Source organism: Actinomyces oris (assembly GCF_001937665.1).
Classification (GTDB): Bacteria; Actinomycetota; Actinomycetes; order Actinomycetales; family Actinomycetaceae; genus Actinomyces; species Actinomyces stomatis.
Genome location: NZ_MSKL01000017.1, coordinates 1 through 57,671 on the forward strand (window position 1 = coordinate 1; position 57,671 = coordinate 57,671).

Sequence of the window (57,671 nt, forward strand, 5' to 3'; positions counted from 1 at the left end):
GGGGACGTCGAGTGTTCCCTTGGTGCTGTCGGGGTCGTTGCAGGTGTAGCCGACCTTGACGGTCTCACCGGCCTGCGGGGCGTAGTCGCCCTTGACACTCTTCGACACCGAGAACGTACCCGTGTCACGGACGTAGGAATTCGTGAAGGCCGCCGTCGCGACCGGCTCAGCCGGGTCCTTGACGGTGATGGTCTGGGCCTCGGGGGCCGTCAGGGTGTAGCCGTCGATCGCGGCTGTCTTGGTGTCCTCGGTGACGGTGCACTGCGTGCCCGTGGGGACCTTCGGTCCGGAGACCGCCTCGCCGTTGGCCTTGGCCTTCAGTGTGCTCTCGGTGCCGTCGGTGCAGGTGTAGGTGAAGGTGAACTCCTTGTCACCGGCCTGCGCACCCGTCACGGTCTTCGTCACCTGGAAGGTGCCGGGCGCCTTGGCGACGTCGGCCGTGTTGTTGAGGGTCACCTTGGTCGACACCCGGTCGCCGATCGTCAGAGTGTTGGTCTCCGTCCTTCCGACCGCGAAGACCGGCTTGCCCCAGGCATACCCCGAAGGAGCGGGAGAGGCCTGGCCGATGTCCTCGGACAGGGTGACGACGGTTCCCTTGGGGAAGGTGCCCTGGAAGGTGTTGGTCTTGCCGATACTGATGTTGAGGACGGCCGTGCCGGAAAGACCATCGGCGTTGAGCGTACCCGGGGCCTGCCAACCGGCGTATCCGCTGGCAGGGCCGGGCAGCACGTAATCGACCTTGACCGGCAGGGTCGTGTTTGCGACGTCGACGGCGTCCAGGGCCGCACCGCCCAGGGTCTTGGAGACCTCGAAGCCGCCGAAACCGGGGGCCATGTCCACGGTCACCTTGAACGAGTCGGCGTAGCTACGGGTGAACTCGCCATGAGCCTCGGAGTGGTTGAGCGAGGCGGCGTTGGTGTACTGCGCGCCGGCGATGGCCTTACCGTTCTGGGAAGTGAATGTCACCGGGTAGGAGATCCTGTAGTTGGAATCAGGAGCAAAAGGGCCCGTCACCTTGATCGTGGCGACCTGCCCCTGGATGTCCACATCCAGGTCGAAGTCTCCGTACTTCGTGCTCAGGTCCTTGCCCGCTGCGCTGGTCAGGGACACCCCGGAGATGCCGGGCTCGGCGGCGCTGTTGCGCAGTCCGAGGTACCACCTGTTCTTGTCACCATTGAAGGTCATGCCCGAGCCGAGCGTATCCGTGATGGTAATGGTCTCACGGGTCTGACCGTCCGAGGCGATCGGGCTGTCCCCCTTGGCCAGCTGCTCCTTGATGTAGTCCGAGCCGAAGTTGACCTCCCACGTCATAGTGGAGGAGGCCGACGTGATGACCGAGGAGACCTTGCTGAACTTGAGAGCCGTGTAGCTCCGTGCAGCGGGGCCCTTGATGCCGCCGGCGCCGGGCAGGCGGACGCTCACCTTCTGGCTGCCGTTGACGGTCATATCCACTGACTGGGCCGTCGTGGCCTGGGTGATGAGGAGCAGTGCCTGGCCCGAGCCCTTGAAATCCTTGAATCCCGCTGCCTTGAGCTCTTCAACCTTGTCGCCGAAGGTGCACTCCATGGTCCTTTCCGTCAACTTGCACGCACCCACCTCGGTGGACGTGCCGTTGTAGGGAAGGTTGAGGGGGACGGTTTTCGGGTTCTCCAGGTTCTTGAAATTAGCGCCGAGGTCGATGGAGAAGGAGTCCCCCGGGTTGACGGTGGTCTTGGTGGCATCCCACGTGTAGGACAGCTTGGCCACGTCCTGCGTCGTGAGGCCCTCTGATGGGAAGTCGTTGCCGCTGCGGTCCGACTTGACCAGAGCGAGACCAGACAGATTGATGTCGGTGTTGACGGCGGCTTGGGCCTGCAAGGGCACGATCATGCTCGCAAGCAGTGTCAGGAGGGCGAGCCAGGCGGCCGTCGACTGCCCCCTAGACGCGGTGCGTCTGCGATCGGCAGGAACCTGCATGTATACATCCTCTTCACTAGGGATCGGCGGTCTGGGGATGACCGTGAGTAACTGGTGAATAGTATCGTGATGAGGAAATTCAGAACAAGGGTTGTGGTGTGCTTGACGAGAGCTTTGGGGGTGTTATCAGAATGTCATAGAAATGTTGTGAAAAAGATATCTTTGGGGCTGCTAGAAAAGTGTTTCACCCTGTGTTTTCGTTGCGATTCGGGGATGCCTGCGTGTGGGGAGGGTGTTCGTGTTTGTTTAGTTCGGAGGGTGATTGCCTTACTTCGTGAATGAGTTTCGAGGCATAGGTCTGCTTGTGTTGAGAAATGTTGGTGTCGCTGTTTGGGCTTCTTGATAAATGGGGGAGTGGTTTCTTGGAGGCATTCAAGGGCAGTGGGGTAATTTCGTCTGACGTTGAAGCTGTGGTGCGATTCCTCGTCCATTTGCCTCACTCATGATGTGGCCTCTGAGCCTTGAGTTGCTCTCGTGCTCGCCGGCGAGTACGAGAACTCGCGGGAGGTCGCTCGCTGATTCGGTCGCCTAAAAACGCCCATCGCCCCCTGGCGCCTGCGAACGTAGTCTCGCGCCTCCTGATCTCATCAGCGTGGCCGCCGCAGGGTGGTGGTGTCCAAATCGGTGACAAAGGAGCTCCGGTGTCGCCAGGTCGGTAGAAGAAACGTTGGAATCGTGCGGTTTCTTCTTGTCGGTTCTGCCCCGTTCCAGGCCTTTGTCACCGATTTGGACACCGCCAGGTGTCTCGTTCGTGAGGGCAGAGGTCCGCTGGGCGCCTACACCGGCGCCGGGTCCACCTGCGCTCGATCCGCGCCAGCTCACCTCACCGGAAGTGAGCAGAGGTCACATACGCGAATCGAGTATCACCAGGGGAGCTGAAGGAAGCGTCTGTAGGCTGCGCCCGGCCCGGACCTGGGTCAGACCTGGTCCCAAGCCCGGCTGCTGCGGGCCGGCCGCAGTCAGCTCGGACTCAGTGCAGGAAGGGAAGCCGGCAGCCTCATGACCATCGACATGATCGTCGCACTCATTGGCGCCTCGATTATCGCCTACGCGATCGCCAACAGGTTCAGGCTCATCGCCCCAGTACTTCTCATCGCCGCGGGTGTGGGCGTCGCCCTGCTCCCGGTTGGGAAGGAGATGTACCTGCCCAGCACGGTGGTGCTCACGATGTTCCTGCCGATCCTCCTGTACTGGGAGTCGCTGTCAGTGTCCCTCAACCGCATGCGGAGAAGTCTGCGCGGCATCATCCTCAGCGCCACGGTCCTTGTCGCCATCACGGCTGCCCTCATCACCCTCATCGGCGTCTTCACTGGGCTGAGCGTAGGAGCCGCTCTCCTCATCGGGGCCTGCCTCGGCCCCACTGATGCCACCGCCGTCTCCAGCCTGGGACGCGGCATCAACCCCAATAGCCGCACCATTCTTCAGGCCGAGTCGCTTCTCAACGACGGCACGGCCCTGGTCATCTTCGCCATCGCCCTTCAGGCCGCGCAGGACTCCTCCGGTGTCACCGCGGGGCTCGTCGCACAGCAACTCCTCCTTTCTTTCGGGGGAGGAACTGGTGTAGGAGTCCTCGTCGGTGCAGTAGTCACGAAGATCGGCATCCGGGTCCGCACCATCACCGACGACCCCATGCTCGCGACGATCACCGCCCTGGCCACCCCGTTCGTCACCTTCTTCCTCGCTGAAGAGGTTGGCGGCTCAGGCGTGCTCGCCGTCGTCACCTGCGGAATCGTCGTCTCCCGCTTCGCTGCCCCGCACCTGTCCCTGGGCTCACGAGTCCTCGGCATCCCGTTCTGGACGATCCTCACCCACATCCTCAACACCATTCTTTTCGTCATGGTGGGGGTGGAGCTCCCCGGTATCGTCGCTGAGCTACCCCGCGCTGATCTCATGCGCGGCCTCATCCTCATCCCCATCATCTACATCGCTATGGTGGCTGGGAGGTTCGGCGGGCAGCACCTCATGATCTACTCCATCCGTGCCCTTGACCGCCGTCCGGAGCAGCGCCTGCGACGCACCAATCTCCGTGGCCGCATCGTCTCCACGGTTGCCGGCTTCCGAGGCGCGATCTCACTGGCGATGGCACTGTCCATCCCGGTCTCCTTCGACGGCACCGCCTACACCGAACGCAACCTCATCATCCTCGTCGTTGCCGGTGTGACTCTCCTGTCCCTCCTCATCCAGGGGGTCGCCCTGCCCTACGTGGTCCGCTGGGCTAACGCCAAGCCCTCGGCCGGGGCGCAGACCGCTGAGTCAGTCGAGTCGCAGGAGACCGAGGCCCTCGCCGACATCCTCGCCGACACCATCAGTCAGCTCGATGCCATCGCAGAGCGCGCGGGCGTCGACGACGCCGCAGCCATCGAGGCGGTGCGCGCCGATTACCGACGTCGCCACGAGTCCGTGCTCAATTCGGCCACAGAGGGTGAGGCGCGCGTCTACTGCGGCTCGGAGAGCACGCTGCGGCTCGCCGTTATCGAGCATCTGCGCGAGCGCATACACGGCCTGCGCTTCGCCAGCCGTATCGACGACTCCACCGCCTTCAACGTCAACCGGCGCCTCGACGTTGAGACCCTCCACATCAACGGCCCCCTCGACGTCGAGTGAGTCGTGGGTGAAGACGGAGGACGGCAGCGAGGAGGTGGGGTGCCGGCGCACCCCACCTCCTCATTCACCGGCTAGTCCATGGAGTGGACCTGCAGGTAGTCGACGTCGAACTGCGCTTCCTTGAAGTTCCTGGCGTCCAGCTTCCCCCAGTAGTGGCTCCCCGTCTGTGTAATGAGGAGAAGGTGGTAGGGGGTGTTGGCGCCGAAGCAGCGATCGAAGGCCTGCTGGTTGCTGGATCGCAGTACCTCATGGAATCGCTGGTTGTCGAAGAAGAACGTGATGCGTTCCGGAGTCTTCTCCATCCGGTAGGTGTGCCAGGCGCTCAAGTTCGGCTTGTTGCTGATGCCCTTGCCGCTCTTGTTCTTCCCGGACTGGTCGAAGTGGACCGTCGACTCAGCGACTCCTTTGGCCCGGCCGCCCCCGTAGGTCTCGACGATATCGATCTCTCCGCCATTCGCGGCCCCGTCCGGCCTCAGCCAGATTCCGGCCCACAGGCCGAGGTTGCTCTGAGGGAAGCGCGCTCGTACTTCGACGGCGCCATAGACGAAGGAGAAGAGCCCTTCGGTGGTCAGTGATGCCTCGTTGACGTGACGAACGGTTCCGCCCTTGTCGTACCTGTTCTGCCAGCCGGTCTTGGGAGTTGAGCGCTTGCGCCAGAACAGGTGGCCCGCTCCGCCACTCACGCTGTGGGTGTCATGCGTGATGACGCCCCAGTCGTAGTCCGTGTACGTGTCGCCCTTAGGTTCCTTCTCCCGCCACCGTGCGGTGCTGAAATCTGAGCCATCCGTGAACTGCTCATCGAAGATCAGAGTGCTGAAGGAACGTGATGGAGTGCTTGCGAACGCTGTGGTGGGTGCGAGTAGACCTGCGGCTGTGGCTCCGGCGCCCAGTCCGAGGGTGGTGATCAGTGAACGTCGTGTCAAAGGGTTCATTGTTCTCCTCCTACAAGATACACGAGTGGTATTTACGGTTGGAATCTGATTTATTCTTGGCGTCGCCCCCTTGTGTTGCCAGCACGTGCGCATCTTGTGAGCGCTCGCCTGGAGTCGTCGTATCGTCACGCAGAAGGTGCTCTGCGATTGTTGTTATCCTACAAGTCAATTAATCGCTCGTCCCATGAACGGGATACTTGTTGTGGGCAGTCTGAGAACGGCCTTATTGGTGCGGAAACACGCAGTGAGGGGTGGGACGCGCCGGTGCCCCACCCCTCAGTCAGTGCTCAGAGCCGGGTCGAGCCGGCTCATCGCGTGTTCAGTTCTTCGTGCGACGAGCCCGCAGAAGGAGGTACCCGCCGACAACCGCGACACCCGCAAGGCCCAGGACAAGCAGCGCGTTGGCCCCCGTCCGAGACAGGCTGCGCCCGGTCTTCGCCGCGTGCGTCGGCGAAGCGCTCGGCGCACTGGCGCCACCGGTCGGCTGCGCCATGGTGCCGTCAGTCGGCCGATCAATCTCATCGGGCTCCATGCCCGGCTTCGACGTCGCCGCCGCGTTCCGGCTCGGTGCCGGGCTCGCACTCGACGTCGGCCGCCCCGACTGCGTCGGCACCGCGGTCGCCCTCGGGGTCACCACTGACGGCGCCCGACCCGTCGCGCCCGGCGCGGGAGCCGAGCTCGGCTGTGGAGCCGGATTCTCCGACGGCGCAGCACTGGGCTGCGTGCTCGGCGCTTGCGTGGGCTCAGCAGAAGGCTCCGCCGTCGGGGTCTGCGTCGGCTCGGTCGCCGGAGCGGATGACGTCTCCGGTGCAGGCGCAGCGCTCGGTTCAGGCGCAGAGGACGGCTCAGGGGCCGGCGTGGGCTCAGCGCTCGGGGCAGTCGTGGGCTCCGGCGCCGGGGCGCTGCTCGGCTCAGGTGCGGCGCTCGGCTCGGGCGCAGAGGACGGCGTAGGGGGCGGTGTGGGCTCAGCACTCGGCGCGGCCGACGGCGTCGGCGACGGGGCCGGGCTCGGCTCCGGCTGCTTCTGGCCGCACTGCTCGCCGAGCCAGTTCATTGTGAAGCTGCGGTACCAGATGCCTCCGTAGCTCGCTCCCTCACTGGCGTCCTCACTGAGCAGGCCGATGCTGCCGTCGGACTGCACCGCGATCGTCGTGTAGCCGACGAAGGGCTCGTGGAAGACCTTGCTGGTCGTCCAGGAGGCGCCGTCGTCGCAGGACATTGAGATGGTGCCGCGGTCACGCGACCACGGTCGCGGGTTCGGCGAGTGGCTCAGCAGCAGCACCTTGGCGCGCGGGTCGTCGGGGGCGGCGTTCGGGAAGGCCCGGATGATCTGGGCGTTGTCCACCGAGTCGGGCAGGTTCTCATCGGACACCGGCTCGCTCCAGGTCTGCCCGCCGTCGGTGGACCGGGCCACCTTGCGGAAGCCGGAGCCGTCCGAGGCGCGCGAGTTGAGCATGAGGGAGCCGTCGGAGAGCTCAACGACCTTGTTCTCATCCATGCCGGTCCCGGTCGGCTGACCGGCCTGCCAGGTCTTCCCGTGGTCGTCGGAGTAGACCGAGACCGCCTGCACCGCGCCGCCGGCGGTCCTGATCGTGTACTGCTGCACCAGGCGCCCGGCGTGAGGGCCGTGCTGAATCTGGATGCCCTGGCCCGAGGCCGCGAAACGCGCGGTCCAGGGGTTGTCCTTCGTGATGTCCGCGGTGATCGTGCGGTGCGTCCAGGTCCAGCCGTTGTCCGTGGAGGTCGACACCTCCGCCTGGATGATGCCCCGGTTCTCAGGGTCGGTGCCGGCGCGCGAGCCGCCCCAGCCCTGGTCGTAGGACTTGACGTGGAAGTTGAAGATCGTGCCCGTCTGGTGGTCGACGACATAGCTCGGGTCGGAGTATCCGACCTTCTTGCCGGTCTCCGTGCCCTGGTGGATGTAGGTGGGCGCCGACCAGGTCTTGCCGCCGTCGGTGGAGCGGCGCTGGACGATGTGGTTCGGGTTGGGGGCGTCGCTGCCGCCGTTGCCGTTGTCCTTCGGCCGCTCGTCGTAGGAGACGAGCAGGTCCCCGTTGGGGGCGGTGGTGATCGCTGGGATGCGGTAGTTGTCGGTGGCCGTGTTGGCGGCCAGGTGCTGGGCCTGGCTCATCGAGGCCGGAAGGTCCGTGCTCGCGTCGGGCGCCGGGGCGGGCTCGGCCTGCGGGTGGTTGCCGACGACGCTGATCGGGTTGCCGGTGGCGGTGAGCGTCTGGAGGGCGGTGCCGTCGGTGCCGGTCGCCGTCAGGGTGATCGACGGCGTCCACCGGCCGGCGTCGACGTCGGCCTGCGTGATCGTGTGGGTGAGCGGCTTGCAGTTGTAGACCGCACCGTTGCCCGGCTTGAGGTTGCCCCAGTGGCACTGGCGGGCCAGGTCGTCGAAGGAGGAGCCGGTGGCGGCGACGTTGATCGTCTTGTCCGACACCGAGCGGATGCGCACCGTGTAGCTGACGGTGTCGCCCAGCTTGTAGGTCTCCTGGTTCGACGACGGCGTGAAGGACTCGACCCGCAGCGAGGTGGGCTTGACCGGGCTCGTCGCACCGCTGATCGTCTCCGGGGTGCTGAGGGCCGGGCCGGCGTACTCCACGGCCTTGACCTCGTAGGCGATCTGCGGAGTGAAGCCGCCGGCCTTGAGGTCCTCGGCGGTCACCGTGTGCGTGGCCAGACCGGAGCAGTCGGTCTTGGTCGTCCCGGCGGGGACATTGCGCCAGCGGCACTTGGAGACGTTCCCGGACAGGTTCGTCGAGGCCGGGGCGTAGGAGTGGGCCTCGCCGCTGGTGTTGGTGAGGGTGATGTTGAAGGTCATGACGTCGCCGACGGAGTAGAGCCCGTCGGCGGGGGCATTCACCTGCGTGATGGTGACGTCCGCCAGGCCGTCAGTCGTGGGGGTGGCGTGCACCGGGGGCGCCGCGGCGATCAGACCGGTGGCGGCCAACGGCAGGGAACCCAGGAGGGCGGGCAGGCGCCTCCGGGAGAAGGGACTGTGGGATGTCATAGATGTTCCGTTCTAAAAGGCAAGGCAGCCTTGCCTGCGTCAGGAAAAATGTTGACGACAGATGTCAGATGACTTGCGATAAGGTAACGGAAGATCTCAGTTCTGCAAAGTCGGGCGAGTTGCAGGATGCCTGTCGCTCGCTCTGTGGTATTTAGGGCGCCCCGATGTGGTGTGTCGAGCGGCGGTGGGTCAGGGTTAAGCGGGGCGGTGCCGTGCCGGCGGCGTCGTACGCCTGGGCGGAGTCCCGCTGCGGCCTCCAGTGCGGGGCGGGGGCTGGGTGAGCGACTGGCCCCCGCGCTCACGCCTGTGAGAGGCCTCTGCCGTTGTGCGGTGGGTCGTTTCCCTGGTCAGCGGCACCATCCGCACGGTTGCCGCAGGCGACTTTCGCCCCCGGATCATCCACGGACGGGAGCAGAGCGCCCGTGCTCGCAGCAGTTGGCGCGGCTCCCGGCGCCTACCGCCAGGGAGCCACTGGCAAGGCAATGGACGGCTCGGGGCGTGCTGCTTGGCTTGGAGCTGTCTACCATTTTGTGTACACCGCCCCTCGGGTCAGGGAGATTCTGTGTCGCGTAGGGGGTCGGAGTCTTCAGGGTAGAATGTCAATTCCTGCTTCGGTCCTGAGGCGACCTGCGGTATGCGATCGCCGACGAGTTCGAATAAGGAAGTGAGCATGCGGATGTTCTGACGCAAGTCGGCAGTATTCTTGCCGTCTCGGACCGCATATGAGACCCTCATTGTCAGGACATGTCCGTCGGGGTAGCCCCAAGCGAGCAGTGGTCCCGAAGCGTTGTTCTCGTAAGTGAATCCCTGACCTTCCACATTGCTGGAAGAAATCCTCTCCACTTCCTTGTTCTGCATGGCTCGGTCGAACGGGACGGTGGCTACGCCTTCGCCGAAGTCCTCTACGGTGCGCCCCTGGTAGTGGATTTCAATCTTAGAGAAGGCGGTATCGTCGGGGAAGTATATTCTGCAGTGAAGAGTGGGGAGAGTCGTCTCTTTGTTGTGGGGCTGGTCAGCGGGGGCCGGGGTGTGCTCGTAGGCGAATTTCGTGAGTTGGGAGGCGGTTACTTCTTCAATTCGCTGCGCATCCACAAGGTCGCATACGTCAACGTCACTTTTTGCGGCACTAGTGATGGATGCTGGTGCGCTGGTTTTGCTGGTTGCGCCGCATCCGCTGAGAGTGAGTGAGAGGCCAACTGCGAGTGATGCGACAATTAAGGGAAGCGTTTTTCCGGCAGTTGTATTTGACTTCACTTCCGTTTCCCCCTCAGTTGTGCCGCGATGGCAGGAGTCGGTGCGAATTTCTTGAAACTCGTTGTTTAATGTATCTGAACTTGGATCTCTTGGGTGTGGAGGTATATTCGGGTCGTGATCAGGGTGGACGCGCAGTGCTGCCCGCCGAGCACTTCAGGCGCCTTTTGGGTGGCCGGTCTGAGATATCAGGGAGCCTCGGCCAGGAAGTCGCGCAGGATGGTGTCCATCTGCTCGGCCTCAATGAGGAAGCCGTCATGCCCGTGCAGGGATCTGATCGTCTCGCGCCTCGCGCCGGGGATGCCCTCGGCCAGCTCCTCGGCCTGGGCGGGCAGGAAGAGCCGGTCGGAGTCCACATCCACGACGAGCGTGCGCGCCTGCACGGTCGCCAGCGCCGCCTCGATGCCGCCGCGTCCCGTGCCGACGTCGTGCACCATCATCGAGTGGGTGACGATGAGGTAGGTGTTGGCGTCGAATCGCGCCAGCAGCTTGCCGGCGTGATAGTCCAGGTAGGACTCCACCTGGTAGCGCCCGCCCACCGCCGGGTCTTCCTCGCCCTGGTGACGCCGCCCGAAACGCTCATCCAGCTCGGCGGCACTGCGGTAGGTCGTGTGTGCCAGAGCCCGCGCCAGGCCGAGCCCCCGCACCGGCCCCACCGAGTGGGAGTAGTAGTCGCCGTCGAAGAAGAAGGGGTCGGCCACGATCGCCAGCTCCTGCAGGTGACACCAGGCCAGCTGGTCGGCGGTCGTCGAGGCGCCCGTGGCCACCAGCGCCAGGTTGCGCACCCGCTGCGGGTGGGTGACCCCCCACTCGATCGCCCGGTGCCCGCCCAGCGACGCCCCGATGACCAGGTGGAAGACCTCGATCCCCAGGGCGTCGGCCAGGCGCGACTCGGCCTCGACGGCGTCGCGCGTGGTCAGCCACGGGAAGCGCGACCCCCAGGGGCGCCCGTCCGGCGCCGTCGACGACGGGCCCGTCGAGCCCTGGCAGCCGCCCAGGATGTTGGCCGCCACCACGAAGTAGCGCTCGGTGTCGATGGCCCGCCCGGGCCCGACCAGGTCCGACCACCAGCCCGGCGTCGGGTGCCCGGGCCCCGCCTCACCGGTGACGTGGGAGTCGCCGGTCAGCGCATGCAGTACGAGGACCGCGTTGTCGCGCTGCGGACTCAGCTCCCCCCAGGTCTCGAAGGCCAGGACCGTGTTCGGCAGGACCTCCCCGGACTCCAGCGGCAGGTCCCCGATCTCCAGGAACCGACGGCGCCCCGGCTCGTCGCCGGGCCTCCAGGCGCCCGTGGGGGAGCCGGCCTTGCGGTCCACCAGCTTGGAGGAGGCCGTCCCCACGCCGAAGGCGGCCGGCTCAGTCTCGGTACTGCCGCTGGAGACGGGGTAGGAGGAGGACGTGGTCGCACTCATGGCATGCCGCCTCAGGCCCCGGCCGCCGCGCTCGCGTCGCCCGCCCCGACGGCCCGAGCCGCGGCCAGGCCTCGCTCGAGGTCGGCCAGGATGTCGTCGATGTGCTCGATCCCCACGCTCAGGCGCACGGTCCCGGCGCTGATCCCGGCCGCGGCCAAGCCGGCGTCGTCGAGCTGGGAGTGCGTCGTGGTGGCCGGGTGGATCGCCAGCGAGCGCACGTCCCCGATGTTGGCCAAGTTGGAGAACAGACTCAGGGCATCGATAAAGGCCGCCCCCGCCTCACGCCCGCCGGCCAGGTCGAAGGTGACGATCGAGCCCGCCCCGCGTGGGCAGTACTTGCGGTGCAGCTCGTAGTAAGGGCTTGAGGTGAGCCCTGAGTAACGCACCGAGGCGACGTCGTCGCGCCCCTCGAGCCACGTGGCCACCGCCAGGGCGTTGTCCACGTGCCGCTCCATGCGCAGCGAGAGCGTCTCGATGCCCTGGGCGATGAGGAAGGCCGAGTGCGGCGCCAGCGCGAAGCCGAGGTCGCGCTGGCCCTCGGCGCGCGCCTTGAGGATGAAGGCCAGGTTCGCGCCCAGCGGGCTGCCCACCCCCAGGTCCCGGGCGTAGACCAGGCCGTGGTAGGACTCGTCGGGTGTGTTGAAGCCCGGGAAGCGCTCGGGCTGGGCTGCGAAGTCGAAGCTGCCCGAGTCCACGATCACGCCCGCCACGGATGAGCCGTGCCCGCCCAGGAACTTCGTCGCCGAGGCCACCACGATGTCGGCGCCCCACTCGAAGGGGCGGGTCAGGAACGGCGAGGCCACCGTGTTGTCCACGACCAGCGGGATGCCCAGCTCGTGCGCGGCCGCCGAGATCGCCTCGATGTCGAGGATGTCGCCGCGCGGGTTGGGGATCGTCTCCCCGAAGAAGGCGATGGTGCGCTCGTCGGCCAGCGCCGCCCAGGCGGCCGGGTCGCTCGGGTCGTCCACGAAGCGTGCCTCGATGCCCAGCCGCGGCAGGGTGTGGGTGAGCAGGTTCGTGGTGCCGCCGTACAGGGAGGGGGAGGCCACGATGTTGTCGCCTGCCCCGCCCAGCGTCACGAGGGCGAGGGTCGTGGCCGCCTGCCCCGACGACGTCAGCAGCGCCCCGACGCCGCCCTCCAGCGCCGCGATCCGCTGCTCGACGATGTCATTGGTGGGGTTGGTCAGGCGCGTGTAGATCGGGCCCAGGTCGCTCAGGGCGAAGCGGGCGGCCGCCTGCTCGGCCGACTCGAAGACGTAGGAGGAGGTCTGGTAGATCGGGATGGCCCGAGCGTGGGCGGGTTCGGACATCGGGTCGTGCCCGGCCTGGACCTGCTTGGTCTCGAAGCGCCACCCAGCCGGACTGGTGGGGGAGGGGATCGGATCGGCGCTCTGGGGGGCGGCCTGATCGGGGGTGGTGGGGTGCTGGTCGGTCATGAGGACTCCTTGGTGGTTCCCGGTGACCGGCGGCGATATCAGTGCCACGAGCGGTGCCTGCGTCGCGCCTGCGGTTGCGGCGCGGGTGTGGACGGCTGCCTGGAGCCGGCTGCGCCCGGCGTCGGAGCCGGCCCGGCAGCTGGAGGGAGCGAGGCGTCGTGTCGCTGAGTCGTCCGCCGTCACCGTCTTTCTGCAACTTCTGCGATGGTGCGGGTGAGGCGGGGACGCGCACGTGGGCCGACGGCGGCGTGCGCGTCAGCTGCGCATTCGCCCCGTAGTGGGGGTGTCCGGCCGAAGGGCCTCAGGACGACGGAACATGCTCCGACTTTAGCGGTTTCCTCCGCGGGTGGTCCAAACGCGTGTCCGCGATGTGGCTGCACAGAGGGCTCGACGCGGGTGCGGCTCCGGTCCGGCGTCCCGTTGCCGAGGGGCTGTGCCGCGGTGCTCGAGGGCCTTTCGCAAACGACGAGCCGGCCGTTTAAACCCTTATTGACCTGCACAAACGGTCATTTGTGCCGGATGTCATATCGGTCACAGCCCTATGACGGCGGCCCGGAGTCCTGTTAACGCAAGCGCAATCCGCTAACTACAGGGATGTAAGTTACGATTGTGAATAGTGTGAATTTTGTTTTCAGATGAGACCAAAGCGACTAGTGTGGTTTTGTCGCATCCGGGCTGACGCTGTCTGCCGTCTTCGTCCCCTCATCCACTCCGCGCCCCCGTGATCTCGCGGAACGGATTCCGGCGGTGGGCCGGCGCCAGTCCCCGGGTGAGGCGTCATCCTCACGTTCAGCCCCATTACGACGGAGAACCCCTGTGATCCCGATCCCCCCAAGACGACACGGACACGGTGTCGTCGCCACCGCAGTCGTGGCCCTGGCATGCACCCTGGCACCGTCGGTGCTGGCCGACCCCGTGGACCAGAGCGACATTGATCGCTCCAAGGCCTCCGAGCGCTCGACCTCCACCTCCATCGCCTCCCTGGAGGCCCAGCTCGCCCAGGAGAGCAGCAACCTGGAAGACGCTCAGATCAAGGCTCAGGTCGCCAACGAGGACTACCTGGCCGCCGTCGATGAGTTCAACACGGCCACCAAGGACGCGCAGACCGCCCAGGCCAACGCCGACGCCGCCGCCTCCAGCACCGCATCCGCCCGTGCCGACCTCGGCTCGATCGTCGTCCAGACCTACCAGGAGAGCGGCAACCCGCTCGACCCGCTCACCCCCTACCTCACCAGCGAGTCGCTGGCGGACCTGGCTGACGCCGACGTCGCCCTGACCCGTGCCGGCGAGAAGAACAACGCCAAGGTCCAGAACGTCGAGGCCCTCGAGACGGTGGCCACGAGCATGCAGGCCATCGCCGATCAGAAGGTCAAGGCCAAGGAGGACGCCAAGACCTCCGCCGCGACCGCCAAGTCCGACGCAGAGACCGCTGCCGGCGACGCCCAGAACGCCGTCGCCACCACCCGGACCAACCGCCAGAACCTCATCACCCAGCTGGCTGCGCAGCGCAACACCACCGTCGAGCTGGAGACGAAGTACCAGAACCAGGTTGAGGCCGAGCGCAAGGCCCGCGAGGAGGCCGCCGCCCAGGCGGCCGCCAAGGCGGCCTCGGAGAAGGCCTCCGCCGAGCGCGCTCAGAAGCAGGCCGAGCAGGCCACCGCCCAGCCCCAGGAATCGACCCCCGCGCCGCAGGAGCAGTCGAGCCAGCCCAGCCCGGGACACCGGGCCTCAGCCCAGGAACCCGCCACCACCTCTCAGCCGGAACCCGAAGCGGTCGATGAGGAGGAGGCAGCTCCCGCACCGTCCCCCGAGCCCGCACCGTCCTCGGAGCCCGCACCGGCCCCCGAACCCGCACCATCGCGCTCCGGCAACGCCGCCTCCACCGCCATCAGCGCGGCCATGGGCTACATCGGCACCCCCTACGTGTGGGCCGGGGAGTCGGCGTCGGGCCTGGACTGCTCCGGGCTGACGATGGTCTCCTACGCGGCTGCCGGCGTGTACCTCACGCACTCCTCGCGCGTGCAGTACGGGGAGGGGGACCAGGTCCCGCTCGACGCCGCCCAGCCCGGGGACCTGGTCTTCTGGTCCTCCGACGGCAGTCAGTCCGGCATCTACCACGTCGCCATCTACCTGGGTGACGACACGATGATCGAGGCGCCGACCTTCGGCATGACCGTGCGCGTCACCTCCATGCGCTACTCCGGCGTCATGCCCTACGCGGTGCGCCTCTAAGGTGGGGCGGGCGGTTCGTCAGTCGCGAGCTGTGGGGCCGGTGCCGGAGCATGTATGTCGCCCCGCCCGCCCGGCTAGCGTCAGTGACCCTCGCGGGCGACGCGGTCGGTCTCGCGCTGGAAGGACTGGCGGATCTCCTCCTCGGCCTCCTCGCGGCCCACCCAGTGGGCGCCCTCGACGGACTTGCCGGGCTCGAGGTCCTTGTAGACCTCGAAGAAGTGCTGGATCTCCAGGCGGTGGAACTCCGAGACGTCCTCAATGTCGGTACGCCAGGAGGCGCGCTGGTCGGCGCTGGGCACGCACAGGACCTTGTCGTCGCCGCCCTTCTCGTCGCGCATGCGGAACATGCCCAGTGCGCGGCAGCGGATGACGCAGCCGGGGAAGGTCGGCTCCTCCAGCAGGACCAGTGCGTCCAGGGGATCGCCGTCCTCGCCGAGGGTCCCGTCGATGTAGCCGTAGTCGTCGGGGTAGCGCGTCGAGGTGAAGAGCATGCGGTCCAGGCGGATCCGGCCGGTCTCGTGATCGATCTCGTACTTGTTGCGGTTGCCCTTGGGAATCTCAATCGTGACGTCGAACTCCACGGGGAGCCTCCTTCGCTCGTGTCTTCAGCTCGATGGGCGCTGGAACGGTGCCTGGTGGTCGGCGTCGATCCGGCGGGGCGGGTATTGATGGCACTAGTGTGGCGTACGACAGCGCCTGAGGTCGGTAAACGCGTACTCTGCACGTCGGCGCACCGGAGGGCAGTAACCTTCTGGGCGCCCCACCCACCTGATATACAGGCCATCCCAGCCTGTCCACAACCCAGTCCGGAGGACGTATGCGCAAGGTCCAGACCGCTGCCCTGACAGCGGCGAGCCTGCTGGTTTTCGGCGGCTACTACAGCCTGGGCGATGCTCTCGACCTGGTGCCCGGCCCGGTGACGGTCGCCTACGCCGACGTCGCCCCCCATCCCTTCCCGACGCCGATCGGTCCCAGCGCCAAGACCACCGCCCCCTCCGGCCTGGATCAGGGCGCTCCCGTGCCCTCCAAGGCGAGCCTGAACGGCTACATCCAGGGCGTGGTCTCCGACGCCGCCCTGAACGGTGCGAACGTGACGGCCTCCGTCATCGATGTCGCCACCGGCGAGGAGCTGCTGGACCGCTCGGCGTCCACCGGGGTGACGCCGGCCTCCACCAACAAGGTGCTCACCGCCTGGGCCGCCCTGTCCTCCATGGGACCGGGCCACACGCTCCAGACCAAGACGGTCCTGGAGGGACAGACCCTCACCCTCGTGGGCGGCGGTGACGTGCTGCTGGCCGAGAACGAGGGCAACCCGAACGCCACGGCCGGCCGTGCGGGCCTGGGCGACCTCGCCCGCGCCACCGCCGAGAAGCTCAAGTCCCAGGGGACGACGTCGGTCTCCCTGCGCCTGGACGACACCCTGTTCACCGGCGCCCAATGGAACGAGAAGTGGGAAGACGGCAACCAGCAGTTCGTGGCCAAGATCCAGCCGATCATGGTGGATGTCTCGGCCACCCAGAACCAGGGCTACCCGGATGACCCGGCCATGGAAGCCGCCCAGGCCTTCGCCAAGCACCTGAGCGAGGCCGGCATCACGATCGACGGCGAGACGACGCGCGCCGCAGCCCCCGGAGGGGCCCGGGAGCTGGCCTCGGTCTCCTCCGCCCCGCTGGCCGACGTCCTCGCCGTGTCGCTGAAGACCTCCGACAACACGATGACCGAGGTCGAGGGTCGGCTCGTGGCCGTGCAGGCCAAGGAGACCCCCGACTTCGCCGGAGCCTCCAAGGCCGTGCTCGCCCAGCTGCGCAAGGACGGCTTCGACACCTCAGGGGTGACGCTCCTGGACTCCTCCGGGCTGGCCAAGGGCAACAAGGTCCCCGCCAGGCTCCTGACCCAGATCCTCGCCAAGGCCGCAGGCGGTGAGGGCGGCCCCGCTGGACGCACCCTCGTCGCCGATCTGCCCGTCGCCGCCCTGGACGGGACTCTGAAAGACCGTCTGCACGACACCACCGCGGCCGGGACGGTGCGCGCCAAGACCGGCTCACTGGAGCAGATCTCCTCCCTGGCCGGGGTCGTCACCACCGCTGACGGGCGCCAGCTGGCCTTCGCGGTCCTGGCCAACGGATTCCCCGCCAGCGGCGGATTGGCGGCCGTAGCCGCGATCGACAACCACTTCGTGGCGCCCCTGGCCTCCTGCGGCTGCTCCTGAGGGACGCGGCGGCGTGTCCGGAGGATCGGCGAAAGGCGTGGGCTCGATCAGCCCGGTGACCTTAGTGAGAAAGGCGTAACGGTGACGACCCAGGGCACAGCAGCGGGACTCGTCGACTGGCGGACGGTGGAGCGCCTGACCGCGCTCATCCCGGCGGGCCCCAGCGCCTCGCGCTCAGCTCGCGCCAGCTCGGTGGCGGTCCTGCGCCGCTCCGCCCAGGAGGCGCCGGCCTGGGTCGCCAGGATCACCGGCCTGAACCGGGCGGCCCAGCAGGTCGCCGAGACCACCCGCGTGAGCGTCGTCGACCGGGCCGGCCTCGTGCGGGCCTCCACCCGGGCGCTGCGCGGCCTCATGGAGCAGGTGCCCGCCCCGAAGGCCTCGGAGGCGATCCAGCTCGTCGGGGCCGCCGAGGTCGCCGGAGCGATGAGCCTGCTCGCCACCCGCCTCCTGGGGCAGGTGGTGCCCGCGGCCCCGAGCAGCCCCCACGGCCATGGGACCGGCTCCGCCCGCCCCATCGGCGAGGGTGGCGACGCCGCGACGCCCGCCTCCGCACCGGCCGGTGACGTGACAATGGGCGGAGACGGGGAGGCGACGGCGCCGCACCTCCTGCTCGTGGCCCCCAACGTGCTGGCCATGCGCCGCCAGATGGACCTCGACATGCTCGACCTGCCCGCCTGGGTCTGCCTGCATGAGATGACGCACGCCGTCCAGCTGGCCGCCGCGCCCTGGCTCGGCCCCTACCTGTCCGACTCCATGCGCATGGTGATCGGCGCCGTCGTCGAGACCGCATACGGCAGTGCCGGCGGAGCTGGCGGAGCGAGCCCACAGGGGCGCGGGAGGCGGCCGCGGCGGGGCCGGGCGGTGCGCCTTGCGGCGCGCGCCGGTCGAGGACGGGTGCTCGAGGGGCTGATGAACGTCACGGATCGCTCCGAGGTCGCCTCCCTGGCGGCCGCGCTGACCTTCCTGGAGGGGCACGCCGAGGTCGTCCTGGATGACGTGCATCCCAACCGGATGCCCTCGGTCCACCGGCTTCGGGCCGTGCTCTCGCGCAGCCGAGCGGCTGACGGCGGCATCGGCCCCGGGCCCGGCCTGGGGTCGCTCCTGCTGCACCGGCTCATGGGGCTGGAGGCCAAGGAGGCCCAGTACGCCGACGGCGCCGCCTTCGTGCGCAGCGTCGTGACCCGCATCGGGCACGAGGGGCTCAATGCCGTGTGGGCCTCCCCCGAGCTGCTGCCCACTCCGGCTGAGCTCGCCCGCCCCGACGTGTGGGTGCGCCGCGTCAGCTGAAGTGCCAGGTCCGGGCCCGTTGTGGCAGGCTTATGGCGTCGACGCGGACCGGTGGCCTCCCCGGCCCCGGTGGCCCCGCGCAGCCATGACGACACATGAGGAAGGTAGGGCGTATGGACGCCACGGACATGGGATCGGACCTTCAGCAGGTTCTCATCACCGAGGAGCAGATCGGGCAGCGCCTCGATGAGATGGCCGCGCAGATCGACGCGGACTACGCCGGCCGCGACCCGCTGCTCGTGGGTGTGCTCAAGGGTGCCGTCTACGTCATGGCGGACCTGTCGCGCAGGCTGCACATGAGCGCGCCGATGGACTGGATGGCGGTGTCCTCCTACGGCTCGGGCACCAAGTCCTCCGGCGTGGTGCGCATCCTGAAAGACCTGGACACCGACGTCACCGACCGTCACATCCTCATCGTCGAGGACGTCATCGACTCCGGGCTGACCCTGTCCTGGCTGGTGGGCAACCTGTCCTCCCGCGGTGCGGCCTCGGTGGAGATCGCCACGCTGCTGCGCAAGCCCGACGCCGCCAAGGTCGAGGTGGACGTCAAGTACGTCGGCTTCGATATTCCTACGGAGTTCGTCGTCGGCTACGGGCTGGACTATGCCGAGCGATACCGCAACCTGCCGTTCATCGGTACGCTGCGACCTGAGGTTTACGGCGGCTGACTGATCCAGGTCAACCTTGACAAAGCCTGAGGGGACGACGGAAAAATAAAGGAATGTGGCGCTTGAGCGTCGTCGTCGGGTGGCGATCAGGAGGCCCATGAACTGCGACTTGCCCCCTTTTCAAGGTGGTCGGAGTCGCGTACGTTACGTTAAGATAACAAGTATAGATCGCCGGTGGACGCCTCCTTCCGGCGGGTGACGTGGAAGGACTGTTGGTGACAGTGAAGAAGGCTGTGCGTCGACGTGCCCCGAGGCTGGTTGGCCTCGTCGGCGCGGTGGTGCTGTCGTCCTCGCTGAGCATCCCCATGATGGCCCCGGTGGCCGCCGAGCCGGCCGCCGACGACACGTTTAATACGGTGGCCGAGATGGCGCAGGTCAGCGGCGCTTCCGGCACCCTGACCACCCTCGGTGACGAGGCGCCCGGTGACGGTGGCGGCCTGACCTACAACGTGGAGAGCACCAGTCCCGATGGCGCGCTGGGCGCCGTGTCCGTCATGCTGGCCGATGGCCAGTGGGCCGTGCCGCAGGGCTTGTCGGCCGCCCCGACCGTCGCCTCGGACGGCGCCGCCGCCAACGACGTGGTGGCCCGGACCCAGTCCTTCGTCAACGCCGGGGGTTCCCTGGTGTCGGACGCGTCGCGCCCCACCCCCTTGTCGGGCGCGAACGTGCACGCCAGCGGCTCCGCCCCTTACGCGATCACGTCCTCGGCCCTGGTGGGCATGGTGCTCTCCGGCTGGGACTACTCGCACACCACGTATGCGGCGGACCAGAACACCCAGGTCGGCTACCGGGCCGACGTCGGGCAGGACCTCTCCGGGAGCTGGAAGCCGGACGACCTGGCCGGCTGGTTCAACTCTCAGGGGCGTCTGTGGCTGAACACGGATGGCTCCATCAGCCCCGGGGACATTGTCTTCTTCTCCAAACCCTTGCCCGAGGGGCAGGGCGATTCCGGCTCGGCTCCCTCCCAGTCCACGGTGTTCGCCAACGTTTACGACGTCGGCATCTACATCGGCAACAACCAAGTCGTGCGGGCCTCGACCGGCACGGCCCAGGCGCAGACCCTGGATGCGCAGACGATGGCCGATGTGGCTCTGGTGGCGCGCCCGCAGTGGTCCGCTCCCGAGGCCGGCGCGGCCGCGCCGACGGATCAGCAGCGTGCCGGTGCCGGTGCCGGTGGCGGTGCCGGGAGCACTGCGACGCCGGCCCCGGAGGCCTCGGCCTCGGCGTCGGCCCCGCCTCAGCAGAGGGCTCAGCAGGGGCCGGCCGCTGGCGCCCCGTCCTCCAACGGAGGCTCGGTGCCGGACGGCTCGAGCGCCGGTTCGCAGTCCTCGGGCGGAGCCGGCAGCGGTGACCACAACGAGGTCGTCGTGGGCGCAGGCGGCAGTCATGGCACGAAGGGTGTCACGAGTGCTGCTGAGCGGCCCGCCGCTCGGAGCGTCCGGGAGCGGTGGCTGCCGGTGACCGGTGTGGCGATCGGCGTGCTGTCCGTCGCGGCGATCCTGCTGTCCGGCGGCCTCATCGCCCTGCGCCTGCGCCGAGCCTGAAGCGAGGTGTGGGGCTGAGCGGGCTTGAGACCTGCAGGGCTGCCGCGCACGTACCATGGGGGCCGCGGTCCTCCGGGCTTCAGGTGCGTCCCCGGGGCCAGGAAGCCTTCCATCGGCCCGCTTCCCCGGATCTTCCCGGCCACGCCCGGCGCGAACGTGAGCAAGCGCAATGGGACCTTTGCCGTGCTATCGGCTAACGTCTGAGGGTCAAGTATGTTGAAGGGACCTACCGCACGATGAAAGATTCTGGGCGTGAGCCCGGCCGCAAGGACTCGGACAAGCCGGGCAAGGCCGGCAAGAACGACCGCGGCAAGCGTGACCGCAAGCTCCGCGACACCCTGGGCAACCCATTCCTGTGGCTGGTGCCCTTCCTTCTGGTCGTCATCCTCGGCTGGGCCGTCTTCTCCTCGATGTTCGGCTACCGCACCATCGACACCTCCGACGGTCTGACGCTCCTGCGGGACAAGCCGGACACGATCAAGTCGATCACCGTCGTCGACGGCACTCAGCGCGTCGAGCTGGACCTCAACACCACCTATGTCCAGCCCAAGAAGAAGGGGCTCGAGTCCCGCCCGGTGGGCAAGAAGGTCGAGTTCTCCTACACCGACGCCCAGGCCGAGCAGGTCGACCGCCTCGTGCAGGCCGCCGCCCCCAAGGAGGGCTTCAACTCCGTGGTGCCCACCACCAGCTGGTGGTCCTCCCTCATTCAGTTGCTCGTCCCCGCCATCCTGCTTGGTGGCTTCATGTGGTGGCTGCTGAGTCGCATGGGCGGCGGGCGCGGCGGCGCCATGGGCTTCGGTCGCTCCAAGGCGAAAGTCGGCTCCAAGGAGATGCCCGACGTCACCTTCGCCGACGTCGCCGGCGAGGACGAGGCCGTCGAGGAGCTCGAGGAGATCCGCGAGTTCCTCTCCGAGCCGGAGAAGTTCCGCGCCGTCGGCGCCAAGATCCCCAAGGGCGTCCTCCTCTACGGCCCGCCCGGAACCGGTAAGACCCTCCTGGCCAAGGCCGTCGCCGGTGAGGCCGGCGTGCCCTTCTTCTCCATGGCGGCCTCCGAGTTCGTCGAGATGTTCGTCGGTGTGGGCGCCTCGCGTGTGCGCGACCTGTTCGACCAGGCCAAGGAGAACGCCCCCGCCATCATCTTCGTCGACGAGATCGACGCCGTCGGCCGCCACCGCGGCTCCGGCACCGGCGGCGGGCACGACGAGCGCGAACAGACCCTCAACCAGCTCCTCGTCGAGATGGACGGCTTCGACGCCAACACCAACGTCATCCTCATCGCCGCCACCAACCGCCCCGACGTCCTGGACCCGGCCCTCCTGCGCCCGGGCCGCTTCGACCGGCAGGTCAGCGTCGAGGCCCCCGACATGGCCGGTCGCGCCGCCATCCTCAAGGTCCACGCCAAGGGCAAGCCCTTGACCGACGACGTCGACCTCGACCTCGTGGCCAAGCGGACCCCCGGCTTCACCGGCGCGGACCTGGCCAACGTCCTCAACGAGGCCGCCCTGCTCACCGCCCGCTCCAACGCCCACCTCATCGACAACCGGGCCCTGGACGAGGCCATCGACCGCGTCATCGCCGGCCCGCAGAAGCGCACCCGCGTCATGCGCGACCACGAGAAGCGCGTCACCGCCTACCACGAGGCCGGCCACGCCCTGTGCGCGGCCGCCGGCGCCTACTCGGACCCGGTCACCAAGGTGACGATCCTGCCGCGCGGGCGCGCCCTGGGCTACACGCAGGTCATGCCCCAGGACGACAAGTACTCCACCACCCGCAACGAGCTGCTCGACCAGCTCGTCTACGCCATGGGCGGGCGGGCCGCCGAGGAGATCATCTTCCGCGATCCCACCACCGGTGCCTCCAACGACATCGAGAAGGCCACCGCCACGGCTCGCAAGATGGTCACCGACTACGGCATGACCAGCGCGGTTGGCGCCGTCAAGCTCGGCACCACCGAGAGCGAGACGGTCCTGGGGCTCAACGCCACCAGCCGTGACTTCTCCGAGGAGGTCGCCGCCACCGTCGACGCCGAGGTCCGCTCCCTGCTGGACACCGCCCACCGGGAGGCCTGGGAGATCCTCACCCGCAACCGCGCCGTGCTCGACGAGCTGGCCGAGGAGCTCCTCACCCGTGAGACGCTCCTGGAGAAGGACCTGGAGAGGATCTTCGCGGCCGTCGTCAAGCAGCCCGAGCGGCCCCTGTGGCGCAGCGACGAGTCGCTGCCCGTCGTCGAGGCCGCCTCCGCCCCTGGCGGTGAGTCCGGCGACTCCCACGGCAGCGACGACTTCTGGGGCTACAACCAGTGAGCCGGCCCGGGCCCGGTGGGCCCGGCAGGCGCGGAGAAGCAGAGGCTGACCATGAGCTATGACGCCGAGGGCGTGCGGCGGGCGGTGCACGACCTGCTCGTCGCCATCGGGGAGGACCCCGAGCGCGACGGGCTGCGGGACACCCCCGAGCGCATGGCGCGCGCCTACGCGGAGATGTTCGCCGGCCTCGACCAGGACCCGGCCGAGCACGTCGAGCGGGTCTTCGACGTCGGGCACGAGGAGATGGTCCTCGTGCGTGACATTCCCATGTACTCGGTGTGCGAGCACCACCTCCTGCCCTTCCACGGGGCGGCGCACGTGGGCTACATCCCCAGCGAGGACGGGCGCGTCACCGGCCTGTCCAAGGTGGCGCGCCTCGTGGACGGCTACGCCCGGCGACCCCAGGTCCAGGAGCGGCTCACCCGGCAGATCGCCGACGCCCTCGTCGAGCGTCTGCAGTGCCGTGGCGTGCTCGTCGTCGTTGAGGCCGAGCACCTGTGCATGTCCATGCGGGGCGTGCGCAAGCCCGGCTCCAACACGGTCACCTCCGCCGTGCGCGGCATCATGCGCAACGCCGCCACCCGCTCCGAGGCCATGAGCCTGGTCCTGGGCCGGCGGTCCTGAACGGTCAGGAGGCCTCGACACCGGAGAGGACCGGTGAAATAGTGGGGCGATGAGTCCCACGTACAAGAGGCTGCTGGTGGCCGTCGATGCCGGGCTGCTGCTCTACTGGGCGGCTGTCTTCCTCAACCTCATTCCCGAGCACCTGCGTTTCAAGGACTACTCCAACCAGGTCATCCAGGCCTGGAACTGGTCCTTCTTCCCTCTCGACGTGGCAGCCGCACTGACCGTCTTCCTCGGCGCCCACCTGACGCGCGTGGGCAGCAGGATCGGGGACCTGGTGCTGACGGTCGGGCTCATGCTCACCTTCTGCGCCGGGTTCATGGCGATCTCCTTCTGGGCCTTCTACCGTGACTTCGACCCGCTGTGGTGGGGGCCCAACGCACTGCTCATGATCGTCCCGGCACTGGCTTTCGGCTCCATGGTCTGCCGGCGGCTCGAGACCGCGGAGAACCGGGCGTGACGGTCAGGGACGTGCTCTGCCCGTCGACGTGGGGGAGCGCGTGCCGCGCAGACGCACCCACAGGCCCGACCGTGCTCGGTGCCTTGAAGGAGCGCCTGGGGGTGACGGGCCGCGGCGTCTGCGCCTGGCCGGCGCTCGGAGGCGCCATCGTCTCCGAGGTGTCGGCGACCCTCGCCCTGCGCCAGGCCTTGAACCATCCGGGCTTCTACATCGTCGTCGGGATCGGGTACGCGCTGGCCTTCATCCTCCTGTCGCTGACGCTCAAAGCGGGCATGCCGCTCGGCGTCGCCTACGGGCTCTGGGGTGCCCTGGGAGTGGCGCTGACCGCGGTGCTGTCGCTGCTTGTTTTCGGTGAGCCGATGACGGTGCTTGTCGCCCTCGGCATCGCGCTCATCATGGCCGGGGTGCTCCTCGTCGAGGTCGGGGCGCAGCGCGCAGGCACGCAGCACGAGGACGGTGGGGCGTCATGAGCGGGGTCTACCTTGTGGCGGCCATAGCCTCCGAGACCACCGGCACACTCTCGCTCAAGCTCGCCTCCGACGGCAGAGGACTGCGATGGTACGGCCTCGTCATGGCCGGCTACCTGGGGGCCTTCGCCATGTTGACCCTGGCCCTCAAGGAGGGGCTGGCGCTCGGTGTCGCCTACGGGATCTGGTCGGCCGGGGGAGTGGCCGTGACGGCAATCGCCTCCAGGCTTCTCTTCGGTGAGCCGCTGACCCGTACCATGGTGGCCGGCATTGCGCTCATCATGGCCGGGGTGCTCCTCGTCGAGCTCGGCAGCGCGCACTGACAACGCCAACGGAGGCGATCGCGGGGCAGGATGTCCAAATCGGTGACAAAGGACCCCCAGCACTCCTTGGCCGTCCAAGCAAACCGCGGAATCATGCGGTTTTCTTTCGTCAGTATGTGTCCGTTCCGAGCCTTTGTCTCCGATTTGGACACGATCCCGCTCACTTCCTCCGCGGCTGGACTGGCCGACCTGCCCTCGTGAGGGACGCGGCGTGGGCAGAAGGCTCTCCTGGCCGGGGACATTCGACATCGACGGGTGCAGTCCGCGCGTCCGGGGACAGGATGTGCGTCCCCGGACGCGTGACGTGTCCCCACTGGGCACCACCCGCACCTGGCCGCGCGGAATGCCCCCGCCGGTGCCTCAGTCGGTAGGTACTGGGGACATGGGTTGGAGGGGGACGGAGAAGATGGTGGTCCAGCGGCCCTCGCCCTGACTCACGCTCAGGCTGCCGCCCAGGGCCTCCACGCGGCGCCGCGCCCCCTCCAGGCCCAGGCCCGAGGAGAAGGCACCCCAGGCCGGCACACCGCTCCCCAGCGCCCCTGCCCATACGTCGCCGGCCTGCCCCGGCAGACTGACATCGTTGCTCGCCATCGCCTCCAGGGATCGCCCGTCGGACTCGATGACCAGCCGCGCCCGCCCCTGCGGAGCGGTGTACTTGGACATGTTCGACACCAACTCGCCCAGCACCCGCAGCAACTGGAGGCGCACGCCCGGTGGGATCATCGGAATCCCGAGCAGCTCCAGGCCCTCGACCTCCAGGCGAGCCCCCCTCTGCCCCAGGATGGCTGCGGCGTCGGCGATGACCGCCTCCAGGGGGCGCGGCGCGGAGGTCGCCTCGATATCCAGCCGCTCGCCCCCACGGATGTCGCTCATGGCGCGCAGCGCGTGCCGCATCTGCTCCACCGCCGCGCGCACCGCCGTCGTCATCGCGTCCAGCTCGGGCGCCAGCGCCGTGTCCTCGGGGTGCGCGAGCCTGGCCTGCTCGGCTGTCATCACCGCGTGAGTCAGGTCGCGCACCACGGTGTCGTGCAGCTCGGTGACCACCAGGAGGCGCTGGCGCTCCATGCTCTCGCGGTAGGTGTGCAGGGAGCGCTCGGCCTGGTCTCGCGGGCTGCGGATGAGCTCGGCCAGAGTGATCGCCCCGCCCCCGGCGAGGAGCGAGACCTGCAACAGCGAGAACCAACTCGTGCTTGCTCCGCCCCACTGGACGTCGGCGATCACAATCACCAGCGAGAAGACCACCAGGCTGTAGGCGGGCATACGCGAGAAGCCTCGGGCCACGAGAATCGCTGTGCACAGCCAAGGGATGATGCCCGGAGAAAAGGGAACCTCGATCAGCATCACAATGCTGGCCCAGGTCACCGCAGCACCCAGCACAGCCCCGGGCCACGGGAATCGGCTGCACAGCGCCAGCGCCAGGCCCCCGGCGACCTCGAAGAGGACCGTCATGGAGGACAGCGGCCAGGTCATTGCGATCGAGAAGAGAGTGACCATCGCGGCCAGGAAGGCGTGCGCCAGGTGCAGCCGCCACGTCGGCCGCCACGTCGTGTACCGCGTGGGCTGCATCAGATTCGCCGCAACAGCGGGCACCGTCTCACCACCCTCCCCTGAGTCGATCCGGATAATATCCGTCCATGACGGTTCCCAACGTGACTGATGGCCCGGCTGCCCCCTCACAGGTCCTGCGCGTCGCCATCGTCGACGACGACCCCTTCGTCCTGCAGGCGCTGCGGACCTACCTCAGCTCCGACGAGCGCATCGAGGTGACCAGCACCTTCTCCCGCGCCGCCGACGCCCTGGCCTTCCTCCACAAGATCCGCGTGGACGTCCTGCTCACCGACGTGCGCATGCCCGAGATGGACGGCCTGGAGCTGCTCACCCGGGTGCGCCGCCAGTGGCCCCGCACGGCCGTCGTCGTGCTGACCTCCTTCGACGACGACGAGGCGATGGTGGCTGCGCTCGCACAGCACGCCAACGGCTTCCTGCTCAAGGACGCCTCGCCCGAGGAGATCATCCGCGCCGTCATCGCCGCCAGCGCAGGCGGGACCACGATCTCCCCGGCCGCCACCTCCCGGCTCGTCACCCGCCACCTGCGCTCCCCGCAGACGGCCCAGGCCCCCGACGTCACCGAGGCCGAGCAGGCGGTCCTCACCCTCCTGTGCGAGGGCTACTCCAATGCTGAGATCGCCGAGCAGCTCGTCGTCGCCGAGTCCACGGTCAAGACCCACGTCTCCCACCTCATGAAGAAGTACGACGTCCCGTCCCGCCTCAAGCTCGTCGTCGCCGTCCACAAGACCCAGGGGGCCTGAGACCCTCGTCCCGGTCACTGGAGCAACCCTCACCGCCGGTCTCCTCACTCCTCGGACAGGGCCCTGACCGGCGGCACCGAGGCGGCCCGGCCGGCCGGGCGCACCGAGGCCAGCAGGCCGACGGCCAGCGTCACGGCGAACAGGGCGAGCAGTCCGAGGGAGGGGACGTGCACCGTCATGCCCTCGGCGGACTTGGCCATCGCGAGCGTTTCGGAGACACCCAGCGCCGTCCCGACGAGGAGCCCCAGGCCCCCACCCACGGCCGCCACGAGGATCCCCTCGGTGGTGATGAGGCGGCGGATTTCCTGGTGTGAGCTGCCGGTGGCGCGCAGCACCCCGATCTCGCGTACCCGCTCCAGGACCGAGACATCCGTGATGTTGGCCAGCCCGGACAGGGCGATGACCAAAGCGGCACCCAGAACCAGGCAGACGATGAGGGCCACCTTCATGATCTGGGCCGACATCAGCTCGACACCGGCGGCGCTCCCGCTCACCATGAGCTCCTGGCCCCGGACCGCGGCATGGAGGGCGTGTTCGGTGGCCGGTGTCATGGTGCTGCCGGTGGAACGCACCCACATGGTGGTGTCGGTGGGGGCGTCCCCGTTGAGGCGCTGCGCCGTCGCCGGGGTGATGACACCGCCCCAGCCCTCGCGAACGCGGGCCGTCAGCTCAACGTTGCCGGCGGCGCCGGTCAGGGTCACCTTGGAACCATCCGGAATGTCGTAGAGCTCGCCCACAATGAGGGTGCCGTCATCAAGGTCCTCCAGGCCGCTCGTCGTGCGCACCATGGGGACGATGGCCTTGGTGTCGATGACGTCGACGACGATGTTCTTGGTCTGTCCGTCGACGGTCTGAGTCAGCTCGAGCGTCGGGACGTAGGTGACGTCCTTGACGCCGTCGACCGCCTTGATCTGCTGCGTCAGGTGCGTGGTATCGGTCTGCGGCGTGACCCCGAAGATCCTGGCGTCCACGGGGGAGCTGTGGCCGAGGATGCTCTCGAAGGAGGCGTTCAGGGAGGACAGGCCCACGAAGAGCCCCGAGCCCACCAGGACGCAGATGAAGAGCGTGGCGGCGGCTGTGGCGGAGCGTCCGGAGTTACGGGCCAGGTTGCGTGTGGCCAGGTGCAGCACGGGGAATCGAGTACTGCTGCTGACTCGGCCGATGAGGCCGATGATGGCGGTCACCAGAGCCGGCAGACCGAGGACCGCTCCGAGGACGACGACGGCGCTGCCGCCGGCGGTGACGTAGATGTCGGAGATCTGAATGCCGAGGGCGATCACGGCCGCGCCGGCGCCGGCGACGAGGACCCCGGCGACGGCCGCCCACACCCTGGCGCGGCCGGCCTGCTTGACGCTGGCCACCTGCCCGGTCAGGGCCACGAGCGGGGAGATGCGGGTGGCCTTGCGGGCCGGGCGCAGGACCGCGATGAGAGTGACCAGCGTGCCCAGGGCGATGGTCAGGGCCAGCGACGCCGGTGAGATGGTCAGCTGATCGGCCTTGAGGTCCGCGAAGCGCCCCGAGGAGATGACGGCCGCGGCGATCCCGGTTCCCGCGGCCGTGCCCAGGACGGACCCGAGCAGGCCGGTGATGAGCCCGGTGCGCAGGACGGCGAGCATCACCTGACGGCGGGTGGTGCCGATGCAGCGCATGAGCCCGATCGTGCGCGTCTGGCGCGCTACGAGGGTGCTGAAGGTGGTGGCGATGACGATGATGGCGACCATCGCGCACACCGGTGCCAGGACGTTGAGGATGCTGGCGATCATCGTGCCGCCCTGCTGGTTCTCGGAGCGCTGGGAGATGACGGTCTCCCTGTCCTGAATGAAGGCGTGGGGCTGGACGGCGTGGGCCGTCTGCTCCACCGCGGACGTCAAGGCGGCGGTGTCGGTTCCCGGCTTCGCGGTGACGTAGAGCTGGTGGTAGTTGGTGTTGGCGCCCATCGCCTGGAGCTGCGCGGTGGTGGCGTAGACCGCTCCAATTCCCTCCACCTCGGTGTCGGGACCGGGGGAGACGATGCCGACGACCGTGGGTGTGCTGTGCGGAGCGTCGGCATTGTCATCGGCGTCGTTCGTGGTGAGGCGGATCGTGTTGCCGACGCTGAGGCCCTGCTGCTCGGCCAGCATCGTGCTGATGGCGACCTCGCCGGAGGCGGTGGGCAGGCGGCCGCTGCTCAGGGTGGTGAACCGGCTGAGGGTCGGAACGTCCTGAGCGCTGACGGCGATGTGGGTGGCATTGCGCAGCTGCTTGGGCAGGTCGAGGGCGAGGACGTCCCAGTGGCGGCCCCGCACGGAGGCGACCCCGTCGAGGGCGGAGATCTTCTTGATGAGGGAGTCGTCCAGAGCGCCTTCCTTACTGTTGGCTCTACGACCTTCCTGCACGACGACGCTCGCGTCCCCCACGGACAGGCGTGCGCCGGTCTCCATCTGGGTGCGGAAGGAGTTGGAGACGATGAAGGAGAAGGCGATGAGGGCGGTGCTCATGGCCACGGCCACGAGGGCGGCGGCGGTGCGCCGAACGTCGAGCAGTGAGGGCATCAGCGGGCCTCCATCCGGGGCGCAGGGCCGGCAGCGGGGGAGGGGCCGGCGGCGTGACGCGCACTGGACTCGGCCACGCGGGTACCGGCTGGCCGGCGCACGGTCTCGACCCCGGTGATGCGCCCGTCGCGCAGGCGGATGATGCGGTTGGTGGTGGCCGCGGCCTGCTCGTCGTGGGTGACCATGACGACCGTCTGGCCCAGGCGCTCGCACATGTTCGCCAGCGTCGCCAGCAGGGAGGCGGCCGAGGCGGTGTCCAGGGCGCCGGTGGGCTCATCGGCGAAGACGACCTCGGGGCGGCCCACCAGGGCGCGGGCCACGGCCACGCGCTGCTGCTGGCCGCCGGAGAGCTCGTTGGGACGGTGGGACAGACGGTCGGTGATTCCCAGGGTGGAGATGACGGCGTCGTACCAGTCCTGCTGAGGCCTACGGTGGGCCAGGCGCTGGGGCAGGAGGATGTTCTCCTCGGCGGTCAGGGTGGGCAGCAGGTTGAAGGACTGGAAGATGAAGCCGAGGCGGTCGCGGCGCACGGTGGTGAGCTGCTTGTCCTTCATGCCGGACAGGTCCTGGCCGGCGATGAGAACACTCCCGGAGGTGGGGGTGTCCAGACCGGCCAGGCAGTGCAGGAGAGTGGACTTGCCCGAGCCGGAGGGGCCCATGATGGCCACGAACTCGCCGCGTCCCACCACCAGGCTCGCTGAGTCCAGGGCGACGACACGGGCCTCGCCCTCGCCGTAGACCTTGGTCAGACCGCGGGCCTCGACGACCCGCATCGGTGCGGTTGCAGCAGGAGTGGTAGGCGCCGTCGGCGCCCCCGGGGCGGCCGACGGCGCCTGGGGGACCGGCGTGGGACTGATGGTGCGGCCGGAGGACGGCGGTTGGTGCGGGTGTGTCATCTCATGACCCTTCTCGGTGGCTGGCTCGTGTGGTGGGCGGAGCCGGTCGCTTGTCATGCGATGCCCGGGACTGCCCTGGTGACGCGAAAAACCCTAGAAATGGCGCCATCGAGCCGGAATGCGTCGAAGGGACGGACTGCGGCGGCGTCTCCGCCTTTCGAGGGAGGTCCGCTGCTGCCGGCAGTGGCGGACCCAGTCACTTCCAGCCGTGACCCCCAGTCACTTCGACCAAAACTTCATAGACGACACGGCTCCGCGTCTTCTATGAAGTTTTGGTCGATGTGGGGTGCCCTGGTCCCGCCGGATCGTGTCCCGGCTCTCAGTTTGTGGTGGGCTGAAGATGTTTCGGTCCTCCCGCAGCGGCGGGCCAACCGTTAGCCTGACCCTGTGACGATTCTTCCCACCGCCGCCCCGGCCCCCCTGCCGGGGTTCGTGCCCCGCGACCGGACGCTCCTCATGGGCGTCCTCAACGTCACTCCCGACTCCTTCTCCGACGGCGGCCGCTGGGTCGACCCCGAGGCGGCCGTCGCCCACGCCCGCGAGCTCATCGCCCAGGGCGCCGACATCATCGACGTCGGCGGGGAATCCACCCGTCCCGGCGCCCAGAGGGTCGACGTCGACACCGAGATCACCAGGGTTCTGCCCGTGGTGCGCGCGCTCCTCGCTGACGGGGCCGGCGGGACCGACGCTGCCGGCAGCGCCATCATCTCGGTGGACACCATCCACGCCGCCACCGCCGAGGCCGCCATCGACGCCGGCGCCCACATCATCAACGACGTCTCCGGGGGCCTGGCCGACCCGGCCATGCACGCCCTCATCGCCCGCACCGGCGTTGTCTATGTCTGCCAGCACTGGCGCGGCGACCCCGAGACCATGGACCGGCTCACCGACTACCCGGGAGGCGTCGTCGCCGGAGTCGAGGCCGAGCTGCGCGAGCGCCTGGCCGAGCTGGACGCCGCCGGGGTCGACCGCTCCCAGGTGGTCCTGGACCCCGGTCTCGGCTTCGCCAAGACCCACGCCCAGTCCTGGGAGCTGCTGGCGGCCACCTCCCGCCTCATCGCCGACCTCGACCGGCCGCTCCTCGTCGGGGCCTCCCGCAAGCGCTTCCTCGCCCAGGCCGCCGAGGCCGAGGCCACCCCCGTCCAGCGCGACGCCGTCACCGCCGCCACCACCGCCCTGGCCGCCGCCGCAGGCGCCTGGGCCGTCAGAGTCCACGAGGTCCCGGCCAACCGGGCCGCCGTCCGCACCGCCTCCCTCTGGAAGGAACACCAGTGAGCACCACCGTCTCCGCGACCACCGACCGGATCAGCCTCATCGGCCTGTCCGCCCGTGGGCACCACGGCGTCCTGCCCTTCGAACGCGAGGAGGGCCAGCTCTTCACGGTCGACGTCATCCTCGACCTGGGGCAGCGCGGCACCGCCGTGGCCGCCGTCACCGACTCGGTGACCGACGCCGTCGACTACTCCCGCGTGGCCAACGGCATCGTGAGCATCATTGAGGGGGAGCCGGTCAACCTCATCGAGTCCCTGGCGGACCGGATCGCCGAGCGGGTCCTGTCCTTCCCTCGCGTCGTGGCCGCCGAGGTCACCGTGCACAAGCCCCAGGCCCCCCTCGATGTCGCCTTCGAGGACGTCTCGGTGACCATCCACCGGGTGGCCGACGCCGCAGCCGGCCACGGCGGGGCCCCCGCCACCAGCCAGGCCGCCTGGGCCGCGCAGGCCGAGGCGCCGGTGGCCGTCTCCGCCCAGCCCTATGCCTCTCCCTCCTCCTCGGCCTCCCCGGTGGCGGCCCCCTCACCGGCGGCGCCCACCTACGAGCCCCCCGCCGCCACGGCCTCGGCGCCCCTCGCCTCGGAGGCCCCCGACTTCGCGGGCGCCTCTTTCGCCGGCGGCGACGCAGCCGCCGCGCCGGAGGTGCCGACCTCCGAGCCTCCCATCACCCCGACGCCCTCGCCGGCCTCGCCGCTGGAGGCGCCTGCCCGCTCGCCCTTCGCGGCCGCCGCGCCCTCGATCCCCACGCCGATGCCGATCGAGTCGAGCCTCCCCGGTGGGGACGCCGAGTCGACCCAGTCCTGGGCGCCGGACTGGGCCGCCGACGGCGCCGACTCCTCCGTCTCATCGGTCTCCTCCTGGGCTCCTGAGGCTCCCGAGGCCTCGGAGACCTCGGATGCCTCCAGCGCGGCAGCCGGTTCCTACGCCGCATCGAGTGCGCTGGAGACCCCCTCGACCAGCGCCCCCACCGCGGCCTCCGCCGGCAGGACCGCCGGCGCCGACGGATTCGTGAGCCTGGCGGCCGACGCGCTGGGCGCGGTGCCCTCTGCCACCGAGCCGGAGCCCGCCGCCCCCAGCTACGCCCAGGAGGTGGCTGCCGACGCCTCCGCAGGAGCCTCGTCCGAGCCGGCCTCTGCCGCCGGCGACCTCGCTGTCCGGCTGCCCCACGAAGGCCGCCACGTGGCCTCCTCCGAGGATGATGAGGAGCAGGCCGCCTCCGCCGTCGAGAGCTCCGCGAGCCTGCTGAGCGGATCCGTCGCCTTTGACGAGTCCGGTTCCTACAGCGGAGCCGCCTACAACCAGACCGGCTACGACGGGGACGCCGCCTCCGAGACGGCGGGCGCCGACGCGGCCGGCTTCTCCTTCCCCGCGCTGGGCGGTGACGCCTCCAGCTCCCGGACCACCGACACCGACGGATTCATTGACGCCTCCTCCGTCCCGGCCTCCCAGCCTCTGGGTGAGCCGGAGCCCAGTGCCTTCGCCGTCCCTGGTGAGTACCCCGGGGCCGTGAGCCAGGAGAGCGCGGCGCCGGCCTACTCCGAGCCCTCCTACTCCCAGCCCTCCGTCTCTGAGGACTTCTCCCAGTCCGCTGACGGCTTGTACGCCGCGCCGTCGATGCAGTCCGACTTCCCGGGCGCCGCGGCCCCCGGCACCGCACCGGCGGCGGCCCCCGCCGCGCCTGAGGCTCCGGCTGCTCCCGCCGCTCCGGTTGACCCGCTCGCCGAGCGGCCCGCCCGCCCCGTCAGCGTCGTCTTCGGCCTGGGCGCCAACGTCGGCGGCGTCGTGGACTCCTTGCGCACGGCCGTCCAGAGTCTCAAGGCCGCCGAGGGCATCGAGGTCACGCAGGTGGCACCGCTGGCCCGCACGGTCGCCGTCGTCGCCGAGGGCGCCGAGCCCCAGCCCGACTACCTCAACACGGTGGTCACAGCCATGACGACCCTCTCCCCGCGAGAGCTGCTCGAGGTCTGCCAGTCCCTGGAGACCGCGGCCGGGCGCGTGCGCACCGAGCCGTGGGGCGTGCGCACTCTGGACGTCGACCTGGTTGATGTCGAGGGCGTCACCTCCGCCGACCCGGCCCTGTCCCTGCCGCACCCGCGCGCCGCTGAGCGCGCCTTCGTCCTCGTGCCGTGGAGCCAGGCCGACCCCTTCGCCGAGCTGTCCGGGCGCTCCGTGTCCGAGCTCGCCGAGAACGCCCCCGACCGCGGTGGCCTGCGCTGGCTGGCCTTCGACTGGCTCGACTCCGACGCCCTGCCGGACAAGCCCACCGGCCCCTACGTGGAGCCCCCGGTGGAGCAGGCCGCCGCCGGCGCCGAGCCCGGTCTGGTCTACGACGCCACCCGTGACGAGTCCTCCGTGGCCGACGCCTCCCTGTCCGCCGACTACGCCGGCAGCGTCTCCGACGTCTCATCGGCCGCCGCAGAGCCCGCCGCCCCCGCGCAGCCCCTCAGTGACCAGCCGCAGGCTGAGCCGGCGCCCTTCGATCAGCTGCCGTTCGACTCCTCCAACGAGGCGAACGCCTGGACCGGGCAGGCCCCGCAGGTCGACTCGCCCTACCAGGCCGCCTCGGCCCCTGAGGCGGCCGGGCCGCAGGGCGCCTACGCCCCCGGCCACACGGACGGCCCGGGCGAGTTCCCCAACGACCAGCAGAATGACGCCGCCGGGGACGCCTGGAGGTCCCCGCTCCAGTGGAACGACGTCATCGGCGGTGGCGCCCAGGGGACAGGTCCCCGTCAGGACGTCTGATGCGGCGCACCCGCTGGACCAGTGCCGTCACCTGGTTCATCGCCGCGGCAGTGGCCTCCTGGGTGATCGGTGACCTCCTTCTGCGTCACGTCGGCTGGGTCCCCGTCCTCTCCCCCTGGGGGGCGGTGACCGCGCTGGTCATCGCCGGGATCGTCCTGGTGGCCGGTCTGGCGGTCAGGCGTCTGCGGGCGCGCGAGCACACCTGGATCACCCCTACCGGCGCAGCCACCACGGCCGCCGCCGCCCAGGCCTCAGCCATCGTGGGGGCGGTCCTGGGCGGCGTCTACGGCGGCGGGATCATCCTGGCGCTGGTGACACCGCGCTCGCCGGCCATGACTCACCTGGCCTGGACCTCGACCGGGTGCCTCATCGCCTGCCTCGTGTGGTGCATCATCGGTTTCGTCGTCGAGCAGTGGTGCTCCATCTCCGGTGACGGCGACGACGACGGTGCATCGGGCACCTCCGGGCGGGCCCCCGAAGGACCAGGAGCTCCCGCATGACCAGTCCCGACGCCGTCCCCGCTGCCCCCGCCACCTCCGCCGTCCCGGCCTCCGGCCATGGCTACGAGCCGGCCGTGCGGCCACCTGCCGGCGCCGACCCCTTCGCCCCCGACGGCGTCGTCTTCCACCCGGTCTCGCACCGCCTCATCACCGCCCGCATCCTGGGAGTCGGTCTCTTCTGCGCCGTCCTCGTCATCGGCTTCGTCATCCCCGGGGTGCTCTTCTCCTCCGGATTCTTCATCCCGGCGGCGCTCGCCCCGATCCTGTTCATCTGGCAGCTCTGGCTCATTCCGCGCCAGGTGCGGGCCATGGGCTACGCCCTGGCGGACAACCACCTCCTGTGGCGCCACGGCGTCATGTTCCGCTCCATCACCGTCACCCCGTACGGGCGCATGCAGTTCGTGGACACCTCCCAGGGGCCGCTCGCCCGCCGGCTGGGCATCGCCGAGGTCAGGCTCCACACGGCCTCGGCCAGCACCGACGCCACGATCAACGGGCTGCCGGTGGCCGAGGCCGAGAACCTGCGCCAGGTCCTGTCCCAGCGCGGTGAGGAGAGGATGGCCGGGCTGTGAGCTCCAGCTGGGAGAGCAGGCTGGAGGCCGCCCGGAAGGCGAGGGCGGGGGACTCGGGGGAGAGTGAGCCCACCGCCTCCCGGGACCTGACCCTTCCCGACAACGTCACCTGGCACCGCGTCAGCCTCATCACGCCGCTGCTGGAGGGCTGGAAGATCGTCACCGGTGTCCTCGCCTTCGTCACGGCCCAGAACCTCGACGAGCTGGTGCGCGCCTATCAGTTCATCAGCGAGCACGGCTTCTCCCCGGGCGGTCAGATCGGCTACTACCTGCTCGGTCTGGTCGCACTCATCGTCGTGTGGGCGGGCCTCGGACTGCTCAGCTGGTGGCGGCGCGCCTACGCCGTGGACGCCGACGGTGTCTACCTGCGCTCGGGCATCCTCAGCCGCAAGCTGCGCACAGCCCGTCTGCCTCGCATCCAGTCCGTCGACGTCGTCCACCCCCTGCTCGGACGCCTCTTCGGCCTGGGGAAGCTGACCGTCGAGGTCGCCGGCGGCCGGAACTCGCGGGTCGTCATCGGCTTCCTCACCACCCGTGAGCTCCAGGCCCTGCGTGACCGCATCCTCGACCTGGCCGCCGGACAGATCGACATGCCCGGACCCGCCTCGGAGGACGGTGCCGTCCAAGACAACGGAGCGGGCTACGACACCGGCGGCATCGACGGTCTCGCTTCCACCGCCCGACCCGAGGGCCTCACGCCGGAGAGGGCCACGGGCTCGGAGAGCGCCACTGGCTCCATGCCGCGCTCCCCGCATCTGCGGGCCTCCCACTTCCAGGAATACCCGCTCTACAGCGTCGACGGCGCCACCCTCCTCGGGTCCCTGCTGCGCAGCTCCTCGGTCTATGTGCTCGGGCTGACGATCATCGGCACGCTTGCGGTAGGGATCCTCATCCTCATCACGGACTCCGTGACCGGCGGCGAAGCGTTGACGCTCATCTCGTCCTACATCACGATCGTCATCGCGATGGCGACCATCGTGTGGAGCCACTTCAACAGTGCCTGGAACTTCCACGCCGCCGCCACCCCCAGCGGTATCCGCATGAGCTATGGCCTCACCTCGGAGACCTCCCGGACGCTCCCGCCCGGGCGGGTCCACGGTGTCGGGCTCGTCGGGCCGATCCTGTGGCGCCGCAAGGACTGGTGGAAGGTGAATGTCACCGTGGCCGGCCGCGACGAGAACCCCCATGACGGCCAGACTCGGGAGATCGGCAACCTGCTCCTGCCCGTGGGGAGCCGGGACACCGCCCTGCGCGCACTGTGGCTCGTGGTCCCCGACCTGGGGGTACCCGACCCGGACACTCTGCTCACCCAGGTCCTCACCGGCCGCGACGACGACGGCGTCGGCGACCCGCAGGCCCCTGCGGGCTCGACTGAGCGCGGCTTCGTTCGCCTCAGCCGCAGGGGGCGGCTCTTCCGTCCCCTGACCTGGCGGCGCGCGGCCATTGTCCTCACTGACACCTGTGTCATCATCCGACACGGACGCTGGCGACGGCGAGTCGCCGTCTTCCCCTACGAGCGCATCCAGTCCCTGCGCGTGCGCCAGGGGCCGCTGGCGCGCCGGCGGAGCCTGGCCTCCCTCCGGCTCGACATGGTCGCCCAAGAGGTCCCCACCTCGATCACGAATCTCGACGCCGCCGACGCCAAGGAGCTTGCGGCGAGGATCAGCGAGCGGGCGCTGCGCCGCTCCCGCGCAGAGCAGCTCGACCGGTGGCTCGCGCGCGCCGTCGCCGCCACTCAGGCCGCTGATCCCTCGCAGGTCAGTCCTCGAGCCGCTCCGGGCCCAGGACCTCGCGCAGGCGCAGAGCCTGCTCGGTGGTGAGACGCCCGACGGCCTCGCAGCGCTCGGTGGTGGCGGCGGCCAACTGCCGGTAGGAGGCGACGACGTCGTCGAGACCCCGCCCCTCGCCGTCGCGCAACGAGGAGAGCGCCTCCAGGTGGGAGGCCACTGTTCCGGCGTCGCCCCGGGAGACCGGGCCGGTCAGTCCCGCCTCGCCCTCGTGCAGGGCCCGGTCCAGGGCCGCCGTGAGCAGGGGGCCGAGCGTGGCCGCGCCGTCCTCGACCCCGGCGGCCGCCAGCACCCGGACGGCCTGCGTCACCACAGTCAGCAGGTGGTTGGCGCCATGGGCGAGAGCAGCGTGGTAGGTCGGGCGCGCCGACTCCTCCAGGACGAAGGGCTCCCCGCCGAGCTCGACCACCAGCGCCTGCGCGATCGGAAGCACCGCGGCGGGCGCGGTCACGGCCATCGGGCAGCCGACGAGCCGGGCCACATCCGTGGAGAACCCGGAGAAGGTCATCGCCGGGTGGATCGCCAGCGGAATCGCCCCGCAGCGCTGAGCCGGTGCGAGCACGGCGGCGCCGTAGCGACCCGAGGTGTGGGCCACCAGCTGGCCCGGCTGCCAGCGCTCCAGATCCGCCAGCCCCTGGACGAGCGGCTCCAGGGCGTCGTCGGGCACGGCCAGCAGGACCAGCTCGGCGCGCTCGACGATCTCCTCGACCTCCAGAACCGGGACACCCGGCAGCAGCATCTCGGCGCGCTCACGCGAGTCCTCCGAGACCGCGTGGACGCCGACCACCTGGTGCTCCACCGCGCGCAACGCGCAGCCCAGGACCGCCCCGACGCGCCCGGCGGAGATGATGCCAATGCCCAACCGGCCCGGCCTGCTCGGAGTGGCCGGTGCGATCGGGGCACGGCCCACGTGCTCGCCGCCTACGCCGGGACCCGTGCCATCGATGTCGCTCATGCCCCGATGCTCTCATGCCCGCGGCTCCCGGCGGATTCGGCACCGTCCAGCAGGGCGACTAGCGTGGGGCACGTGAGCACCGAATCCGCACCGACGCCCGTTCCCGCCCCCCGATCAACCGGCGCCGCAACCGTCCTCGCCCGCAGCCGAGCCGACCTCGCCTCCGCCCTGGCCGAGTCCCCCGACCCGCGGGCGGTCGTCATGACCATGGGCGCCCTCCACGAGGGCCACTTCGATCTCGTGCGTGAGGCCGCCCGGCGCGTCGGGCCGACCGGCACAGTGGCGGTCACCATCTTCGTCAACCCCCTGCAGTTCGCCCCCACCGAGGACCTCGACTCCTACCCGCGTGACCTCGAGGGCGACCTGGCCGGCCTCGCCCGGACCCTCACCGGCGCCGACGGCTCCCTGGGCGTGGGACGGCTCATCGTCTTCGCCCCCACCCCGGAGGTCATCTACCCGGCCGGGCAGCCGGCGGTGCGCATCGATCCCGGTCCCATCGCCACCGTCCTGGAGGGCCGTACCCGCCCCACCCACTTCGCCGGCGTCTGCCAGGTGGTGCTCACCCTCATGCACCTGACCATGCCGCGCTGGGCGCTGTTCGGCCGCAAGGACGCCCAACAGCTGGCGATCATCGAGTCCATGGTGCGCGACCTCGCCGTCCCGCTGGAGATCGTGCCGGTCGACATCCGCCGCGAGAGTGACGGCCTGGCCATGAGCTCACGCAACGCCTACCTCAGCCCTGAGCAGCGCCGCCAGGCCCTGGCCCTGTCCCGCGCGCTCCACGCCGGCCGGGACGCCGCCGCGCAGGGGGCCGGTTCCGGCACCCGCCCGGATCCCGCTGCCATCCGCCGGGCCGCCCTGGCGTCCCTGGAGGCGGCCGACGGCGTCGAGGTCGACTACGTGGCCCTCGTCGCCCCGGACAGCTTCGAGGACCTGGCCGGCGCCGGTCTCGGCCTGCCGCGCAGAGAGTCGGCGAGGGAGGGGCTGCCCTCCGTGGGCCTACTCGCCGTCGCCGCCCGCGTGGGCACTACCCGCCTCATCGACAACGCCCTCATCGACCTGCGCCCCTGACCGCCTCGCTCGGCCAGGGGCTCGCGCGGGCCGGGCGCGCCGCGAACCGGGCCGGCCCGGCGTGAGGACGCATATGAGTCCTCGAGGACGCACCCTTGAGGAACAGTCCCGGAGCCCTATGGTGCGTCCTCGGGAACCGGCGGGCCGGGGCCTGGCCCCGCTCAGGCCCGACCGCGCCTGTCAGGTCGCTCACCCTGTGCCGCACCGTACAGTGCGCCGGGCCCGCCGCCGTCTACGCTGTGCGGCGATGAGCTCCCGCACCCGGACGATGATGACGTCCAAGATCCACCGCGCCACCGTGACCCAGGCCGACCTCGACTACGTCGGCTCCATCACGGTGGACATCGACCTGCTCGAGGCCGCCGACCTGCTTCCCGGCGAGCGCGTCGACATCTGCAACTGCACCAACGGCAACCGCCTGTCCACCTACGTCATCCCCGGCGAGCGCGGCGCGGGGGAGATCTGCGTCAACGGCGCCGCCGCCCACCTGGTCAGCCCCGGCGACGTCGTCATCCTCATCGCCTACTCCCAGATGTCCGACGCCGAGGCCCGCACCTACCTGCCCCGGGTCGTCTTCGTTGACGAGGCCAACCGGATCGTGGAGCGTGGCACCGACCCCGGCCAGATCCCGGCCGACTCCGACGTCGCCCGCCTCCAGGGCCTGCGGCCCACCGGCATCCCCCTGGCCGAGGCCCGCGCCTGACCGCTCTGCGGGCCGCCGCCCTACCAGGCCGTCCCGAACCGCCCCCGACACCGCCGTGCTCCGATAAGGTCGGGAAGCATGCTGGGGCAGTTCAAGGACGAGGACATCTACGAGCTCTACACCACTCGAGAGCTGACGATCGAGGGTGTGCGCGCGGCGCTGCCGGACCTCACCGTCGAGGGCAACGACGGGGACGGAACCCACCTGCGCATCCGCGATGGTCACCTGCTGGTCCTCGAGCTGGAGGAGACCTCTCTGGACGTGCAGCTCGACTTCGTCGACTACGTCAAGGAGGTCTCCGGCTACCCCGATCTGCCCTACTGCTACCGGCTCACCTGGCCCAAGAGCTGGTTCCGAGGCGACTCGGCCAGCAAGAGGGCCCTGGCGTCGGCGCAGACCCTCGCCCGCTGGAACGACGGCGTCGTGGCCCTGTTCTTCGAGCACGTGGTACAGCCGCAGGAAGCCCTGTCCGCGCCCCACTTCAATCCCGACGTCTACGAGAAGGACTGGGAGCGGCTTGACGAGGACGTTCAGGTGGTCGAGATGCGGGCCTACGTGCGCGAGTCCGTCTGCCCCGATCCGGTCAAGGCCTGGATGCGCGCCATCTGGCGAGTGGCCCCGCACTGGAGCCCCACCGAGTACACCGGCCAGGCACGCATGCTGCCACTGAGCGAGACCACGATCGAGGCCGCCGATGATCGCAGGTATGTCGATGACGTCGGGGTCTTCCTGACCGGGCCCGCACCGATCAGTACGGCGACGTTCTTTGGCCTCGAGGAGGATCCTCACGGCATGTACATGGTTGAGTGGGTGGCCGAGCTGGCACCCCTCAGCCCCGGCGACCTGGACCTCCTCCACGAGCTGCTGCTCGAGGCCTGCGACGAGCTCGGCGCCGACCTGGCCTGGGCGCAGGTCCTCGATGGATGGAATCACTCCTACGACGGCGACGTCATGCCCGGCTACCTCAGAGCCGAGCAGCCCCAGTCCCTGGCCGCCGACGGCGTCATCCTGAGTGGGCTTCCCTCCATCCCGGTCCCGTGGTGCTACCTCGGGCCCGACTACACCAGGCTGCTCTCTGCCTTCCTCATTCGCACACCACCCCAGTGGGAGCAGCGCCCCACGGCCCGCGGCACCGCCCTGCGCCTGAGCCGGGTTCCGGTCAAGGGTGAGGCCCTGGGCCCCACCTGGTTCCCGGCCGAGTACTGCGTGTCCGTGCACCGCAGCCGGAAGGGAGAGGAAACCGTGACCGGGGCCGCTGTCGTGCCCACCTGGACCTGACCGGTGGAACCGCCGCCCGGTGTGACCAGGATCGGAGGTGGATCGGGCGTCGTCGGTCCCCAGGGGGCGGTCGGGGAGGGCCGGCGCCGTTAGACTCCTTCATGTGACAGACGAGAGCACCCCCAGCCCTGACCCGACCGCCACCGACGCCGCCGGCACCCAGTCGCCGAAGTCTGCAGACGATTCATCGGCCCAGCCCAAGCAGCCCAAGGCCGACCCGGGCCCGGGCGAGCAGTTCGAGGTCCGCGCAGGCAAGCGCGAGCGCCTGCGCGGCGAGGGCTGGGACCCCTACCCGGTCTCAGTGCCCGTCACCACCACCATCGCCGCCGTGCGCGAGGGCTACGCCCACCTCGAGGCCGGAGACGAGACCGACGACGTCGTCGGAGTGGCCGGCCGTGTCGTCTTCCTGCGCAACACCGGCCGCCTGTGCTTCGTCACCCTCCAGGACGGGGCCGGAACCACCCTGCAGGCCATGCTCTCGGCCAAGGCCCTGCCCGCCGAGGGCCACACCGCGCTCGCGGCCTTCAAGGCCGACGTCGACCTGGGCGACCACCTCTTCGTCCACGGCCGCGTCATCTCCTCGCGCCGCGGCGAGCTGTCCGTCATGGCCGAGCCGGTCCTGCGCGAGGGCGCCGAGGCCGCCTCTGCTGGGGACAACGACGTCGAGGTCCCCGCCTGGCGGATCGCCTCCAAGGCGCTGCGCCCCCTGCCCAAGACCTGGACCAACGAGGCCGGCGAGGCGGTGACGCTCTCGGAGGAGCAGCGCGTGCGCCGTCGTGAGCTCGACCTGCTCACCCGGCCCGCCGCCCGCGACATGGTGCGCACCCGCGCCGCCGTCGTGCGCTCCATCCGCGAGAACTTCTTCCGCCGCGACTACCTGGAGCTGGAGACCCCCATGCTCCAGGTCATTCACGGCGGGGCGGCCGCGCGCCCGTTCATCACCCACATGAACGCCTTCGACATGGATCTCTACCTGCGCATCGCCACGGAGATCTACCTCAAGCGCGCCGTGGTCGGCGGCGTCGACCGCGTCTTCGAGATCAACCGCAACTTCCGCAACGAGGGCGCCGACTCATCCCACTCCCCGGAGTTCACGGCCCTGGAGGCCTACGAGGCCTACTCCGACTACGACGGCATGGCCGAGCTGACCCGTAACCTCGTCCAGCAGGCGGCCCGCGACGCCTTCGACCTGCCCGAGGGCGGGGAGGTCGTCACGCTGGCCGACGGCACCGAGTACGACCTGTCGGGCGAGTGGGACAAGATCGACCTCTACACCTCCGTCTCCGAGGCCCTCGGCGAGGAGATCACCGTGGAGACCCCGCGCGAGCAGCTGGTCGCCTACGCCGAGAGGATCGGCCTCGAGATCGACGACTACGCCGTGGCCGGCAAGGTCGTCGAGGACATCTTCGAGGAGCTCGTCGGCAACAAGCTGTGGGCGCCCACCTTCGTCTACGACTTCCCCGAGGACACCTCGCCGCTGACCCGCTACCACCGCAGCAAGCCGGGCCTGACCGAGAAGTGGGACCTCTACGTGCGCGGCTTCGAGACCGCCACCGCCTACTCCGAGCTCGCCGACCCCGTGGTCCAGCGCGAGCGCTTCGAGGCCCAGGCGCTCGCGGCCGCCAAGGGCGACCCCGAGGCCATGGTGCTGGACGAGGACTTCCTCGTGGCCATGGAGCAGGGCTTCCCGCCGTCGGGCGGCATGGGCATGGGCATCGACCGCCTCCTCATGGTGCTCACCGGTCAGGGCATCCGCGAGACCATCACCTTCCCGCTGGTCAAGCGGAGCTGACCCATACTCGGCCTCCCGCGCCGGCCGATCATCGCCGCCTCCGAGCAGGTGATGATCGGCCGGTGTTCTGTCATGGCAGCCCGGCGGGCCTCAGCAGGCCTAGAACCCGGTAGTCCCCAGGCGGTGCTGGGCGGCCTCGAACTCGGCGCGCAGGTAGGCGTTCTCCTGCTGGAGCTGGGCGATGTACTGGTCCCGCTGGGCGATCGCCTCGGCGTACTGGGGGTCGCTCATCGCTCCGCCGCCTCCCGGGACGGTCCCTGCCCCGGTGGTGTAGCCGGCATTCCCGTACGCCCCGGGCGCTGATCCGTAACTCGTGTCCGCCCCGTAGACACTGCCGTTCAGCCGCGCCTCCATGGTCTCCATGGTGGCCACGACCGTATCCAAGAAGGCGTCGACATCCGGCTGCTCGTACCCTTCTCGGAACTTGGATGTCTTGAACCGTATGTTCCTGACGTCCTGGGAGGTCAGAAGTATCTCCGCCTCCTGGTGAGAACCGGTAGTCGCTCCCGGTGCCATTCCAAGGCGCTCCTCGAGTCCCCGCAGCGTGGTGGTCACCTCGTCGAGGAACTCGTCGACCTCGTCCTGAACGTATCCCTCACGGAGTCTCGTGCTATCGAACTTCACGTTGAGGACGTCATCGGATGTCAGTAGCGTCATGCTCGCCTACCCCCTGTTATTGGATTCTGCTCGCCGTCCTGGTCGTCGACCCGCAGCCCCAGGTGCTGAGCCAAGAGCGGCGCGAGCTCGGTGAGCTGCTCGCCGCTGACGGTCGCCCCACCCAAGGAGTCGACGCCGCTGACCACCCTCATCTCCAGCCTCCGCAGGTCGACATCGCTCAGGCTCCCACCGCGCAGGCGCAGCGTGCCCACCTGGCAGTCCTCGAAGCGGACCCGCTCTGCTTCGATGCCGCTCAGGTCCAGCTCGTCGATCCGGGTGCCCCGGATGAGGAGGTCGCGCACAGCGGTCCCGGCGAGGTTGGCGAAGCCCAGACGGCAGTCCTCAACGAGGACGGACTCGACATCGGCGTCGTAGAGCTCCCAGGCCCCGATACGGGAGTCGACCAACTCCACCGTTCGCCATGTGGAGCGCGGGCTGTGAAGGTACGTGGCACTCAGGCGCTCCAGGCGACAGTCGACCAGCCGTGCGGCGGCCAGGTCGGTGTCGTTGGCGAAGACCTCCGAGAACCGGCAGCTCAGCAGGCTGATCGCGGACAGGTCCGAACCGCTCAGGTCCGCCTCGGCCAGCTGCAGATCCTCGACCATCCCACCGGCGGCCAGTTCATCGGCCGCGCCGTCACGCAGGCGACCGAGGCCCGGTGCCGCGAGGACCGGCGGCTTCGGGGAGGCTGCGGTGGAGGAGCCTGCGGCCGTGTCGGTCCGTCCTGCGATCATGGACATGTTCTATCGCAGATCGGCTCCGGGCACCGGGGGTTGTTCTCCCCGGTGCCCGGACGTGACGGAGGGACTCGTGTCCAAATCTGTGACAAAGGAGCTCCGAGGCCATTACTCCGCCGAAAGGAACCGCGGAATCATGCGGTTTTCTTTTCCGCAACTGAGGGTGATCGCGGCCTTTGTCACCGATATGGACACCATGAACCGCCGCTACTCGAATCGGACGGTGGTGCCGGCCAGCATCCGCCTGCCGTAGCGGGCGCTGGCCAGGGTCGCCGCCACCACCAGCGCCAGGCACGCCCCCAGCACCAACCAGTAGCCGCTGCTGGGCCAGCTGATACGGCGTCCTGATACCCCACCGATCAGCGACCACGCGGTCAGCCAACCCAGCCCGATGCTCATGGCCAGGGCGGTGGCCGTCGGCAGCGCCGTCTCGTAGGAGACCGTGGAGCGCAGCGTTGCCGCTGGCATGCCGACCAGTCGCAGCAGGCCGAGGACCCGCCGGCGCCCCAGCAGCGCCGCCACCGTCGACACCCCGAGCGAGACCGCGGAGATGCCCGCGGCGATGAGGATGCCGATGTAACCGAGCTGGGCGAATTGGTTCTCCATGGCACTGCCCTCGAGGGCCCGAATCGAGCTGGGTGAGGTCGGGGAGGTACCCGGGGCCAGGCCGGAGGTGGCCAGAGCGGTGCGGGCCCGCTCGACTGCTCCGGGGCTGGCCGGGTCGGTGCCCACCAGGAGGACGGGAGCGCCTTGCTCATGGGCGGTTTTCAGCTCCCCAGCACTGACCGGTGACGGCGAGGCGGCGGCATTCTCATACAACCACCGGGTGCTGATGCTCACCGCGCCATCGGGGGCCGCCACGTGCGGCGCCCCGAGTGCCTCGGCCTTGTCGGCCTCGAGGATGACCTGACTGTCCTGCGTGCTGTCTCCACGGATCCTCCCCGCGGCGACCGTCGTCACCCCGGGTACGCCGGAGAGCCGGTCGACGGCGCTGTCCAGTACGCCCTCGTCTCTGACCGTCGGCATCACCTCGAGTGTCGTGGGGCTCAGGTGCCCACCGCCCTGCGTGACGTCACGGGTTCCCGCAGCGGCCGTGATGGCGACGGCGAACACCGTCATGGCGTAGACGGCGATGACGACGCCCGCCACCGCTCGGAAGACTGCTCGAGGGTGCTGAGTGATCCGGTTGAAGCCGATGACCTGCGCCGCCGAGCGGGCCAGTGCCCGACCTCCTTGCGCCACCCACCAGGTCAGGACCGGCCCGGCCCACAGCAGCCCCAGCATCGCGCACAGGAAGGAGGCGGGCAGCAGGTAGATGGTCAGATCGGAGTCCTGACGGGCCACCGCCGGAGTGCTGACCAGCCCCGCAGTCCCCAGGATCACGGGCACCAACGAGATGAGGCGCGGGCGGCGCTCGGTGCGTTCTCGGGACCCGCCCAGAGGGCCGAGGTCGGCCCGTCGCGTGCGCCACCAGGCCACGGCCACCGCCCCCGCGGTGGTCACGACGACGGCGAGGACCGCGTTGACCGGTGAGCGCAGCAGGTCGGAGTAGTAGAAGCGACTGGACCTCAGCGTGATCTGCGCGGCCACGGGGATCATGACCAGGTAGAGGCCCACGCCGGCCAGGGCGCCGACGAAGGTGGTGGCCCCGATCTCCAGGGCCGCGGTGCGGGCCACCTGCTGCGGTGTGGCCCCGATGAGGCGCAGTGTGGCGAAGCGCTCGGCCCTCTGCGCCGCCCCCAGGTCCGTGACGATCCCGACGAGCAGCAGCGCGGGCACGAGCACCGCGATGGCACCGATGAGCGTGGCGATCCGATACGCCTCATTCTCGTAGGGGATGCCCTGGAACGAGGTGACCACCTGGGGCGGGATGTAGAACTCGGAGGCGGCCACGGTCCCCAGGTCCGTCCCGACGACGGCCACCAGCGAGTCCGGGCCCTCGACGGCCTCGGGGGCCAGGACACCCACCTGCTTGCCATAGCGGTCGCCGAGCTGGTCGGCGGGGAGGGAGGAGATGCGCTTGGCCAGGGCCGGCGAGGCCAGGTACTCGCCCCGCTTCGGGACGACATCGGCCCCCGGGATCCTCACTGAGGTGGTGCCTGACTCCGGCAGGGCCACCCGTAGAAGCGTGATCGGCCTGTCGCCGACGATGTCGACGTTGCTGGCGACTGCCAGCTCGCTGGTGGTGAGGGTGTGGTCGGGCTGGAAGTCGGTGTGGTTCGACTGCTGGGAAAGGCCGGGCATGAGCGCGGTGGACCCCCAGCTGGAGCGCATGCTGCGCTCGGGGAAGGCCTGGGCGGCGGCCAGCAGCATGAGGAACAGGACCACTCCCACCATGACGCCGGCGACGATCCCGGCCAGGCGGCGTCGGGCGGAGCGGTCGTTGGCGACGAGCAGCCGGGTCAGGGCGATACGGCTCATGACCGGCCCCCGGTAGCGGCGTGCCCGGGCTCCTTTGGTCCGACCACGGCGTGTGTGGCCCCGGGACCGATGCGACCGTCGCGCACGGTGACCTCCTGGTCGGCGTAGGCGGCGATGCGCGCGTCATGGGTGATGATGACCAGGGCGGCGCCTCGGGAGTGCACCGAGTTCAGCAGCACCTCCATGGTCCGCTCGGCGGCCAGGGAGTCCAGGGAGCCGGTGGGCTCGTCGGCGAAGAGCAGACGCGGGTTGGTCACCAGCGCTCGCGCGACGGCGGCCCGCTGCGCCTGCCCGCCCGAGAGCTGGGTGGGGCGTTTGTCCAGGTGCTCGCTGAGCCCCAGCTCGCCCAGGGTCTCGCGGGCCTGGGCCAGCGCCCGCCGGCGCGGGGTGCCCGCCAGGAGCAGGGGGATGGTGACGTTGTCCAGGGCGGAGAGGTCCGGCAGGAGCTGGCCGAATTGGAAGATGAAGCCGAACTCCTTCAGGCGCAGGCGGCTGCGGGCCGCCTCGTCGAGGGCCGCGATGTCCTGGGTCGTGTCGGCTCCGTGGTAGTCGACGCGCCCGGTGTCGGGCACGAGCACCCCGGCCATGACGTGCAGGAGGGTGGACTTGCCCGAGCCCGATGGGCCGGTGACGGCCAGGACCTCACCGGCCGCGACGTCCAGGTCGACGCCGCGCAGCGCGTGGGTCTGCCCGAAGCTCATCTCCAGGCCGCGGGCGCGCATGATGACCTTGTCCGGCGGGTCCGCCTCCCCCCGATCTGGCGTGGGGAGGACATCGGCGGCCGTGGAGGTGGTGGCGTTCATGAGTGCACCTCCTCACGCAGCTCGCTCAGGCGGGCCGCAGTGGTCTCCATCCAGCGCAGGTCGGCCTCGATGTGGAACAGGGCATGGTCGGCCAGCAGCACCGTGCGCAGGTCGCCGTCCTGCTTGAGGCGGGTCAGCTCGCGCATACGCGCCATGTGCTCGGCGCGCTGGAGGTCGAGGAGGCGCCCGGCGTCGTCGTCGAGCATGAGAGCGATGACGGTCTTGGCGAAGATATTGGCCTGGACGTCACCTGCGGGGGCCACCGGAGTCAGCAGCCACTGCTCGACGCTCTGGCGCCCGGCATCGGTGACCTCGTAGCGCTTGCGCTCCGGCCCGGCGCCGGGCTCGGTCTCGACCTGCGTGATGAGCCCGTCGCGCACCAGTCGGGCGAGCGTGGCGTAGACCTGACCATAGGCCAGCGGCTTGGAGGCGGCGAACCAGTGGTCCCAGGAGCGCTTGAGGTCGTAGCCGTGACCCGGCCCGGCGCTGAGCAGTCCAAGAAGAGTGAGTCGGGATTCCATGTCCACAACTACACGCCGAGTGTATACACCGACGACGTACTCCGTGGGGAGGATGTTCTCGAACTTGCCCATGCTGCTGGGTGGAGTCGAGGCGATGATTAAACCGACAGGCCAGTCCAGGTTTGACAGACCCCAGCCGGCGTCTTAGGTTAGGTTTACCTTTGCATATCTGGCGTGGGGAGAGTGGATGCCGATCGAGGTCCTCGGAGACCGTCTTCGCCCCCGTTCTCAGAGGGTGACGGAGGTGAGTGCTCGCGTGGTCGTACGCCGTTCGGCCATCCTTCTGACCGCAGCCATCCTGCTGGCCCTGTGCATCCTGGCCTCCCTGTTCATCGGCTCCTCCAGGATCCCCGCCGACCAGGTCGCCCACTACCTGCTCCACCCCGACGCCTCCAACGTCAGCTACAACATCAACGTCCTGCGTGTGCAGCGCACTATCATCGGCGTGCTTGTCGGGACCGCCCTGGCGGTGGCCGGTGCGGTCATGCAGGCCGTCACCCGCAACCCCCTGGCCGAGCCCGGGCTGCTCGGCGTCAACGCCGGCGCCTCGCTGGGCATCGTCCTGGGTACCGCCGCGCTGGGCGTGCTCCCGATCACCGACCAACTGGCCCTGGCGGCGGGAGGAGCCCTGGTGGCGACCGCGCTCGTCCAGGTCATCGGCATGATCGGCGCCTCGACCTCTTCGCCGGTACGCCTAGTGCTCATCGGTGTCGCCTTCTCGGCCTTCGCCGGGGCGGTCATCCGCGGCGTCGTGCTGATGATGCCGAACCTGTTCCGCACCTTCATCGACTGGGAGGTCGGCTCCCTGACCCGCACCGACATCCCCCTGCTGCCCATGACGGTCCTCGTGGTCCTGGGAACCGGCGCGGCCCTCCTCCTGGCCGGGTCGCTGGACAACATCGCCCTGGGCGACGACGTCGCCGCCGCGCTGGGCACCCGGGTCGGCCTCGTGCGGGGCCTGAGCCTGGTGGTCATCACGCTCCTGTGCGCCACGGCCACCACGGTGGCCGGCCCCATCGGGTTCGTCGGACTCATGGCCCCGTTGACGGCCTCCTGGCTCATGGGGCCCCACCGGGGCTGGATCGTGGCCCTGTGCGCACTGGGCGGTCCCGTCGTCGTCCTGGCAGCCGACGTCCTGGGCCGCGTCCTGGCCCGCCCCGGCGAGATGCAGGTCGGTCTGCTGACGGCCTTCGTCGGCTCGCCCGTCCTGCTGCTCATGGTCCTGCGAATGAAGGACCGGAACTCATGAGGGGAATCAGACTGAGCCCTGCCGCCTCTCCGGCGCGTCGCCGCGCCGCCACCGGCACGCGCCGTGGTCTCCACGTGGGGGCCGACGCCGGACGCCTGTGGATCGTCGTCGGACGCTGGTCGGTGCTCATCACCCCGCGCCACGTCATCGTCGGCCTCATGCTGCTGGTGCTCAGCCTCGCAGTGGCCGTGGCCGCCCTGCGCCTGGGGAAGTTCCCCGTCTCCACCCAGGAGGCCATCGACGCGCTCCAGGGGCAGGGGCGCAGGATCGTTCAGGTCGTCATCGTCAAGTGGAAGCTGCCCCGGATCGTGCTGGGGCTCGTGGCGGGCCTGGCCCTGGGCGTGGCCGGGGCCGTCTTCCAGACCATCACCCGCAACCCCCTGGGCTCACCCGACCTCATCGGTTTCAGCACGGGTGCGCAGACCGGGATCCTGGTCAGTGTCCTCCTCCTACCCGGATCCATGCTCTCCGCCTCCCTGGCCTCCTTCATCGGCGGGGCCGCCGTAGGGGCGGTGACCTACCTCGTCTCCCTGCGCGGCGGATTCACCGGCCTGCGCTTCATCCTCGTGGGGATCGCCATCAGCTCCATGCTCGTCTCCGTCAACCGCTGGCTGCTGGTGCGGGTCGACGACGACGAGGGTCTGGGCGCCCTCAAGGCCATCACCGGAACCCTCGGGGCCGCACGGTGGCCGGTGGTGGCCCCGACCTGCCTGGCCATCGGGGTCACCGTGGTCCTCACCCTGTTGGCCTCCCGGCACCTGCAGGTCCTGTGCCTGGGGGAGCAGGTGGCCACCGTCCTGGGCAGCCCCACCCGCCGCGCCAGTGCCCTCCTCATCCTGCTGGGCACCGTGCTGGTGGCGGTGGTGACGATGGCGGCCGGACCCATTGGCTTCGTGGCCCTCGTGGCGCCCCACCTGGCCCGGTTCCTCACCGGCTCCCCTCAGTCCCCGCTGCTCGTGAGCGGCCTGACCGGGAGCCTCCTGCTGGTGGGTGCCGACCTGCTCAGCCAGCTGGTGCTCGAGTCGATGCCCGTGAGCGTGGTGACCAACGCCGTCGGCGGTCTCTACCTCATGGTGGCGCTGACAGTGGCTGCGCGCGGAAGGAGATCCCTGTGACCGACTTGCTCTCCACCGATCTGAACGCCGGCGCCGGACCAGCTGCCTCCGAGGCTCGGCTGGCCGCCCGGGGTGCGACCATCGCTTACGAGAGCCACGTGGTCTCCCGTGACCTCGACGTCGACGTCCCGGCCGGCGTCTTCACCGCCATCGTGGGGCCCAACGCCTGCGGGAAGTCCACGCTGCTGCGCGCCCTGGCCCGGTTGCACCGGCCCACCAAGGGGGTTGTTCTCCTCAATGGCGCTGACATCGCCCGCCTGGGCACCAAGGAGGTCGCCCGCAGGGTCGGCCTGCTGCCCCAGAGCGCCACCGTGCCCGGCGGCATGCTGGTGCGCGACCTCGTGGCCCGTGGTCGCTTCCCCCATCAGGGCCTGTTCCGTCAGTGGTCGCGGCAGGACAGGCAGGCCGTCGAGGAGGCCATGGAGATGGTGGGAGTCACCGATCTGGCCGCCCGCCCCGTCGACGAGCTCAGCGGTGGTCAGCGCCAGCGCGTGTGGATCGCCCTGGCCCTGGCCCAGGGCACCGAGACGATCCTCCTGGACGAGCCCACCACCTTCCTCGACCTGGCCCACCAGGTCGACATCCTCCAGCTGTGCCGCCGCCTCAACGCCGACGGTCGCACGGTGGTGGCCGTCCTGCACGACCTCAACCAGGCGGCGCGCTGCGCCGAGCACATGATCGTCATGCACGACGGCCGGGTCCGCACCACCGGCTCCCCGCGCAGGATCCTCACCGAGGACCTCATCAAGGAGGTCTTCGGTCTGGCGGCCGTCATCGCCCCCGACCCGGTGGCCGGCACCCCCATGGTCGTTCCCCGTCACCTGGGCGCGGTCACGCCGGCCGACCCTGATCCTGCTACGGCCCCCGCCGCTCCCGGCGACTTCGCCGGAGGTCCGGTACCACAGCCTTCTGCCGAGCCCGCCTCGGCAGGAACCAGCCCGACTGCTCGCTCCCAGCAGGACGGACAAGAAAGGAACACAGACAGATGAACGCATCCTCGCGGCGTGCCAGCCGCCTGAGGCAGGGCCTCCTCGCCGTAGCAGCCATGGTGCTGAGCACCGGCCTGGTGGCCTGCGGCTCCTCCAACAGCTCGACCTCCACCTCCACCGCCGCCGGCTCCGCAGGGGCTTCCGGCGCAGCCTCGGCCGGGGCCTCCGGTGCCGCCTCGGCCGGGGCCTCCACCAAGGCCACCTGGCCGGTCACCATCAAGGGGGACGACGGCGTCGACGTCGAGATCAAGGCCGAGCCCAAGAGCATCGTGTCCACCTCCGTGACCCTGACCGGATCGCTCCTGGCCCTCGACGCCCCGGTGGTCGCCTCGACACCGGCCAAGAAGAAGGACGAGAAGACCGACGACAACGGCTTCTTCACCCAGTGGTCCAAGCAGGCCACCGACAAGGGCGTCAAGGCCATTGACGGCACCGAGGACAACCTCGCCCAGACGGTCGCCGGCGACAACCCCGACCTCATCATCGTCGCCAAGACGGGGCAGGACTCGGCCGTCAAGGTCGTGGAGAGCCTGCGCCAGCTCGAGGTCCCCGTCCTCGTCATCGACTACGGATCGCACTCCTGGCAGGACGTCACCAAGACCCTGGGCCAGGCCACCGGCCGCCAGGCCAAGGCCGACGCCGTCATCAAGGACTACACCTCCAAGGCGGAGAAGGCCAAGGGCGCCATCGCCGTCCCGAAGGGGGCGACGTCGGTCTTCACAGTCCCCGGGGACGGCACCAAGGGCGCCAACGCCTTCACCGAGGAGGCCCCGCAGGTCCAGCTCCTCAAGGACCTGGGCTTCACCATCGCCACTGTCCCCGACAGCGTCAAGGGCGATCAGTCCATGGGCGATCGCAAGGATATCGTCCAGCTCTCGCCGGAGAACGTCCAGGCGGGACTCACCGGTGAGAACTGGGTCGTCATCGCCGCCGACGAGACCGCGAAGAACGCCGTCACCACCAACGAGACCTTCAGCTCGGCGGCCCCGGTGACCGGCGGCAAGGTGCAGTACATGCCGCCCTCGTCCTTCCGGCTGGACTACTACTCGGCCCTCGAGATGCTCGAGGCCGTCCAGAAGGCCTACCCCAAGGCCTCCTGAACCACTGACGACCTGAGTGTCAGCGCACTGGTGCCCCGGGCTCTCGGCCCGGGGCACCACGTATATCGATGACATCGACCCTCGCGGTCGAGCACTGCTCGGGGACGGGCCCCTCAGCCCCAGGCGACCGAGTAGTACTGAGTCTCCTGGAACTCACGGATCCCCTCGCGCGCGCCCTCACGCCCGATACCGGACTGCTTGACGCCCCCGAAGGGGGCAGCGGGATCGGATACGAGCCCACGGTTGACGCCGACCATCCCGACCTCCATGCGCTCGGCCAGGCGCAGCGCCCACCCGAGGTCGCGGGAGAAGACGTAGCCCGACAGCCCGTAGTCCGTATCGTTGATCCACGTCAGCAGCTCGTCCTCGTCGTCCCAGGTGACGATCGGGGCGACGGGGCCGAAGATCTCGGTGCGCACGATCTCCGCGTCGGGGGCGACATTCGTGAGGACCCGCACCGGGACGAACGACCCCGGAGACTCCTGGGGCCAGGAGGACTCGGCGTGGACGACGGCGCCCCCGGCCACCGCCCCGTCCACCAGGGCGTTGATCTTGTCGCGGGCAGCCGGTGTCACCAGGGGGCCGATCTGGTTCGCCTCGTCCGCCAGGGCCGGCCCCACCCTCAGGTCGCGGACGACGGCGGAGAACTTCTCGGTGAACTCCTGGGCGACGTCCTGGTGGACGTAGAAGCGGTTGGCGGCGGTACAGGCTTCGCCCCCGCCTCGGAGCTTGGCCTGGACGGCGCCCGTCACCGCGGCGTCGATATCGGCGTCGGCCGCCACCACGAAGGGTGCGTTGCCCCCGAGCTCCATGGACGACACCAGGACCTTCTCCGCCGCCTGCTTCATGAGCACACGACCGACCTGGGTCGATCCGGTGAAGGAGACGGCTCGGACCCGGGAGTCCTCGAGCCACGTCGTCGAGACCTCCACGGAACGGCTCGAGGGCACGATGTTCACCACGCCCGCGGGCACGCCGGCCTGCTGGATCAGATGTCCCAGTGCCACCGCTGTCAGGGGCGTGAGGGACGCGGGGCGGAGCACCACCGTGCACCCGGCGGCCAGGGCCGGGGCGATCTTGCGGGTCCCCATCGCCGCCGGGAAGTTCCAGGGGGTGATCATGGCGACCACCCCGATCGGGCGGTGCGTGACGATCGTCCGGGTCCCGCCTGCCGGGGAGGAGCCGAAACCGCCCTCGGTGCGCACGGCTTCCTCGGAGAACCATCGGAAGAACTCCGCCGCGTAGAGGACCTCCGCCCTGGCGTCGTCCAGGGACTTGCCGTTCTCGGCGCTGATGAGCACCGCGAGCTCCTCGGTCTGTCCCACCATGAGGTCGAACAGGGTCCGCAGCAGCTCTGCGCGCTGCCGGGGCGGGGTGGTGCTCCAGGCAGGCAGCGCCTCGGAGGCGGCGTCGACGGCGCGTGCGGCATCCGCCGGAGTCGCATCCGTGCAGCGTGCGAATACGGCGTTGCTGGCGGGGTCGACGACGTCGAAGGTTCCGCCGTCGGAGGCTGCCGTCATCCGCCCGCCCAGGAGCATCCCCTCCTCGGGGCGGATCCTGTGCAGGTAGTCGGCCAGAGCCGGGTGGGCTCCGAGGGTGGTGTACGCCGCTGTGTCAGTTGCCGCGCCGGGTCGTGTGTCAGCCATGGTTGTGCTCCCTGAGTATCGACTGTCGCCTGCTACGCATCACGGGTAGAGACCGCGGGAGACGTGGGCCTCGGCGACGCGCTTGACGGCCATCGTCGTCGCGGCGGTGCGCAGCGAGAGTCCGTGCTCCCTGGAGAAGTCTGTGACCTCGTTCCAGGCCTTGTCCATCCTGGTGCGCAGGCGCTCATTGACCTCCTTCTCGGTCCACCAGTAGGACTGGTTGGCCTGTACCCACTCGAAGTAGGACACGATGACGCCACCGGCGTTGGCGAGGATATCCGGTACGACCAGGATCCCCTTGTCGGCCAGGATCGCGTCGGCCGTGGGTGTCGTCGGGCCGTTGGCGCCCTCAACGACCAGCTTGGCGTCGATCAATGGCGCGGTCTGCTCGGTGATGACCCCTTCGACCGCTGCAGGAACAACGACGTCGCAGGCGACGGCGAACAGCTCGCTCGCAGGGATCGGGTCCGCGCCGGGGAACCCGTCGACGGTGCCGGTCTCATCCACGAAGGCCTCGAGTGCGGGGATGTCGATGCCCTTGTCGTTGCGAATCGTGCTGTAGACGTCCGCCACGGCCAGAACCTTCACGCCCGCCTCGTGGAGGAAGCGGGCAGCGCCGCGACCGACTTTGCCGAAGCCCTGAACGATCGCGGTGGCCTGCGAGGGATTCACTCCGATGCTCTCCATCGCGTTGAGGACGGAGTAGACGACGCCGCGGGAGGTGGCGGCGGCCCGCCCCTGTGACCCGCCGAGGTTGACCGGCTTGCCCGTGACGGTTCCTAGAACCGTGTGCCCGGTGGCCACCGAGTAGGTGTCCATCATCCAGGCCATGGTCTGCTCGTCGGTCCCCATATCGGGAGCCGGGATGTCCTTGTCGGGGCCGATCAGGGGGATCAGCTCCGAGGTGTAGCGGCGGGTCAGTCGCTCGAGCTCTCGTTCCGAGTGGGCCCGGGGGTCCACCTGGACCCCTCCCTTCGCGCCGCCGTAGGGCAGATCGAGAAGAGAGCACTTCCATGTCATCCACATGGCCAGCGCTCGGACCTCGTCGAGGTCCACGTTGGGGGAGTAACGGATCCCTCCCTTCGCGGGGCCGCGAGAGATGTTGTGCTGGACGCGGTGGCCGATATGCAGCTCCATCGTGCCGTCGTCGCGTCGCAGTGGGATGGCGACCGTCACCTCTTTACGGGCGGTCTCAAGCATGCGGCGCATTCCGTCGTCGAAGCCGAGGAACTGGATCGCCTCGGCGAGCTGCGCCCGTGCATCGGTGAGGGGGTGAGGGGTCGAGGGCATGGAGCTACCTCCTGGGTCGGTCGGGTGGATCAGCGTGATCCGGGGCCGGTGCGGCCTTAAGACGTGGGTGGAAGAGGGGATCAGGGCTGGTCTCGGAGCGCCTGCTCGAGGATCTCCATGCCTTCGGCGAACAGCTCGTCCGGCATGGTCACCGGTGGCAGGAGGCGGATGACATTGCCGTAGGTGCCGCAGGTGAGCAGGATCAGACCGCGTGAGCGCGCGGCCTGCGCGACGGCGGCGGTCAGTGCGGCATCGGGCTTCTGCGAGTCGGGGTCGACGAGCTCGAGAGCCATCATGGCGCCCTTGCCCCGGACCTCGCCGATGCGGGGGTCCTTCGCCTTCCACTGCTCCATCAGGCGGATGCCGGTCTCGCCGATCGTGCGGGCCCGTCCCAGGAGATCGTGCTCCTCGATCATGTCCAGGGTCGCCAGGGCGGCGGCACAGGCCAGGGGGTTACCGCAGTAGGTGCCGCCAAGGGCGCCCGGTTCGGCGGAGTCCATGATCTCGGCCGAACCGGTGACCGCCGACAAGGGGGTGCCTCCGGCCAGGCCCTTGGCGGTCGTCACCAGGTCGGGAACGACTCCCTCGTGGTCGCAGGCGAACCACGCCCCGGTGCGGGCGATTCCCGACTGGATCTCATCGGCGATGAAGACCGCGCCGTTGTCATGGCACCAGCGCTGGAGCGCGGTGAGGAAGCCGGGCGCCGGCACGATGAACCCGCCTTCGCCCTGAATGGGCTCGATGATGACGGCGGCGACGGAGGATGCCCCCACCTGCTTCTCGATCTGACTGATCGTGCGCTCGGCGGCGGCCTCGCCGTCCAGTCCGTCGCGGTACGGGTAGGAGCCGGGGACCCGGTAGAGCTCAGGGGAGAAGGGGCCGAAGCCGCCCTTGTAGGGGGCGACCTTGGCCGTCAGTCCCATGGTCAGGGAGGTGCGTCCGTGGAAGGCGTGGTCGAAGCAGACCACTGCCTGGCGGCCGGTGTGCCTGCGTGCGAGCTTGATGGCGTTCTCGACGGCCTCCGCCCCGGAGTTGAACAGCGCGGTCTTCTTCGGGAAGCTGCCCGGGGTCAGGGCGTTCAGGCGTTCGGCGACCTCGACGTATCCGGCGTACCTCGTGACGGCGAAGGAGGTGTGCGTCAGGTTCTCGGCCTGCTCCTGGATTGCAGCGACGACGGGCGCCGCCGCACCGCCCACGGTTGTCACCGCGATGCCGGATCCGAAGTCGATGAGACGGTTGCCGTCCACGTCCTCCAGGACGCCTCGGTCCGTACGCCGTGCGAATGTCGGCATGGCGGCAGTCAGGGCGCGTGGGAGTGCGGTACCTGCGCGTTCGTCGAGGGCGCGGGCCTCGGGACCGGGCAGAGGAGTGGCGAGATGAATGGTCTGGGGCAGCGTTGCCATATGGACCTCACAGTGTGTCGTGACGGGCGGAGATCTGCAGCGGAACAGGGCGCTCCGGGTTGTCGTAGAAACGTGCTCGGCTATGAGTTCCGTCTCAGGTTATGCCCGCCTCTAGGTCTGAGCACCTAAGCCCAATGCACAAAATCTCGCGAATCCTGTGCGTGATGCATAGAACAGTGTTTGAATCCAGGCATGGTGTTGGTGTCGGATCTCATCGATGGAGCGGACCTGGGAGTTCGCGCGGTGCTTCTGCCCGCACCGCACGCCGCGGTCACCTGGGTCGTCGCGACTGAGCTCCTCCAACCGGCCTCCTACCTCGAGGGCGGCGAGCTCGTTCTCACCACGGGTCTCGTCATGGCCGATGCGGAGGCGGCCACGTGGCGGGAGTACGTGGCATCACTGGTCGAGGCGGGAGTCGCGGCTCTCGGACTGGGGACCGGCATCGCCTTCGACACCGTGCCCGAGGACCTGCGCGAGGCCTGCCGGATCGGGCGTCTCAATCTCATCGAGGTCCCCCTCGAGGTCTCCTTCGCCTCCATCAGCCGCGAGGTCGGGGCCATGCTTCAGGCCACCGAGCCTGAGATCGGTGCCGAGGGGGCGGGAAACGAGGAG

The 57,671-nt window shown here is 69.4% G+C and carries 45 protein-coding genes (1 of these 45 running past the window's edge); 26 read left to right on the forward strand and 19 right to left on the reverse strand.

The features are described 5' to 3' along the window. Positions 1-1,956: DUF5979 domain-containing protein (locus tag BKH28_RS06955; RefSeq protein WP_256695523.1), on the reverse strand; the 1,956-nt coding region annotated here is incomplete at its 3' end. 999 nt (positions 1,957-2,955) lie between these two features. On the opposite strand from BKH28_RS06955, the gene BKH28_RS06960 reads away from it, so the two are divergent. Further along, complete coding sequence (locus BKH28_RS06960; protein ID WP_075418117.1) at positions 2,956-4,560, forward strand: cation:proton antiporter; 1,605 nt, start codon at positions 2,956-2,958, stop codon at positions 4,558-4,560. 71 nt (positions 4,561-4,631) lie between these two features. Here the strand turns inward: BKH28_RS06960 and BKH28_RS06965 are convergent, their stop codons facing one another. The 5 genes from BKH28_RS06965 to BKH28_RS06985 form a co-directional block, all read right to left on the reverse strand. Continuing rightward, positions 4,632-5,492, reverse strand: a complete 861-nt coding sequence (locus BKH28_RS06965; protein ID WP_075418118.1) for a glycoside hydrolase family 16 protein — start codon at positions 5,490-5,492, stop codon at positions 4,632-4,634. A 319-nt stretch (positions 5,493-5,811) separates the two neighbouring features. Continuing rightward, entirely contained in the window at positions 5,812-8,505 is a 2,694-nt protein-coding gene (locus tag BKH28_RS06970; RefSeq protein ID WP_075418119.1) for a sialidase family protein, read from the reverse strand. A 549-nt stretch (positions 8,506-9,054) separates the two neighbouring features. Continuing rightward, complete coding sequence (locus tag BKH28_RS06975) at positions 9,055-9,597, reverse strand: hypothetical protein (protein ID WP_075418120.1); 543 nt, start codon at positions 9,595-9,597, stop codon at positions 9,055-9,057. Positions 9,598-9,944: 347 nt separating this feature from the next. Then, positions 9,945-11,168, reverse strand: coding sequence for a homoserine O-acetyltransferase MetX (metX, locus tag BKH28_RS06980; protein WP_075418121.1), 1,224 nt, complete (start codon positions 11,166-11,168; stop codon positions 9,945-9,947). Positions 11,169-11,179: 11 nt separating this feature from the next. Further along, the gene (locus BKH28_RS06985; protein ID WP_075418122.1) at positions 11,180-12,604 is read right to left on the reverse strand and encodes an O-acetylhomoserine aminocarboxypropyltransferase/cysteine synthase family protein; all 1,425 of its coding nucleotides are present in this window, start codon (positions 12,602-12,604) and stop codon (positions 11,180-11,182) included. 816 nt (positions 12,605-13,420) lie between these two features. On the opposite strand from BKH28_RS06985, the gene BKH28_RS06990 reads away from it, so the two are divergent. Then, a complete protein-coding gene (locus BKH28_RS06990) occupies positions 13,421-14,836 on the forward strand; it encodes an NlpC/P60 family protein (protein ID WP_081380076.1) in 1,416 nt (471 codons plus the stop codon). Positions 14,837-14,916: 80 nt separating this feature from the next. Here the strand turns inward: BKH28_RS06990 and BKH28_RS06995 are convergent, their stop codons facing one another. Beyond that, positions 14,917-15,417 carry an inorganic diphosphatase gene (locus tag BKH28_RS06995; RefSeq protein ID WP_075418123.1) on the reverse strand — a complete coding sequence of 167 codons (501 nt, stop codon included), beginning with the start codon at positions 15,415-15,417 and terminating at the stop codon, positions 14,917-14,919. Positions 15,418-15,653: 236 nt separating this feature from the next. Here BKH28_RS06995 and dacB point away from each other — a divergent pair, with 236 nt between their 5' ends. The 9 genes from dacB to BKH28_RS07040 all read left to right on the forward strand — a co-directional run bounded on the left by dacB (position 15,654) and on the right by BKH28_RS07040 (position 24,721). Then, positions 15,654-17,045, forward strand: a complete 1,392-nt coding sequence (gene dacB / locus BKH28_RS07000; protein ID WP_075418124.1) for a D-alanyl-D-alanine carboxypeptidase/D-alanyl-D-alanine endopeptidase — start codon at positions 15,654-15,656, stop codon at positions 17,043-17,045. A gap of 81 nt (positions 17,046-17,126) precedes the next feature. Next, positions 17,127-18,332 carry a zinc-dependent metalloprotease gene (locus BKH28_RS07005; RefSeq protein WP_075418125.1) on the forward strand — a complete coding sequence of 402 codons (1,206 nt, stop codon included), beginning with the start codon at positions 17,127-17,129 and terminating at the stop codon, positions 18,330-18,332. A 113-nt stretch (positions 18,333-18,445) separates the two neighbouring features. Then, positions 18,446-19,000 (forward strand): hypoxanthine phosphoribosyltransferase, encoded by a 555-nt coding sequence (gene hpt / locus BKH28_RS07010; RefSeq protein WP_003789094.1) that lies wholly within the window; start codon positions 18,446-18,448, stop codon positions 18,998-19,000. A 215-nt stretch (positions 19,001-19,215) separates the two neighbouring features. Then, the gene (locus BKH28_RS07015; RefSeq protein WP_075418126.1) at positions 19,216-20,544 is read left to right on the forward strand and encodes a hypothetical protein; all 1,329 of its coding nucleotides are present in this window, start codon (positions 19,216-19,218) and stop codon (positions 20,542-20,544) included. A gap of 236 nt (positions 20,545-20,780) precedes the next feature. Continuing rightward, positions 20,781-22,847 carry an ATP-dependent zinc metalloprotease FtsH gene (gene ftsH / locus BKH28_RS07020; protein WP_075418127.1) on the forward strand — a complete coding sequence of 689 codons (2,067 nt, stop codon included), beginning with the start codon at positions 20,781-20,783 and terminating at the stop codon, positions 22,845-22,847. A 51-nt stretch (positions 22,848-22,898) separates the two neighbouring features. After that, positions 22,899-23,471 carry a GTP cyclohydrolase I FolE gene (gene folE / locus BKH28_RS07025; RefSeq protein ID WP_075418169.1) on the forward strand — a complete coding sequence of 191 codons (573 nt, stop codon included), beginning with the start codon at positions 22,899-22,901 and terminating at the stop codon, positions 23,469-23,471. Positions 23,472-23,520: 49 nt separating this feature from the next. Beyond that, positions 23,521-23,931 carry a YvaD family protein gene (locus tag BKH28_RS07030; RefSeq protein WP_075418128.1) on the forward strand — a complete coding sequence of 137 codons (411 nt, stop codon included), beginning with the start codon at positions 23,521-23,523 and terminating at the stop codon, positions 23,929-23,931. A 101-nt stretch (positions 23,932-24,032) separates the two neighbouring features. After that, the gene (locus BKH28_RS07035; protein WP_075418129.1) at positions 24,033-24,401 is read left to right on the forward strand and encodes a DMT family transporter; all 369 of its coding nucleotides are present in this window, start codon (positions 24,033-24,035) and stop codon (positions 24,399-24,401) included. Next, positions 24,398-24,721 (forward strand): DMT family transporter, encoded by a 324-nt coding sequence (locus BKH28_RS07040; protein WP_075418130.1) that lies wholly within the window; start codon positions 24,398-24,400, stop codon positions 24,719-24,721. Before BKH28_RS07035 ends, BKH28_RS07040 begins: the two co-directional genes overlap by 4 nt. Before the next feature lie 360 nt (positions 24,722-25,081). On the opposite strand, the gene BKH28_RS07045 is transcribed toward BKH28_RS07040, so the two are convergent. Continuing rightward, complete coding sequence (locus BKH28_RS07045; RefSeq protein ID WP_256695524.1) at positions 25,082-26,287, reverse strand: sensor histidine kinase; 1,206 nt, start codon at positions 26,285-26,287, stop codon at positions 25,082-25,084. Between the two features lie 68 nt (positions 26,288-26,355). Here BKH28_RS07045 and BKH28_RS07050 point away from each other — a divergent pair, with 68 nt between their 5' ends. Beyond that, a complete protein-coding gene (locus BKH28_RS07050) occupies positions 26,356-27,030 on the forward strand; it encodes a response regulator (RefSeq protein ID WP_075418132.1) in 675 nt (224 codons plus the stop codon). Positions 27,031-27,074: 44 nt separating this feature from the next. Here BKH28_RS07050 and BKH28_RS07055 read toward each other — a convergent pair whose 3' ends face one another. Then, positions 27,075-29,561: an FtsX-like permease family protein gene (locus BKH28_RS07055; protein WP_075418133.1), complete on the reverse strand. Its 2,487-nt coding sequence runs from the start codon at positions 29,559-29,561 to the stop codon at positions 27,075-27,077. Next, the gene (locus BKH28_RS07060) at positions 29,561-30,334 is read right to left on the reverse strand and encodes an ABC transporter ATP-binding protein (protein ID WP_081380077.1); all 774 of its coding nucleotides are present in this window, start codon (positions 30,332-30,334) and stop codon (positions 29,561-29,563) included. Before BKH28_RS07060 ends, BKH28_RS07055 begins: the two co-directional genes overlap by 1 nt. 510 nt (positions 30,335-30,844) lie before the next feature. On the opposite strand from BKH28_RS07060, the gene folP reads away from it, so the two are divergent. From folP to BKH28_RS07085, 5 genes are read left to right on the forward strand one after another with little or no spacing between them, the layout of a single operon-like run. Beyond that, positions 30,845-31,732: a dihydropteroate synthase gene (gene folP, locus BKH28_RS07065; RefSeq protein WP_075418134.1), complete on the forward strand. Its 888-nt coding sequence runs from the start codon at positions 30,845-30,847 to the stop codon at positions 31,730-31,732. Next, entirely contained in the window at positions 31,729-34,470 is a 2,742-nt protein-coding gene (gene folK / locus BKH28_RS13540) for a 2-amino-4-hydroxy-6-hydroxymethyldihydropteridine diphosphokinase (RefSeq protein ID WP_075418135.1), read from the forward strand. Before folP ends, folK begins: the two co-directional genes overlap by 4 nt. After that, entirely contained in the window at positions 34,470-34,970 is a 501-nt protein-coding gene (locus BKH28_RS07075; RefSeq protein WP_075418136.1) for a DUF3180 family protein, read from the forward strand. The genes folK and BKH28_RS07075 overlap by 1 nt, the downstream gene beginning before the upstream one ends. Next, positions 34,967-35,542 (forward strand): PH domain-containing protein, encoded by a 576-nt coding sequence (locus tag BKH28_RS07080; protein WP_075418137.1) that lies wholly within the window; start codon positions 34,967-34,969, stop codon positions 35,540-35,542. Before BKH28_RS07075 ends, BKH28_RS07080 begins: the two co-directional genes overlap by 4 nt. Continuing rightward, a complete protein-coding gene (locus BKH28_RS07085) occupies positions 35,539-37,362 on the forward strand; it encodes a PH domain-containing protein (protein ID WP_081380078.1) in 1,824 nt (607 codons plus the stop codon). Before BKH28_RS07080 ends, BKH28_RS07085 begins: the two co-directional genes overlap by 4 nt. On the opposite strand, the gene BKH28_RS07090 is transcribed toward BKH28_RS07085, so the two are convergent. After that, positions 37,301-38,284: a Rossmann-like and DUF2520 domain-containing protein gene (locus BKH28_RS07090; protein ID WP_178388845.1), complete on the reverse strand. Its 984-nt coding sequence runs from the start codon at positions 38,282-38,284 to the stop codon at positions 37,301-37,303. The two genes, BKH28_RS07085 and BKH28_RS07090, sit on opposite strands and share 62 nt — an antisense overlap. 63 nt (positions 38,285-38,347) lie before the next feature. Between BKH28_RS07090 and panC the strand changes: the two genes are divergently transcribed. The 4 genes from panC (at position 38,348) to BKH28_RS07110 (ending at position 43,128) form a co-directional block, all read left to right on the forward strand. Then, the gene (panC, locus tag BKH28_RS07095) at positions 38,348-39,355 is read left to right on the forward strand and encodes a pantoate--beta-alanine ligase (RefSeq protein ID WP_075418138.1); all 1,008 of its coding nucleotides are present in this window, start codon (positions 38,348-38,350) and stop codon (positions 39,353-39,355) included. Between the two features lie 247 nt (positions 39,356-39,602). Further along, the gene (gene panD / locus BKH28_RS07100) at positions 39,603-40,058 is read left to right on the forward strand and encodes an aspartate 1-decarboxylase (RefSeq protein WP_003789149.1); all 456 of its coding nucleotides are present in this window, start codon (positions 39,603-39,605) and stop codon (positions 40,056-40,058) included. 78 nt (positions 40,059-40,136) lie between these two features. Beyond that, positions 40,137-41,336, forward strand: coding sequence for a hypothetical protein (locus BKH28_RS07105; RefSeq protein WP_075418139.1), 1,200 nt, complete (start codon positions 40,137-40,139; stop codon positions 41,334-41,336). Positions 41,337-41,439: 103 nt separating this feature from the next. Further along, entirely contained in the window at positions 41,440-43,128 is a 1,689-nt protein-coding gene (locus tag BKH28_RS07110) for a lysine--tRNA ligase (protein ID WP_143224096.1), read from the forward strand. Between the two features lie 99 nt (positions 43,129-43,227). Here the strand turns inward: BKH28_RS07110 and BKH28_RS07115 are convergent, their stop codons facing one another. From BKH28_RS07115 to BKH28_RS07135, 5 genes are all read right to left on the reverse strand, one after another. Continuing rightward, a complete protein-coding gene (locus BKH28_RS07115; protein WP_075418141.1) occupies positions 43,228-43,785 on the reverse strand; it encodes a DivIVA domain-containing protein in 558 nt (185 codons plus the stop codon). Further along, complete coding sequence (locus tag BKH28_RS07120) at positions 43,782-44,519, reverse strand: pentapeptide repeat-containing protein (RefSeq protein WP_178388846.1); 738 nt, start codon at positions 44,517-44,519, stop codon at positions 43,782-43,784. The genes BKH28_RS07115 and BKH28_RS07120 overlap by 4 nt, the downstream gene beginning before the upstream one ends. Positions 44,520-44,729: 210 nt before the next feature. Continuing rightward, entirely contained in the window at positions 44,730-46,943 is a 2,214-nt protein-coding gene (locus BKH28_RS07125; protein ID WP_075418143.1) for an FtsX-like permease family protein, read from the reverse strand. Beyond that, the gene (locus BKH28_RS07130; protein ID WP_075418144.1) at positions 46,940-47,746 is read right to left on the reverse strand and encodes an ABC transporter ATP-binding protein; all 807 of its coding nucleotides are present in this window, start codon (positions 47,744-47,746) and stop codon (positions 46,940-46,942) included. Before BKH28_RS07130 ends, BKH28_RS07125 begins: the two co-directional genes overlap by 4 nt. Beyond that, positions 47,743-48,267 carry a PadR family transcriptional regulator gene (locus BKH28_RS07135; RefSeq protein ID WP_075418173.1) on the reverse strand — a complete coding sequence of 175 codons (525 nt, stop codon included), beginning with the start codon at positions 48,265-48,267 and terminating at the stop codon, positions 47,743-47,745. Before BKH28_RS07135 ends, BKH28_RS07130 begins: the two co-directional genes overlap by 4 nt. A gap of 235 nt (positions 48,268-48,502) precedes the next feature. Here BKH28_RS07135 and BKH28_RS07140 point away from each other — a divergent pair, with 235 nt between their 5' ends. Genes BKH28_RS07140 through fepB form a run of 4 tightly spaced genes read left to right on the forward strand, consistent with a single transcriptional unit; the run spans position 48,503 to position 52,720 of the window. Continuing rightward, positions 48,503-49,516 carry a FecCD family ABC transporter permease gene (locus BKH28_RS07140; protein WP_075418174.1) on the forward strand — a complete coding sequence of 338 codons (1,014 nt, stop codon included), beginning with the start codon at positions 48,503-48,505 and terminating at the stop codon, positions 49,514-49,516. Next, complete coding sequence (locus BKH28_RS07145; protein WP_075418145.1) at positions 49,513-50,631, forward strand: FecCD family ABC transporter permease; 1,119 nt, start codon at positions 49,513-49,515, stop codon at positions 50,629-50,631. The genes BKH28_RS07140 and BKH28_RS07145 overlap by 4 nt, the downstream gene beginning before the upstream one ends. Beyond that, positions 50,628-51,620: an ABC transporter ATP-binding protein gene (locus BKH28_RS07150; RefSeq protein ID WP_075418146.1), complete on the forward strand. Its 993-nt coding sequence runs from the start codon at positions 50,628-50,630 to the stop codon at positions 51,618-51,620. The genes BKH28_RS07145 and BKH28_RS07150 overlap by 4 nt, the downstream gene beginning before the upstream one ends. Further along, on the forward strand, positions 51,617-52,720 hold the full coding sequence (gene fepB, locus BKH28_RS07155; RefSeq protein ID WP_075418147.1) for a Fe2+-enterobactin ABC transporter substrate-binding protein: 1,104 nt from the start codon (positions 51,617-51,619) through the stop codon (positions 52,718-52,720). The genes BKH28_RS07150 and fepB overlap by 4 nt, the downstream gene beginning before the upstream one ends. A gap of 113 nt (positions 52,721-52,833) precedes the next feature. Here fepB and BKH28_RS07160 read toward each other — a convergent pair whose 3' ends face one another. From BKH28_RS07160 to gabT, 3 genes are all read right to left on the reverse strand, one after another. Then, a complete protein-coding gene (locus tag BKH28_RS07160) occupies positions 52,834-54,366 on the reverse strand; it encodes an NAD-dependent succinate-semialdehyde dehydrogenase (RefSeq protein ID WP_075418148.1) in 1,533 nt (510 codons plus the stop codon). Positions 54,367-54,405: 39 nt separating this feature from the next. Beyond that, the gene (locus tag BKH28_RS07165; protein WP_010614461.1) at positions 54,406-55,656 is read right to left on the reverse strand and encodes a Glu/Leu/Phe/Val family dehydrogenase; all 1,251 of its coding nucleotides are present in this window, start codon (positions 55,654-55,656) and stop codon (positions 54,406-54,408) included. 80 nt (positions 55,657-55,736) lie between these two features. Continuing rightward, entirely contained in the window at positions 55,737-57,059 is a 1,323-nt protein-coding gene (gabT, locus tag BKH28_RS07170) for a 4-aminobutyrate--2-oxoglutarate transaminase (protein ID WP_075418149.1), read from the reverse strand. A 192-nt stretch (positions 57,060-57,251) separates the two neighbouring features. Here gabT and BKH28_RS07175 point away from each other — a divergent pair, with 192 nt between their 5' ends. Next, positions 57,252-57,671: the start of a PucR family transcriptional regulator gene (locus BKH28_RS07175; protein ID WP_075418150.1), read on the forward strand. 1,161 nt of this gene lie beyond the right edge of the window; the window shows 420 of its 1,581 coding nt (coding positions 1-420); the start codon lies at positions 57,252-57,254; its stop codon lies beyond the right edge, outside the window.

What these genes read in the sequence shown, in the direction of transcription:
- BKH28_RS06960 (WP_075418117.1), top strand. Translation starts at nt 2,956, where the DNA reads ATGACCATCGACATGATCGTCGCACTCATTGGCGCCTCGATTATCGCC.
- BKH28_RS06965 (WP_075418118.1), bottom strand. Translation starts at nt 5,492, where the DNA reads ATGAACCCTTTGACACGACGTTCACTGATCACCACCCTCGGACTGGGC.
- BKH28_RS06970 (WP_075418119.1), bottom strand. Translation starts at nt 8,505, where the DNA reads ATGACATCCCACAGTCCCTTCTCCCGGAGGCGCCTGCCCGCCCTCCTG.
- metX (WP_075418121.1), bottom strand. Translation starts at nt 11,168, where the DNA reads ATGAGTGCGACCACGTCCTCCTCCTACCCCGTCTCCAGCGGCAGTACC.
- BKH28_RS06985 (WP_075418122.1), bottom strand. Translation starts at nt 12,604, where the DNA reads ATGACCGACCAGCACCCCACCACCCCCGATCAGGCCGCCCCCCAGAGC.
- dacB (WP_075418124.1), top strand. Translation starts at nt 15,654, where the DNA reads ATGCGCAAGGTCCAGACCGCTGCCCTGACAGCGGCGAGCCTGCTGGTT.
- hpt (WP_003789094.1), top strand. Translation starts at nt 18,446, where the DNA reads ATGGACGCCACGGACATGGGATCGGACCTTCAGCAGGTTCTCATCACC.
- ftsH (WP_075418127.1), top strand. Translation starts at nt 20,781, where the DNA reads ATGAAAGATTCTGGGCGTGAGCCCGGCCGCAAGGACTCGGACAAGCCG.
- folE (WP_075418169.1), top strand. Translation starts at nt 22,899, where the DNA reads ATGAGCTATGACGCCGAGGGCGTGCGGCGGGCGGTGCACGACCTGCTC.
- BKH28_RS07030 (WP_075418128.1), top strand. Translation starts at nt 23,521, where the DNA reads ATGAGTCCCACGTACAAGAGGCTGCTGGTGGCCGTCGATGCCGGGCTG.
- BKH28_RS07040 (WP_075418130.1), top strand. Translation starts at nt 24,398, where the DNA reads ATGAGCGGGGTCTACCTTGTGGCGGCCATAGCCTCCGAGACCACCGGC.
- BKH28_RS07045 (WP_256695524.1), bottom strand. Translation starts at nt 26,287, where the DNA reads ATGCAGCCCACGCGGTACACGACGTGGCGGCCGACGTGGCGGCTGCAC.
- BKH28_RS07050 (WP_075418132.1), top strand. Translation starts at nt 26,356, where the DNA reads ATGACGGTTCCCAACGTGACTGATGGCCCGGCTGCCCCCTCACAGGTC.
- BKH28_RS07055 (WP_075418133.1), bottom strand. Translation starts at nt 29,561, where the DNA reads ATGCCCTCACTGCTCGACGTTCGGCGCACCGCCGCCGCCCTCGTGGCC.
- BKH28_RS07060 (WP_081380077.1), bottom strand. Translation starts at nt 30,334, where the DNA reads ATGCGGGTCGTCGAGGCCCGCGGTCTGACCAAGGTCTACGGCGAGGGC.
- BKH28_RS07075 (WP_075418136.1), top strand. Translation starts at nt 34,470, where the DNA reads ATGCGGCGCACCCGCTGGACCAGTGCCGTCACCTGGTTCATCGCCGCG.
- BKH28_RS07080 (WP_075418137.1), top strand. Translation starts at nt 34,967, where the DNA reads ATGACCAGTCCCGACGCCGTCCCCGCTGCCCCCGCCACCTCCGCCGTC.
- BKH28_RS07090 (WP_178388845.1), bottom strand. Translation starts at nt 38,284, where the DNA reads ATGAGCGACATCGATGGCACGGGTCCCGGCGTAGGCGGCGAGCACGTG.
- panD (WP_003789149.1), top strand. Translation starts at nt 39,603, where the DNA reads ATGAGCTCCCGCACCCGGACGATGATGACGTCCAAGATCCACCGCGCC.
- BKH28_RS07105 (WP_075418139.1), top strand. Translation starts at nt 40,137, where the DNA reads ATGCTGGGGCAGTTCAAGGACGAGGACATCTACGAGCTCTACACCACT.
- BKH28_RS07115 (WP_075418141.1), bottom strand. Translation starts at nt 43,785, where the DNA reads ATGACGCTACTGACATCCGATGACGTCCTCAACGTGAAGTTCGATAGC.
- BKH28_RS07120 (WP_178388846.1), bottom strand. Translation starts at nt 44,519, where the DNA reads ATGATCGCAGGACGGACCGACACGGCCGCAGGCTCCTCCACCGCAGCC.
- BKH28_RS07125 (WP_075418143.1), bottom strand. Translation starts at nt 46,943, where the DNA reads ATGAGCCGTATCGCCCTGACCCGGCTGCTCGTCGCCAACGACCGCTCC.
- BKH28_RS07130 (WP_075418144.1), bottom strand. Translation starts at nt 47,746, where the DNA reads ATGAACGCCACCACCTCCACGGCCGCCGATGTCCTCCCCACGCCAGAT.
- BKH28_RS07135 (WP_075418173.1), bottom strand. Translation starts at nt 48,267, where the DNA reads ATGGAATCCCGACTCACTCTTCTTGGACTGCTCAGCGCCGGGCCGGGT.
- BKH28_RS07145 (WP_075418145.1), top strand. Translation starts at nt 49,513, where the DNA reads ATGAGGGGAATCAGACTGAGCCCTGCCGCCTCTCCGGCGCGTCGCCGC.
- fepB (WP_075418147.1), top strand. Translation starts at nt 51,617, where the DNA reads ATGAACGCATCCTCGCGGCGTGCCAGCCGCCTGAGGCAGGGCCTCCTC.
- BKH28_RS07160 (WP_075418148.1), bottom strand. Translation starts at nt 54,366, where the DNA reads ATGGCTGACACACGACCCGGCGCGGCAACTGACACAGCGGCGTACACC.
- BKH28_RS07165 (WP_010614461.1), bottom strand. Translation starts at nt 55,656, where the DNA reads ATGCCCTCGACCCCTCACCCCCTCACCGATGCACGGGCGCAGCTCGCC.
- gabT (WP_075418149.1), bottom strand. Translation starts at nt 57,059, where the DNA reads ATGGCAACGCTGCCCCAGACCATTCATCTCGCCACTCCTCTGCCCGGT.